Below are 57671 nucleotides of genomic sequence, written 5' to 3'. Positions count from 1 at the left end.
CCGCCAGCGCCGACCTGCTGCCGTCGCGCCTCATCGACGCCTACCAGCGCGGCATCTTCCCGTGGTATTCGGACGGCCAGCCGGTGCTGTGGTGGAGCCCCGACCCGCGGATGATCCTCGTGCCGGCCGAGTTCAAGGTGTCGCCGTCGCTGAAGAAGACGCTGCGGCGCGTGCTGCGCGAGCCGGCATGGGAAGTGCGGGTCGACCACGATTTCGCCGGCGTGATGCGCGCCTGCGCGCAGGCGCCGCGACGCGGCCAGCGGGGCACCTGGATCACTGCGGAGATCATCGACGCGTACACGTCGCTCCATCGCACCGGCAACGCGCACAGCATCGAGACCTGGCACGACGGACGGCGCGTCGGCGGGCTCTACGGCGTCGCGTTCGGGCGGATGTTCTTCGGCGAATCGATGTTCGCCGACGCCACCGACGCGTCGAAGATCGCGCTGGCCACGCTGGTCGCGCACCTTCGCGAGCACGGGCTGGAGATGATAGACTGCCAGCAGAATACGTCGCATCTAGCGTCGCTCGGCGGCCGCGAGATCGCACGCAAGGCCTTCGTCGCCCACGTGCGCCGCGCGGTGGCCGAACCGCCGATACCGTGGCAGTTCGACAAGCGCGTGCTCGCCACGCTGGCGGGCCGCGGCGAACCGGCGGCCCGTGCCGGAAACGAGCGCTAGCGCGGCACTCCCTCCTTGCCACGAGAGCTGCCCATGACTCACCCGACTGAGCTGCCGCTTTCACCGCTTTCGGCGCTGCAATTCTATGCAACGGCGCCCTACCCGTGCAGTTACCTGGACGGCCGCGTCGCGCGCTCGCAGGTTGCGACGCCGAGCCACCTGATCAATTCCGACATCTACACCGAGCTCGTCAAGGCCGGCTTCCGGCGATCGGGCGTCTTCACCTACCGGCCGTACTGCGACGGCTGCCGCGCGTGCGTGCCGGTGCGCGTGCCGGTCGCGGCGTTCACGCCGAGCCGCACGCAGCGGCGGATGTGGAAACGGCACCGCGCGCTGATCGCGACGGTGTCGCCGCTGCATTACGACGAGGAGCATTACGCGCTGTACATGCGCTACCAGTCCGCGCGCCACGCGGGCGGCGGAATGGACCGCGACAGCCGCGACCAGTACGAGCAGTTCCTGCTGCAGAGCCGGATCAATTCGCGCCTCGTCGAATTCCGCGACCTCGATGCGCCGGGCGGCGAGCCGGGCCAGCTGCGCATGGTCAGCATGATCGACATCCTCGGCGACGGGCTCTCGTCCGTGTACACGTTCTTCGAGCCTGACGACCCGCATACGAGCTACGGCACCTACAACATCCTCTGGCAGATCGAGCAGGCGAAAAGCCTCGGCCTGCCCTACGTGTATCTCGGCTACTGGATCCGCGAAAGCCCGAAGATGGCGTACAAGGCGAATTTCCACCCGCTCGAAGGGCTGATCGACGGGCGCTGGAAGCTGCTCGATCCGGAACGGCTCGACTTGCCGCCCGTCGACGCGGCGCTCGCGCGCGCGCCGCTCCCCGGCGGGCATTCCGGCTCGATCTGACACGCGCGTGCGGCGCAGCGGCGTGCGCCACGCGCGCCGCCGCCGCGTCATGCTATCCGGCCGTCACGGCGCGCGTCAGGCAAAGGCCGCCCCGGACGCGCAACTCCCGGTAAAATAGCCGGTTGTCATATTTTCGGCTGTCGCCCATTCCCGTGTTCAGTTCCCTCTATCCGTTGGCCCGCGCATCCCTGTTCAAGATGGATGCGGAAGATGCTCACCACCTCACGCTGCGCGCGCTCGGCGCGGCCGGCCGCACCGGCCTCGCCTGCGCGCTGTCGGCCCGCGTGCCCGACGCGCCGCGCACCGTGATGGGACTCACGTTCCGCAACCCGGTCGGCCTCGCGGCCGGCCTCGACAAGGACGGCGCGGCGATCGACGGCCTCGCGGCGCTCGGCTTCGGCTTCATCGAGGTCGGCACGGTCACGCCGCGCCCGCAGCCCGGCAACCCGCGCCCGCGCATGTTCCGGCTGCCGCAGGCCGATGCGCTGATCAACCGGATGGGCTTCAACAACAGCGGCGTCGAGCAGTTCGTGAAGAACGTGCAGGCGGCCCGCTACCGCGGCATCCTCGGGCTGAACATCGGCAAGAACGCCGACACGCCGATCGAGCGCGCCGCCGACGACTACCTGTACTGCCTCGAGCGCGTCTATCCGTTCGCGAGCTACGTGACGATCAACATCTCGTCGCCGAACACGAAGAACCTGCGCCAGCTGCAGGGCGCGGGCGAGCTGGACGCCCTGCTCGCGGCGCTCAAGGACAAGCAGCAGCGCCTCGCCGACCTGCACGGCAAGCTCGTGCCGCTCGCACTGAAGATCGCGCCGGACCTCGACGACGAGCAGGTCAAGGAAATCGCCGACACGCTGCTGCGCCACAAGATCGAGGCGGTGATCGCGACCAACACGACGCTGTCGCGCGCCGCGGTGCAGGGCCTGCCGCACGCGGACGAAGCCGGCGGCCTGTCCGGGCGGCCGGTGTTCGAGGCGTCGAACGAGGTGATTCGCAAGCTGCACGCCGAACTCGGCAGCGCGGTGCCGATCATCGGGGTCGGCGGCATCTTCTCCGGCGCGGACGCGCAGGCGAAGCTCGCGGCCGGCGCGTCGCTCGTCCAGCTGTACACCGGCTTCATCTACCGCGGCCCGTCGCTCGTCGCCGAATGCGTGAAGGCAGTGGCCGGCGCTCGAGCGTCGTAATATAGGCATAAGCAAACTATATTTCGCTATTGATAGCTTTATCGCTATCATCGATCCGAATCATTGACCCGGACCGGGTAAGGAAACACACGATGAAAATTGCGCTGCTGAAGAAACTGCTGGTCGCCGGCCTGATCGGCGCGTCGTTCACCGCCGCGACCGCGCACGCGGCCGACCTCCTCGACGAAGTGAAACAGCGCGGCACGCTGCGGGTCGGCCTCGAAGGCACGTTCCCGCCGTTCAACTCGAAGAGCCCGCAGGGCGAGCTGGTCGGTTTCGACGTCGACATCGCGAAGGCCGTCGCGGCCAAGCTCGGCGTGAAGCCGGAATTCGTCACGACCGAATGGAGCGGCATCATCGCGGGCCTGCAGGCGGGCAAGTTCGACGTGATCGCCAACCAGGTCGGCATCACCGACAAGCGCAAGGAAACGCTCGACTTCTCGCCGGCGTACACCTATTCGTCCGCGCAGCTGATCCAGCGCAAGGACGACACCCGCCAGTTCAAGTCGCTCGAGGATCTGAAGGGCAAGAAGCTCGGCGTCGCGCTCGGCACGAACTACATGGACATGGCGAAGTCGGTGCCGGGCATCGACGTGAAAACGTACCCGGGCGCGCCCGAGTACCTGCGCGATCTCGCGGCCGGCCGTCTCGACGCGGCGCTCAACGACCGCCTGATGCTCGCGTACCTGACGAAGAATTCGCAGCTGCCGCTGCGCCCGGGCGCGAACGTCGGCTCGGCGAACCCGTCGGGCATTCCGTTCAAGAAGGGCAACCCGAAGTTCCAGAAGGCGATCGGCGACGCGATGGCGCAGCTCGAAGCCGACGGCACCTTCACGAAGATCTCGGACAAGTGGTTCGGCATCGACGTGACGAAGCCGATCAAGTAAGCACTCGAGCAAGCTCGCCAGCATACCCGCCGGAAGGCGGGTCGAAAGGGCGGCATCCTCAACGATGCCGCCCTTTGTTTTTTCGCCCGGTTTATGATTGCGCTTTCGCGCATGCACCCGCCTAGCACTCCATGTCGACCACTTCCCTGCTCGTCCAATCGCTGCCGGTACTTGCCCAAGGGGCCGTGCTCACCGTCAAGTTCGCTGTCCTGTCGATGGTGTTCGGCCTGATGGGCGCCGTCGTACTGGCGATGATGGGCATCCGGCAAAGCGACGGCATCACCTCCGGCGTCGAACGCGTGGTCGTGAACACGCTCGCGGCACTCGCGCGCGGCTACGTCAGCGTGATGCGCGGCACGCCGCTGCTCGTGCAGATCTTCGTGATCTATTACGGGCTGCCGAGCCTCGGCATCTCGCTCGATCCGACGCCCGCGGGCGTCATCGCGCTGTCCGCCAACGTCGCCGCCTACATGTCCGAAAGCATGCGCGGCGCGATCAACGGCATCCACCGCGGCCAGTGGCTCGCCGCGTACAGCCTCGGGCTGTCGTGGGGGCAGACGCTGCGCTACGTGATCGGCCCGCAGGCGCTGCGCATCGCCGTGCCGAGCCTGTCGAACAGCCTGATCAGCCTGATCAAGGACACGTCGCTCGTGTCGGTGATCACCGTCACCGAGCTGCTGCGCAGCGCGCAGGAAGTGATCGCCGCGACCTACCAGCCGCTGCCGCTGTACCTGGCCGCCGCCGCCGTGTACTGGGTGCTGTGCCAGATCCTCGAATGGGTGCAGCGCTGGTACGAAAAGCGGCTGTCGCTGCCGGCGCGGCACTGACGCATCACGCACGTCACGCGCCGGACGGCGGCCGCCTCACTCCCCCGGATAGCGCACGCCGAGCGCGGCGCGCGCCGCATCGGTCATCGCGATCATCCGCCGCGAATGATCGTGCGTCATCACCGGGCTTTCGGTCCGCCCCGCGCGCAGCAGGTCGCAGAAATGCGCGGTCTCGTAGTTGAGGCCGCCGCCGTCGAACGGCGCGTCGAGCTCGACCACCCGGCCGTCCGCATAACAGATCGTCGCGCGCGCCGGATTCCACCATTTCTCGTGGATCGTCACGTGCCCGCCCGCCGCGGCCAGCAGCGCGTCGCCGCGCCCCATCACGTCGAGCCCGCAGAAGAGCTGCGCAATGCCGCCGCCCGCGTGGCGGCTGTTGAGGCTCGCGAACACGTCGACGCCCGTCGCGCCGACCCGCCCCAGCGTCTGCACGTCGAGCGGCGCGCCGAGCCAGTCGACCGCGAGAAACGTCTCGTAGATGCCGATGTCGAGCAGCGCGCCGCCCGCCTGCTCGAGGCGATACACCGGATGGTCGCCGGGCACGCTCGATGACGCGCAGCCGGCCCGCACGAGCCGGATCTCGCCGATCGGGTCGTCGCGCAGATGCGCGCGCAGCTTGCGGTACAGCGGGAAAAACGGCGGCTTCATCGCCTCCATGAACAGCCGGCCGGCGTTGCGCGCCGCATGCAGCACGGTCTCGAGCTGTGCGGCATTGAGCGTCGCGGGCTTTTCGCACAGCACGGCCTTGCCGGCCGCTAGCGACGCCAGCGCGTACTCGGCATGACTGTCATGGAGCGTCGCGATGTAGATCGCATCGACGTCGCTCGCGAGGAGCGCGTCGAGACTGGCGGCAGGCGTGCCGCCATGGGTTGCGCAGAAGGCTGCCGCGGCGTCGGCGCGACGCGCCCAGACGCCCGCCAGCGCGGCGCCCGGTACGTGCGCAAGGCTCTGCGCGAAGCGGCGCGCGATGCTGCCTGCGCCGACGATGCCGAAGCGCACCGCGCGTGATTCGAGGTCTTTCATCCGGATCATCCGTGTCGGTCGTGAGACGATGGCCGACGTCATGCCGGCCGGGCGTCATGATAAACGGCAAGCCGCCGACCGGATGAGCGGAATGCGCCGGGTCAGGCTCGCACCGGCACGTCGACGGAGAAGTCCCGGGAGATTTCGTCGGCGCTGAAGTCGATCAGCGCGAGCGACGCCGCCTCGGCCTCGCGCGGATCGCGGCGTTCGATCGCGTCGACCACGCGCGCGTGCGCCTTGAGCGCCACGTCGTGCGCGCCCGCCTTCTGCACGACCCGCGGATTCACGAGCCGCACCGCGCCGCGCACGATCGCCGCCATCTGCTGGAAGAACTGATTGCCGCTCGCGTGAACGATCCGCGTATGCAGCAGTTCGTCCGCCGCGTCGTAGCCGGGGTCGCCCGGCTGCAGCGCCTTGAATGCCTCGAACGCCTCGCGAATGCCGGCGACCTCGGCCGCGCTCGCGCGCACGGCCGCCTGCGCGGTCGCCCGCGGCTCGATCAGCATCCTGAATTCGATCACGTCGCGCATGAACTGCGGATCGGGTTTCGCCCGAAACCGCCAGCTCACGACGTCCTCGTCGATCATGCGCCAGTCACGCATGGGCCGAACGCGCGTACCCACTTTCGGACGGACGTCGAGCATGTCGCGCGCCAGCAACATCGACAATGCCTCACGCATGACCGTGCGGCTCACGTCGAATTCCTTCGACAGTACATCCTGCGGCGGCAAAATGCCGCCGTACTTGTCCTCGACGATGCCCGCGACAAGTCCATCCATCACTTTGGCGACCAGTGACCGGTCTTTGCCCTGCTCCATGACACCTCCCCGTGCGTCGATTTGCGAATACCTGCTCCGCAGTTCCGCCGGCCCTGGTTACGACTGTTCTTATGATCTATAAGTTGATGAGTTTCGAGGCCGTTACGCTATCTGGTAAACACCTGACAGGGTTATCCCTCTTACTTTCGGGGGGGATTTATAAGGCATCCAAAAAAGCCCGGGAAGCGCTCTGCGCTTGCCGGGCCGCGATTTTAAACAAGATTTGAACATGCAGTGCATTACGCACTGCTTTTCATTTCTTACAAACGTCGGGATAAACGATAGTCTCGACGCCGCGCTCCGTGCCGAGCAGGCACAGGTTCGCGCCGCGCGCCGCGAACAGGCCGACCGTCACGACGCCCGGCCATGCGTTGACCTCCGCTTCGAAGCCGCGCGGATCGGCGATCTGCAGGCCCTTCACGTCGATGATCTCGTTGCCGTTGTCGGTGATGGTCGGCGCGCCGTCCTTCGTCACGCGCAGTACCGGCACGCCGCCGGCCGCCGTCACGCGCCGGCCGATCGCGGTGCGCGCCATCGGCACCACTTCGATCGGCAGCGGGAATGCGCCGAGCACCGGCACGCGCTTGCTCGCGTCGGCGATGCACACGAACGTGTCGGCCACCGACGCGACGATCTTCTCGCGCGTCAGCGCGCCGCCGCCGCCCTTGATCATCGCGCCGCTCGCGTCGATCTCGTCCGCGCCGTCGACGTACACCTGCAGCGATTCGACGTCGTTCAGGTCGAACACCGTGATGCCGTGCGCCTTCAGGCGCTCGGTCGTCGCGACCGAGCTGGACACCGCGCCGCGATAGCGCGACTTGACGGCGGCCAGCGCGTCGATGAAGCAGTTGGCGGTCGAGCCGGTGCCGACGCCGATCACCGCGCCTTCCGGCACGTTCTGGATCACGTAATCGGCCGCGGCCTGGCCGACGAGGCGTTTGAGTTCGTCTTGAGTCATGTGAGGAAAATGCTGCTGGATTGCGGAAAACCGCCAGTTTACCGGAGTCGGGCGATTGTCCGCGCGTTTGCGGCCCACGGCGCGCTCAGGGTGCGCCGGAGGCCGCGCCGTCTTCCGCCGGCGCCTGGCCCGGAAGGTACTTGTCGAGCAGCGCCTGCGCGATCGCGTCGCTCTCCGCGTCCGCGTCGCCCGTGTAGTCGGACGGCCGGAAATGCATCTGGAACGCGGCGAACACGCGGCGCGTACGCGCGTCGAGCACGCCGTCCGTCGGCACGTCATAGCCGTAGCGCGCCAGCTTGAGCTGCAGCCCGCGCACGTCGACCGCCGCATGCGGATCGCGGCCGGCCAGACGCGCGGCGACCGTCGCGTCGTCCGGCCATGCGCCGACGCCGGCCTGCGCGAGCGCGTGCCACGGGAACGCCGGCCCCGGGTCGATCTTGCGCTGCGGCGCGATGTCGCTGTGCCCGACGACGCGCGTCGGCGGAATCGCGTAGCGCGCGACGATGTCTTGCGACAGGCGGATCAGCGCATCGACCTGCTCGGGCGGATACGGCTGCCAGGTGCGGCCCTGCGGCGTGTCGGTCGGGCCGCCGTTGACGTTCTCGATGCCGATCGACGCCGCATTCAGCTCCGTCGCACCCTGCCATGCGCTGACGCCCGCATGCCACGCGCGCTGCGCCTCCGGCACGAGCTGGAAGACGACCGGCTTGCCCCATTCGATGCGCGGCTGCGCCGGCACGACGTAGTGCGCGCTGACCGCGTCGCCCGTCAGCGTGCGCAGCGATCGCGCTTCGCCGCTCTCGGTGTAGTGCATCACGAGAAAACGGATGCGCGCATCGGCGCCCTGCGCGTGATGGCTCGTATCGGCGAAGTACGTACTGCGCCCGACGAGCGACGGGGACGTGCACGCGGCCAGCATGCAGAGGCCGGCGCAGAATGCGCCGCGAATGAAAAGTTTCATGGATAGGCATCCGGAGGAACGGCGTGCGCCATTCTAGCGAGTCCGCCGCGCGCGGTCGCCGTCCCGGGCGAGACGTGCCGCGTCCCGTCAAGGGAACCGGATCAGGTCATCGACTTGTCATAGGCAGTCGTTCCCGCGACAATCGGCGTCCGCCGACGCGCAGCGACGCGCTCCGACACCGACAAAGCGATACGCGCGAGCGTCGCGACACTGAGAGAACCACGATGGAAAGAATCTGGCTGAAGTCCTACCCCGAGGGCGTTCCCGCGACCGTCGATCCCGATCGCTACCCGTCGCTCGCGCACCTGCTCGACGAGTCGTTCGCGACGTTCGCGGCACGCAATGCGTATGCGTGCATGGGGCGCACGATGACCTACGCGGAACTCGACACGTACTCGCGCCATCTCGGCGCCTGGCTTCAACACCGCGGGCTGCGCAAAGGCGCGCGCGTCGCGGTGATGATGCCGAACGTGCTGCAGTATCCGATCGCGGTCGCCGCGGCGCTGCGCGCAGGCTTTACCGTCGTCAACGTCAATCCGCTCTATACGCCGCGCGAACTCGAGCACCAGCTCCGCGATTCGGGCGCGCAAGCGCTCGTCGTGCTCGAGAACTTCGCGACGACGCTGCAGCAGGTGATCGCGCGAACCGACGTCCGGCACGTCGTCGTCGCGTCGCTGGGCGACCTGCTCGGCCCGCTGCGGGGCATGGTCGTCGACTTCGTCGCGCGCCGCGTGAAGAAGCTTGTGCCGCCGTACCGGCTGCCCGGCGCGACGCCGTTTCGCACGGCGCTGCGGGACGGCGCACGGCAGCCGTTCCAGCCCGCCGCGCTGAATCACGACGACGTCGCGTTCCTGCAATACACGGGCGGCACGACCGGCGTGTCGAAAGGCGCGACGCTCACGCATCGCAACGTGATCGCGAACATCCTGCAGAACGACGCGTGGAGCCAGCCGGCGCTGCGCAAGGCGCCGCAGATCGACGCGCTCGTGACCGTCTGCGCGCTGCCGCTCTATCACATCCTCGCGCTGAACGCGTGCATGCTGATGGGCGCGCGCTGGGGCGCGATGAACCTGCTGATCCCGAATCCGCGCGACGTCGACGGGTTCGTCAAGGAGCTGTCGCGGCATCGCGTGAATTTCTTCCCGGGCGTGAACACGCTGTTCAACGCGCTGCTCAACCATCCCGGGTTCGCCGCGCTCGATTTTTCCGGACTGCGGATCACGCTCGGCGGCGGAATGGCCGTGCAGGAGGTCGTCAGCGCGCGCTGGATGAAAACGACCGGCTGCCCGATTCTCGAAGGCTATGGCCTGTCGGAGACGTCGCCCTGCGTGACACTGAATCCCCCGACGCTCGGCGCGTTCACCGGCACGATCGGCCTGCCGGTGCCGTCGACCGACATCGCGCTTCTCGGCGAGAACGACGAGCCCGTTGCGCAAGGGCAGCCCGGCGAGATCGCGATCCGCGGCCCGCAGGTGATGGCAGGCTACTGGAACCGCCCCGACGAAACCGCGAAGGTGATGACGCCCGACGGCTTCTTCAAGTCGGGCGACATCGGCGTGATGGACGAGCACGGCTTCGTGCGCATCGTCGATCGCAAGAAGGACATGATCCTCGTGTCGGGCTTCAACGTGTATCCGAACGAGATCGAAAACGTCGTCGCCGCGCATCCGGGCGTGGTCGAATGCGCGTGCGTCGGCGTGCCGGATTCGAATTCGGGCGAAGCGGTGAAGCTGTTCGTCGTGCGACGAGATCCGGCGCTCACCACGGAAGCGTTGATGGCTTATTGCAAGAAGGAATTCACCGGCTACAAGAAGCCGAAGTACATCGAGTTCCGCGACAGCTTGCCGAAGTCCAATATCGGGAAGATCCTGCGGCGGGAGCTGCGGGACGAGCACGGGCAGACTGCGTAATTGCGCAGAGGCCAGCTCCGGGCATGGAGCTGGCCTTCCAGATGAACATCAAAAAAGGCGGCATCGTCACCGATGCCGCCCAACTTCAGGCCCGCCGTCCGGCCGCAGCGACCGGCGGTCGACGCAAAGACGTCAACACGTCACGCCTTCACGCGCCGCTGCCTTACCGCTTCATACAAACACACGCCGCTCGCGACCGACACGTTCAGGCTTTCGACGCTGCCGGCCATCGGAATGCTCATCACTTCGTCGCAGGTATCGCGCGTGAGCCGGCGCATGCCCTCGCCTTCCGCGCCCATCACGAGCGCGACCGGGCCGTCGAGCTTGATGTCGTAGAGCGTTGCCGACGCTTCGTCCGACGTGCCGATGATCCACACGCCGGCCTCCTTCAGCTCGCGCAGCGCCCGCGCGAGGTTCGTCACCGTGATGTACGGCACCGTGTCGGCCGCGCCGCTCGCGACCTTCGCCGCCGTCGCGTTCAGGCCGACCGCGCGGTCGCGCGGCGCGATCACCGCATGCGCGCCGGCCGCATCGGCCACGCGCAGGCACGCGCCGAGGTTGTGCGGATCGGTGACGCCGTCGAGCACGAGCAGCAGCGCCGGGCCCTGGATGCCGTCGAGCAGCTCGGACAGGTTCTGCGCGAGCGGAATGTCCTCGACGCGCGCGACGACGCCCTGATGGCGCTCGGTGTGCGCGAGCCCCCACAGGCGCGTCTCGTCGGCCGCGATCAGCCGCACGCCCGCTTCCTTCGCGGCGTGCAGGAAATCCTGCATGCGGCGGTCGCGGCGCGTCTGGTCGTACAGCACCTCCGCAACCGTCGACGCATCGTGCCGCAAGCGTGCGGTCACCGCATGAAAACCGTAAAGAACCTTCAGACGTGACATGACTGGAACAACCTTCGATCAAACGCGCGGCCGCGCAACGCGCACGGCCGCAAACCATGGAAACGGAAAGCGCCGCGTGCCCGGCGAATGACCGGTCACGCGGCGTCTCTCGATGCTGTGGACGCAGCGCATGCGCTGCGCCTTCGTTCAGTACTTCTTGCGGGCGCGCGCCTTCTTTGCCGCCGTCTTCGCCGGCGCCCCCTTCTTCTTGGCGATGCCACGCGCCGCGCGTGCTTCCTTCACCGCCACGCTCGGCGCGCTCGCGGCCTTCTTGCCGCGCGCCGGCTCGTCGGCCGGCGGCAGCGCGCGCACGCGCGGGCCGCCGCGATCCGCACCGGCGGCCACGGGTGCCGCCGCCGGACGCGGCGCCTTCACCGGCGTGTCGCGCACCAGCCGGAAATCGATCTTGCGCGCGTCGAGGTCGACGCGGCTCACCTGCACGCGCACCCGGTCCGACAGGCGATAGCGGATGCCGGTGCGCTCGCCGCGCAGCTCGTTCTTGATCTCGTCGTACTGGAAGTAGTCCGAGCCGAGCTCCGTGACGTGCACGAGGCCTTCGATGAACAGCGTGTCGAGCTGCACGAAGATGCCGAACGACGTGACGCCGTTCACCATCCCGCCGTATTCCTCGCCGAGCTTGTCGCGCATGAAGTAGCACTTGAGCCACGCCTCGACGTCGCGCGACGCCTCGTCCGCGCGCCGTTCGTTCGCCGAGCAGTGCAGCCCGAGCTCTTCCCAGATCGCGGTGTTCGTCGTGCGCGAGCGATTGCGCGCCTCGTCGTCGGCCTGCTGCATCGCGCGGGCGCGCGGCGACAGCGCGGTGTTCAGCGCGACGCCGTCCGGTGCCTTCGGCACGTACTTCTTGCCGGACAGGATCGCGTAGATCGCACGGTGCGTGAGCAGGTCCGGATAGCGGCGGATCGGGCTCGTGAAGTGCGCATAGGCTTCGTACGCGAGACCGAAGTGGCCGATGTTGTCCGGGCTGTAGACCGCCTGCTGCATCGAGCGCAGCAGCATCGGCTGCAGCATCTGCGCATCGGGCCGGTCGCGGATATGCGCCATCAGCGCCGCATAGTCGCTCGCGTGCGGCGTGTCGCCGCCGCCGAGCGTCAGCCCCATCCCGCGCAGGAACGCGCGCAGGTTCTCGAGCTTCTCCGCGGTCGGCCCCGCGTGCACGCGGTACAGGCCCGGATGCTTGTTGCGCTTCAGGAAGTCGGCCGCGCACACGTTCGCGGCCAGCATGCACTCCTCGATCAGCCGGTGCGCGTCGTTGCGCTGGCGCGGCAGGATCTGCTCGATCTTGCCCTGCGTGTTGCAGACGATGTACGTCTCGGTCGTATCGAAGTCGATCGCGCCGCGCTTTTGCCGCGCGGCGAACAGCGCCTTGTAGACGCCGTACAGGTTCTGCAGGTGCGGCAGCAGCTCGGCGCGGCGCGCGGCCTCCGGCCCCTTCGTGTTCGCGAGCACCGCCGCGACTTCCGTGTACGTGAGGCGCGCGGCCGAATGGATCACGGCCGGGTAGAACTGGTAGGCCTTGATCTCGCCGCGCGCGGTGATCACGATGTCGCACGCGAGCACGCAGCGATCGACCTGCGGATTCAGCGAGCACAGCCCGTTCGACAGCTTCTCCGGCAGCATCGGAATCACGCGGCGCGGGAAATACACCGACGTGCTGCGCTCGACCGCGTCGCCGTCGAGCCCGCTGCCCGGCTGCACGTAATGCGACACGTCGGCGATCGCGACGATCAGGCGGAAGCCGTCGCCGCGGCCGACCTTGACCGGCTCGCAGTAGACCGCATCGTCGAAGTCGCGCGCGTCCTCGCCGTCGATCGTGACGAGCGGCACGTCGCGCAGGTCGACGCGGAACCGCAGGTCGGCGGGCCGCACCTTGTCCGGCAGCGCGGCCGCGTCGTCGAGCGCGGGCTGGCTGAATTCGTGCGGCACGCCGTACTTGCGCACCGCGATCTCGATCTCCATGCCGGGATCGTCGATGTCGCCGAGCACCTCGACCACGCGGCCGAGCGGCTGCGAATGCCGGCTCGGGAAATCGGTCAGCTCGACGACGACGACCTGCCCGACCTTCGCCTTCTTCACGTTCTGCGTGATCAGGATGTCATGGCCGATGCGCTTGTCTTCGGGCGCGACGATCAGCGCGCCGTTCTCGTTGAGCAGGCGGCCGATCACGCGCTTGTTCGCGCGGTCGGTGACCTCGACGACATGGCCTTCCGGCCGGCCGCGCCGGTCGTAGCCGACGATCCGCGCGAGCACGCGGTCGTTGTGCATCACCTTCTGCATCTCGCCGTTCGGCAAAAACAGGTCGTCCTGGCCGTCGTCGCGGATCACGAACCCGTAGCCGTCGCGATGGCCCTGCACGCGCCCGGCGACGAAGTTCGAAGGATGGGTCAACTGGTAATGGCCGCGTTTGTCGAGCCGGATCTGGCCGTCGCGCTCCATCGCGGCGACGCGCCGGAAGAACCCTTCGCGCTCCTGGCGCTTGATCGACAGTGCCTCGGCGATGTCGTTCGCGGCGAGAGGCGCGTCGCTCGTACGCAGCACGCCGAGAATCTCTTCACGGCTCGGGATGGGGTACGGATATTTGCTCAAGGGCTTGTCGATGGTTGTTCTCGTTGCGATGGCTGATGGTGCGCGGCATCAATACGACCATGCCGATTTAGACATGTCTATATTGGTGGCGGCCATTCTAACACCCGGTCGTGCCGCAAACGATGCGGACGCGTTGCGTTCGCCCGCCGGCCGGCCCGGTTCGATGCACTGCAAAAAAGTGTTGACATGAATAAATGGGGCGCTATAATTGCGTTCTTTCGCGATGCAGCACCAAGCGAAACGTGCCCAGGTGGCGGAATTGGTAGACGCACTAGGTTCAGGTCCTAGCGGTGGCAACACCGTGGAGGTTCGAGTCCTCTCCTGGGCACCACTTGATTTCGAAAAAGGTCAGCGCAAGCTGGCCTTTTTTCATTTCCAGCGTCAGGAAGCATCCCGGCGCCCGCCGATACCTCATCGCATCAGGTCGATCGGAAGCTGACTGTCGATGCGGTCGCGCCATGCCTGGATCGTCCCGGGCACCCGCCTCTTCCATGCCCGCACATTGGTGTAGTAGCGCATACGCACGTGATTGCGCGCATCGAACACCAGCATCCCGATCCACAGCCGGTCGCCCCGGCTCATCACGATGGCGGCGTTCGTGTTCGCAATACCACGCACGAAGTACTCGTTCACGTTTGCACCCAGCGCGTCTTCGTCGTCACCCTTGCTCCGGACGTCGATCATGTCGACGAGCGTTACGTAGTCCTTGCCGAGCAACGCTCGTGCCGCAGCGTCCTGCTGGTTGCCGGTCACCACCTTCAGACTCAGGAGATCAGGCTTGGGTCTGGCCTCGAACGTCGACGCAGGGACGTAATCGCCGTCGTAGTAGACCCCCATGCCTGCGCCGCAGTCGCCGTCGTTGCCCGTTTGCGTAACGTGAATCCGCGCCCCCTGGCGGCGAAAATCGAGTTGGCACTTGTCTTCCCGGAACGTGGCACGCTCGCCGTGCAACACCACGTCGCCTTCCAGTTCTCCTGTATGAGTGCGCTTGAGCAACACCGCAGCCTCATCTGTTCTGTTCAATTCTCGAATTCTCCGCTTGTCACTTCGAATCGCCACGACGAACCGGTCGGCAACATGCCCCAGCGCCAGCCATGCTGCCCAATGAACGTCGCCGGAATGAGCCTGCAACTGCGACACCTTAGCGCCGGACTCCATCGTGATCGCGCCGCAACGACCGAGCCCGACTTCCCAACGGTTGCGATGGCCAGCGCCGAATTCTCGAACCACACGCAGATATTTTTTTCGGCCGTCATCAAAATGGTGTTGACAGCCCCTACGGACCCGCTATAATTGCGTTCTTTCGCGATGCAGCACCAAGCGAAACGTGCCCAGGTGGCGGAATTGGTAGACGCACTAGGTTCAGGTCCTAGCGGTGGCAACACCGTGGAGGTTCGAGTCCTCTCCTGGGCACCACTTGATTTCGAAAAGGTCAGCGCAAGCTGACCTTTTTTCGTTTCTGCACCCAGGAAGCAAAGCGCCTGCACAAGCAGGCGCTTTCGCTACACCCCAGACGCCCCCCGCCACGTCCCGACAAACACCCCCGCCAGCACCACCCCGATCGCCGCGAACGGCGCAGCCGGATGCAGTTCGTAGAGCCCGTTGCCGACGAGCGGTGCCACCACCATGCTGAGCCCCTGCGCGACCGACATCGCGCCCGCGCACGCCCCCTGCTCGTGCGGCTCGACCCGCGTGCTCGCGAGCGCCGCGACCGCCGGAAACGCCGCACCCATTCCGCAGGCCGCCACCAGATAGCTCGCGCACATCAGCAACGGCTGCGCAGGCTCGACCGCCAGCACCGACACGAAGCCGACACCGCCGACGAGCGCGCCCCATCGCAGCCACCGCCGCGGCGCGACCCGCCGCAGCCGCCCGACGAGCGACTGCATCGCGATCAGGCCGACGCCCGCGCTGCCGAGCGCATAGCCGACCACCGCCGACGCGTCGCGCGCGCCGACCTGCAGCCGGTCGATCACGTAGAAGCCGAGCGCACTGTTCGCGATCATCACGACGCTGTACAGCGCAAACGCGCTCCACCACGGCAGGCGCAGCCGCGGATCGGTCGGCTTCAGCCGCGCCGGCGCGTGCCGCGCAAGCCGCGGCCCGTCGTCGCGCAAGCGGCGCAGCCCCGGCAGGCCCGCGAGCGGCAGCAGCGCGAACACCACGAACGCAAGCGTCATGTCGTAACCGGCAAGCCAGCCGGCCAGCGGCGGTGCGATCACCATCCCGACCGCCCCCGCCGCGCCGAACCGCGCGAGCGCCGCCGCGCGCCCGGTGGTCGCGGTCCGGTCCGCGATCCACGCGGTCGCCGCGACCGGCAGGCCGGCATAGCAGCCGCCCATCGCCGCGCGCGTCGCCAGCAGCGCGACGAAGCTCGCCCAGACCGGCGGCATGATCGCCCCGTCGCGATGCAGCGCCCAGCCGACGTAGCCGGCCAGCAGCAGAAAGCTGGCGACGAATCCGACGATCGACGCACGCATCGCCGGCAATCGTCCGCGTGCATCGGCCGCGCGCCCCCAGCGCGGCGCGGCGGCGATCCAGACGAGCCCGACGCTCGCGATGACCGCGCCGATATGCAGCGGTTCAAGATTCATCCGGCGCGCCAGCGGGCCGGCGATCGCGACGAATGCGTAGGTGCCCGCCACCATCGCGAGGTTCGCGAGCAGCAGCGGCAGGTAGCGGGGGCCGGCGTCGGCCGGCGCTTGCAAGGGTTCGGAGGAAGTCGTCGACATGTCCATTCCGTAGTGGGTTGAAGAAGGCGCGCGGCGCGCGCCGATACCGGCGTCAGCCGGTGCGGCCGTCCCGCGCGAGCCAGCTGCTGCGCGCGCGCAGCAGCGCGTCCTCGGTCGCGTCCCAGCCGAGGCACGGGTCGGTGATCGAGCAGCCGTAGCGCAGCGGGCCGCCGAGCGGCTGCGCCCCCGCTTCGAGAAAACTCTCGAGCATCACGCCGCGAATCGCGTCGCTGCCGGCGCACATCTGCTCGACGACGTCGTCGAGCACCGCGAGCTGCCGGTCGGCCTGCTTGCCGCAGTTCGCGTGCGAGCAGTCGATCAGCACATTCGGCGGCAGGCGCTGCGCGCGCAGCGTCTCGACCGCGGCCGCCACCGATGCCGCGTCGTAGTTCGGCCCGTGCCGGCCGCCGCGCAGCACGAGGTGCGCATGCGGATTGCCGTCGCTGTGCAGCAGCGCCGGACCGCCGGCGCCGTCGATGCCGATGAAGGTATGCGGGCGCATGCTGGCCAGCATTGCGTGCGCGGCCACGTCGACCTGACCGTCGGTGCCGTTCTTGAAGCCGACCGGCATCGCGAGCCCCGACGCCAGCTCGCGATGCACCTGCGACTCGGTCGTGCGGGCACCGATCGCGGCCCAGCTCACGAGATCGCACAGGTAATGCGGCGTGACGACGTCGAGCGCCTCGATCGCCGCAGGCAGCCCGAGCGCGTTGACGTCGGCGAGCAGCCGGCGCGCGGCGTGCAGCCCGTCCAGCACGCGGTGGCTGCCGTCGAGGCCCGGGTCGTTGATCAGGCCTTTCCAGCCGACCGTCGTGCGCGGCTTCTCGAAATAGACGCGCATCACCACGCAGAACGCGTCGCGCACCGCATGCGCGAGCCGCGCGAGCCGCCGCGCGTAGTCGAGCGCCGCCTGCGGATCGTGGATCGAGCACGGACCGACGACGACGATGCGGCGTGCGTCGCGGCGCTCGAGGATCGCGCGCAGTTGCCGGCGGCCGGCGGCCACCGTCGCGCGCGCGGCGACCGACGCCGGCAGGTCGCGGCGCAGCGCGTCCGGCGTCGGCAGCCGCATGCCGATGCACAGCCGTTCGTCGCGGAGCGGCTCGGCAAAGGCGCCGGCCGCGCCCTGTTCGATTTCGGCGGAGATCTGTTTCATCACTGAAGTTGCGGAAAAAGGCCGTCAGACACCGAGCGTCGCGCCGCCGTCGACGCACAGGCTGTGCAGCGTGACGTGACGCGATGCGTCGGACAGCAGGAACAGCACCGTTTCGGCGACGTCGTTCGGCGCGGCGATGCGGCCGAGCGGAATGCCGGTGCGATACGTGTCGAGCGAACCGGCGATCACGCCCGCCGGGCCGGCCGGACCGTCCCATAGCTGGCGCTGCATCGGCGTGTCCGTCGAGCCCGGCGCGACGATGTTGCAGCGGATGCCGTGCCCGGCCAGCTCGAGCCCGAGACAACGGGTGAACTGGTGCGCGGCCGCCTTCGACGCCGCATACGCGGCCATCTGCATGCGCGGCACCAGCGCCGCGTTGGAGCCGACCGTCACGATGCTGCCGGCACCGCGCGCGATCATCCGCTGCGCGACCGCGCGCGACAGGTGAAACACCCCATGCGTATTCACCGCGAAACAGTGCGCCCAGTCGGCATCGCTCAGCGACGTCGCCGCAGCAAGCCGCAACACGCCCGCGACGTTCGCGAGCATCCCGATCGGACCGACCGTCTCCTCCACGCGCGCGACCGCGTCCTGGACGGCGGCCGCGTCCGCGACGTCGACCGTGAACGGATGGATCCGTGCGCCGAATGCCGCGCTGTCGGCCGCTTGGCGCGCCAGCGCGCCGCCGTCGACGTCGAACGCGGCGACCTCGATCCCGCGCGCGGCGAGCGCGCGCGCGACGGCCGCGCCGATACCCTGGGCCGCGCCGCTCACGACGGCGACCGCCCCCGGGAAACTCATTCCTGCCTGTGCATTCATCGATTCGAATTCCTCAAAAAGAGCCGACAGCGGTCGCCGCGGCGAGCCGTTCCGCCAGCGCGGCGCCGATCGCCGCCATCGGTTCGGGATCGGACATCCCGTCGTGCGAACAGTCGAGCGCGACGCACGTCAGCGCGTCGGTCGCCAGATGGGCGCGCCAGCTGTCGGGCACCGGCAGGCCCGGCCGCTTGCGCGCCGCGTTGAACAGCAGCAGCGCGCCGTCGTAGCGCGGCGTGCGCGCCGCGCGGAACAGGCGCATCTGCGAGAGCGTCGCGTCGGCGAACGCATCGAGCCCCGCCGCGCCGAGCGCCGCGAACGGGCTGTTCGCCCGCAACAGCCGCTGGCGCAGCGCGTCGTCGGACAGATCGGCCGTGTCGAAGTCGCCGTTCACCGTGAGCAGGATGCGCAGCGCGTCTCCCGGCGCCGGCTGCGGCTGCGCCGCCCATGCGGACGCCGGATAGCTGTCCATCAGCGCGAGCAGGCCGACCGCCTGGCCGTCGCGCGCAAGCGCCGCGGCGACCGCGTGCGCGAGCGCGCCGCCGAGCGACCAGCCGAGCAGGTGGTACGGCCCGTCCGGCTGCAGCGCGCGCACGCGCTGAACGTAGGTGGCGACGAGCGCGTCGAAGTCGCCGGCGCGCCGGGTGTCCTCGACCGACAGTTGCAGGCCGTCGAGCGCGACGTCCGGCAGATGCGCGGCGAGCCGCAGATAGCTCCATGCGAGGCCGTCGGCCGGATGGAGGCAGATGAGCCGCGGGCCGCCGGCCCGCCCCGCGTGGATCGCGAGATGCGGCGCGAACGCGTCGTGCGCGGTGCGCGGCCGGTACGCGAGCGGCGCTTGCAGCGCGGCCGCCAGCGCGTCGACCGTCGCATGCCGGAACAGCATCGACACCGGCACGTCGCGCTTGAGCTCGGTCGCGAGCCGTGCGCTCGCCTGGATCGCCTGCAGCGACTTCCCGCCGACGTCGAAGAAATTGGACGCCGGCGTGAGCGCGATCTCGCCCAGCACCTCGCGCCAGATGCGCATCACGCGCCGCGCCAGTTCACTGGTCTGCGAATCGTCCTCCGGCGCAGCATCCTGTTGAGCGACGAGCCGCAGCAGCGCGTTGCGGTCGGTCTTGCCGTTCGCGTTGCGCGGCAGGCCGTCGAGCACGCGCCACACATCGGGAATCGCGGCGGCAGGCAGCGCGTCGGCCAGCCGCGCGCGCAGCGCGGCAACGTCGTCGGTCCCGGCGACGAACGCCGCGAGCGTCGTCGCGCCCGCATCGCTGCGCAATGCGACGACCGCCGCCTCGCGCACGTCCGGCGACCGCAGCAGCCAGTCCTCTATCTCGCGCGGGTCGATGCGCACGCCGCTGATCTTCACCTGATGATCGATTCGACCGTCGAAGCAGAGCCGGCCGTCGCGCAGCGTCGCGAGATCGCCGGTCCGGTATGCGCGAACGCCGCTGCCGGGCAGCGTCACGAAGCGCTCCGCCGTCAGCGCCGGATTGTCGAGATACGCGAGCGCGAGCGCGTCGCCGCTCAGCACGAGTTCGCCCGAGCCGCCCACTGCGACCGGATACCCGCGCGCGTCGACGATCCGCGCATCGACGCCCGCGCGCGGCGTGCCGATCGGCACCGGCTCGCCGTCCTGCCAGACCGCGCCCGGGCCGCCGACGCACGCGGCGGTCGCGATGATGGTCGCTTCGGTCGGCCCGTAGGTGTTCAGCAACGCCTGATCCGGCAGCCGCTCGCGCCAGCGCCGGATCCGCTCGGGCAGCGCCGCCTCGCCGCCGATGATGGTCAGCCGCACGTGTCGAAGCTGCTCCGCGTGGCGAGCATCGAGCGCATGCGCGAGCACGTGCCAGTATGCGGTGGGCAGGTCGAGCACCGTGATGCCCCGCCGCTCGACCTCGGCCGCGAACGCGTCGACGGAGTCGAGCATCGCGTCGTCGCGCAGCACGAGCGTCGCGCCGCCGCACAGCGTGACGAAGATCTCCTCGAAGCTCGCGTCGAAGTGCAGCGGCGCGAACTGCAGCACCTTGTCGTCGGGCCCGACGTGATAGAGCGCACGTGTGCTCGCGACGAACTGCGCAAGCGCGCCGCGCCCGACCAGCACGCCGTTCGGGCGGCCGGTCGAACCGGACGTATAGAGCAGGTATGCGGGCTGGTCGGCGTCGGCATGCGGTGCAGCGTCGGTTCCGTCGCCTGCGCTGCGTGCCGCGGGTGCGCGATGCGCGTCGAGATCCAGCGTCGGCAGGCTGCCCGCGCACGCGCGATACGCGCCGCGCGTGATCACGAGCGCGGGCGCGGCGTCGGCGAGCATCGCCGCGGTCCGCTGCGGCGGGCCGTCCGGGTCGAGCGGCACGAGCACCGCGCCGGCCTGCAGCACCGCGAGCATCGCCGCGATCACGTCCGGCGCGCGCGGCGCGGCGAGCGCCACGCGGCAGCCGCGCGTCACGCCATGTCGGACGAGCGCCGCCGCAAGCGCGTCGACGTCGGCGAGCAGCGTGCGGTAGTCGATGCGCCGCGCGCCCGCCTCGATCGCGGTACGCGTCGGCGCTTCCCGCGCGACGCGAGCGACGAGTGCGAGCACGTCGGGGTATGGCCCGGCGAGCGGCGCGCCGCGCAGGATCGACGGCGGCGGCAGGTCGCCGAGCAGCGGCGCCGCCGGCGCGTCCGGCGCGTGCCCGGCAAACGCATCCAGCCAGCGCGCGAGGCTGCGCGCATACGCGGCGAGCCGTGTCGCGTCATAGGCGTTCGGATTGCCTTCGAGCGTGATGCGCCACGCGCCGGCGCGCACCGCGACCGTCACGTTCAAATCCTTCACGGGGCCGCCGCTGACCGCGCACGTATCGCTCGCGAGCCCGTCGAACGCGACCTGCCGCTCGAACGGCATCACGTTGACCGCCTGGTTGAACAGGAACGCATTGCGCTCCAGCAGGCCGAGGTCGCCGCGTATCCAGCCGTACCGGTAGTACAGGTGCGGACGGATCGCGCGCAGCCGCCCGGCCGTCTCGGCCGCGAGCGCGCGCGGCGACCGCTCGGCGTCGACGTGCACGCGCAACGGCACGATGTTCATCGCCATGCACGGCACGCCGAGCGCCGGCGTGCCGAGACGGTTCATCACCGGCAGGCCGAGCGTCAGGTCGCGCTGGCCGCCCTGCTTCGCGAGCCAGATGCCGATCGCGCACAGCAGCCACGCGTTCCAGTCGACGTCGAGCCGCTCGGCGGCTTCGCGCAGCGCATGCACGCGCTCGCCGTCGAGCGCGAGCGTCTCGCGCAACGCGTCCGCGCCGACCTCCTGCTGCGGCGCGAGGACGAGCGGCGCCGGCACGTCATGCAGATGCGCGCGCCAGAACGCGCGATCGGCGTCGAATCCGCCGCTCGCGCGGTAGCGCGCCTCCGCATCGACGACGCGATCGACGCGCCAGTCCGGCAGCGCGGGCGGCGCCGCGCCCGCGACGCGGGCGTTGTAGCGGGCGGCGACCGCCTGCTGGAGCAGGCTGTAGCCGAAACCGTCGAGCGCGATGTGGTGAACCTGCAGATACCACCAGTGCCGCGTCGGCGACAGCCGCAGCAGCGCGGTGCGGTACAGCGGATCGGCCGTCACGTCGCAGCGGATCGACAGCGACGCGCGCATCCACGCGCGCGCGGCCTGCGCGGGATCGGGTTCCGCGGAAAAATCGACGAGCGGCAGCCGCGCGCACGGCGACACGCGTTGCTGCCACAGCACGTCGTCGGTCCACGCGAAGCGCATGTGCAGCGTATCCGCGTGATCGAGCACCGTCTCGACGCCGTCGGTCAGCGCCGCGACGTCGAGCGGGCCGTCGAGTTCGATCGTCTCGGCGGTCAGGTAGCCCGGATCGTCCGGATCGACCTGCTGCGCGACCCAGATTCCGTATTGCGCGGACGTTGCGCGCATCGGTCGGTCTTCGAGTTGCATGAAGGGGTTTGCCACGAGAAATCGTTGAACGGGAAACGGGCCGCGCGCGTCACGCGCGGCGCCACGCGACGACGAGCTGCGGATTGCGCGACATCAGCGCCAGATGCTCGTCCATCACGTACTGGATCTGTTCGAGCTTGTTTTCTGCATCGGCCTCGCAGCGCAGGCTCAGCACGTCGTCGGCACGCGCCATCCGGCAGACGCCGTACGGGAAATCGACCGTCGCGCGGTGCGCGTCGAACGCGACCGGCACCTTGATCGCGTAGTGCTTGCAGAGCTTGAACAGCACGCGGTCGGCCTGCGGCAACGAGAGCTCGGCGGTGCTGACGAACGGCGCCGGCTGTGCGTCCGGGATCGGGCGCGCCGTCATGCGGCCACCTGCGCCGGGCGCTGCAGCAGGTGTGTCCACGCGTCGAGCGTCGGCTGCTCCGCGAGCTGCACGAACGTGACGTCGTGTCCGGCGGCCCGCCAGGTTTCCACGAGCATCATCAGGCGCACCGAATCGAGCCCGCAGTCGAGCAGGTTGTCGTTCGCGCGCAGATCGGCGACCGGCACCCGCAGGCTGTGCGCGACCTGCGCGGCGATCTCCGCGAGCGTCGCGGGCGTGGTCTGAGCGGCGTCGCCCGCGGCCGCGCCGACGAGTTCCCCGGTGGTCGCGACCTTGCCGCAGCGCCCCGCCACGTAGTCGAGCGCCATCCGGTGCTCGCGCTCGGAGAAGTCCGCGAGCGCATCGGCGACGAAGAACGGCCGAACGTCCCGCATGAACGCGTCGCACGCGGTCATCAGGCAGCCGATGTGCGCGTAGATCCCGCAGATCACGAGCTGGTCGCGCCCCTGCTCTTTCAACAGGATGTCGAGATCCGAGCGCTGGAATGCGCTGTAGCGCCATTTGTCGAGCACCGTGTCGGCCGGCGCCGGCGCGAGCGCGTCGCAGATCGCTTCGCGCGACGGATGCGCGGTGAGCCCGGGCCCCCACATGTCGGTCAGCAGCGCACGCTGCTCCGGCGTCTGCGCGGCCGATTGCGCGGTGTAGCAGACCGGCATCCCGCTCGCGTGCGCGAAGTCGATCAGGCGCCGCACGTTCGCCAGCAGCGCCGGCACGGGCGCCGCGTCGCGATCGTAGAAATCGAGGAAGTAGTCCTGCATGTCGTGCACGAGCAACGCGGCGCGTGGCGGCTCGAAACCCCAGGTCACGCGGTTTGCCGGCAGCTCGGCCGGCATCGGGTAGGAAGCAATCTTCGGAATGGCCATGATGGAGTGCTGTTGAAAATATCGATGCACGGGCGATGCGTGCCGCCCGCGCTTGGGTCATGCTGCCGTGGTCAGTTGCGCCGCGATGCGCTCGCGCAGCGCGCGCTTGTCGATCTTGCCGACGGGTGTCTTCGGGAACACGTCGACGAATTCGATCCGGTCCGGCACCTTGAACGCGGCGACGCCCTGCTCGCGCACGAACCGGACCAGCTCCGCCGCGCCCGGCGCAGGCGTGCCGCGGATCACGTAGGCGCAGCTGCGCTCGCCGAGATACGGATCGGGCATCGGCACGAGCGCCGCATCGACGACGCCCGGGTGCGCGAGCAGCAGGTGCTCGATCTCCTCGGCGGGAATCTTCTCGCCGCCGCGGTTGACCTGGTCCTTCGCGCGCCCTTCGACGATCAGGTGTCCGGAGGACGTGACCCGCACGCGATCGCCGGTGCGATAGAAGCCGTCCGCGGTAAAGGCGCGCGCGTTGTGCGCGTGAGCCTCGTAGTAGCCGCGGATCGTGTACGGGCCGCGCGTCAGCAGGTGGCCGACCTCGCCCGGCGCGACCGGACGGTCGTCGTCGTCGACGATGCGGATCTCGTCGTCCGGCGAGATCGGCCGCCCCTGCGTGCCCGTCACCAGCTCGCGCGGATCGTCGAGCCGCGTGTAGTTGACGAGCCCTTCTGCCATCCCGAACACCTGCTGGAGCTGCGCGCCGAAACCGTCCGCCGCGCGCGCCGCGAGCGCCGGATCGAAGCGCGCGCCGCCGACCTGCACGAGCTCGAGGCTCGCGAGCGCCTCCCGCTGCCGCGCCACGGCCGCCAGCCACACCGGCACCAGCGGCGGCACGAGCGCGACGACCGTCACGCGCTCGCGCTCGATCAGCGGGAATGCGGCATCCGGGCTCGCGCCGTCGCACAGCACGACCGTGCCGCCCGCGTGCAGCACGCCGAACGAGCCCGGCGAGCTGAGCGCGTAGTTGTGCGCGGCCGGCAGCGCGGCGAGATAGACGCTGCGCTCGCTCAGAGCGCAGATGCGCGCGCTTTCGCGCACGCTGTACAGGTAGTCGTCGTGGGTGCGCGGAATCAGCTTCGGCGTACCGGTGCTGCCGCCCGACAGTTGCAGGAACGCGACCTCGCCCGCGGCCGGTTCAGGCGGCAGCGCAATGTGCGCCGGCGCGTCGGCCAGCGCGAGGTTCGCGTTGCCGGGCGCCGTGAACAGCACGTGCCGCAGCGTCGGCGCGTCGGCCTGCACGTCGCGCACGAGCGCCCGGTAATCGAAACCGTCGTGCCGCTCGGCCGCGACGTACGCGACCGCCTGCGCGTGCCGGCAGAAGAAGCCGATTTCGCGCCGCCGATGCGCGGGCAGCGCGAACACCGGCAGCGCGCCGAGCCGGAACAGCGCGAACGTGACCGCGAAGAACGCGACGCAGTTCGGCAACTGCACGACGACGCGGTCGCCCGGCGCGATGCCCCGCGCGGTCAGCGCGCGGGCGACGCGCGCCGCTTCGTCGGCGAGCGTGCGATACGACCAGCGGATGTCGCCCTGCACGAGCGCGATGCGCTCGCCATGCCGCGCGACGCGCTCGTCGAGCCATTGCGCGAACGATTGCCCGCGCCAGTAGCCTTTTGCGCGGTACGCGTCGGCGAACGCGTCCGGCCACGGCGTGCCGTGCGCGCGCATCATGCGGCCTCCGGCGCGACGTCGTGGCTCACGCCGAGCGCGTCGAGCATCGTCCGGAATTTCGCGGCGGTTTCCGCGCACTCGCCTTCGGGCGTCGATTCGCCGACGACGCCCGCGCCCGCATAGAGCCGCAGCGTGCGATCCTGCGCCTCCGCGCAGCGGATCGTCACCACCCATTCGCCGTCGCCTTGCGTATCGACCCAGCCGAGCATCCCCGCGTAGAAGCCGCGATCGAACGGCTCCGCGTCGCGGATGCACGCACGGGCGGCCGCGCGCGGCGCGCCGCAGACGGCCGGCGTCGGATGCAGCGCGAGCGCGAGCGTCAGCGCGTCGGCGTCGGTTTCGCCGCGCACTTCGGTGGACAGGTGCCACATCGTCTCGGTGTGGATCAGCGACGGACGCACGGGCACGTCGAGACGCCGGCACAACGGCGCGAGCGCGTCGCGCACCGCGTCGACGACGACCCGATGCTCGTCGCGATCCTTCACGGATGCGAGCAGCGCGTCCGCGCGGCGGCGGTCCTCGACCGGATCGGGGCTGCGCGGCGCCGAGCCCGCGAGCGGATTGGCGCGCACGATGCCGCCGAAGCGGCTCACGAGCAGTTCCGGGCTCGCGCCGAGCAGCGTGCGGCCGGCGCCCAGGTCGACGGAAAACGTATAGCCGTGCGGATTGCGGGCCGCGAGCCGCGCGACCAGCGGCGCGACGTCGACCGGCCGTTCGCCGGTGATCTCGAGCGTGCGCGCCAGCACGACCTTGCCGAGCTCGCCCGCGCGGATGCGGGCGACGGCCCGCTCGACCGCGTTCCCGTAGACGTCCGCCGACGGCACCGCGCGCGTCGCATGGCGCGTCGCCGCGAGCGCCGGGCTGCGCAGCGCGCCGAGCGGGCCGGCGCGCAGCAGCGTGCGCGCAACCCTCAGCGCGGCGGGCGCCTCGACGTCGAACGGCACCGCGCCGACGACCGCCGCGCCGGCGTGCCCATTCGCGCGGGCGTCGCGCAGCGCATCCGCGACGCGCGACGCGAGCGGCGTATCGGCATGCGGGACGGCGGTCGCCGCGTCGGCCGCGAGCAGCGCATGAGCCGGCGTCGCGAGAAACAGCGGCGTATCGGGACGATAGACCTCCCAGATGTTTCGGGGTGCCAATAGTGTCGAGGGACGGGAAACCATGTTCATCAGATTGACCTCCAGATTGAATGGGCCGGCGGCATGTCGTTGCGGCGCCGGCCGCGCCGTCACATTTCGGCCGTAAGGCTCACCGCGATGCGGCGGCCCTGGTCGACGAGCCAGTTGCCGCTCAGGCCGTTCGCGCGCGTGCGGTCGTCGACCGGAACCATCTTGTTGGTCAGGTTCAGCACCGCGAAATTGACCGAGAAGCGCTTGTCGATCCGGTAACGGCCGCCGAGGTCGAACGTCGTCGTCGACGGCCGCTCGCGCACGCCCTGCGCGCCGTTGCGGAACGCCGCCCAGTATTCGCTGCCGATGTAGTTGGCCGTCGCATACAGGTCGAGCTTCGGCGTCGGCGTCCAGTCGACCTGCACGTTGAATTTGTGCTTCGGCGTCTTGTCGAGCGGCTGGCCGTCGAGCGAGCCGCCGTTGAATGCCTTCTCGCCGTTGCCTTCGCGGCGCGACTGCGTCAGCGTGTACGCGCCCGACACCCTCACCGTGCGCGTCACGCGCGTGCCCGCGCCGAGCTCGAGCCCGTACAGCTTGACCCGGTCGATGTTGTCGTACTTGTAGATGTTGCGGCCCGGCGAGCGCGGGTCGGCTACGCCCGTGTCGTAGCTCGTGACCTTGTTCCTGAACAGGTTGTTGAACAGCGTCAGGCCCGCGTACGTGTCGCCCAGGTCGTAGCGCACGCCGAGCTCCTCGGTCACGCTGGTCTCGGGCTTCAGGTCCGGGTTGCCGCACAGCGTGCCGGGCACCGCGCCCGCCGCGCCGCCCGACGTCATGCAGTAGCCGCCCGTGCTCTGGCGCAGCGACGGCGGCCGGAAGCCGGTCGACACGCCGCCGCGCACCGTCCACGCCCGGGTGAGCTTGTACACGCCGTAGACGCGCGGGCTCACGTGGCTGCCGTAGCGCTCGTCGTGATCGAGCCGCACGCCGGTCGTCAGCGTGAAGCGGTCGTTGAAGAAGTACTCGTTCTCGCCGAACAGCGCCCAGGCGTTGCGCGAGATGCGGTCCGAATTGATCGCGTGGCCCTTCGGCACCGCGTCCTGGCTGCCGACGCCCGACAGCCGCGACCAGATGTGCTGGCCGCCGACGGTCAGGATGTTGCGCTCGCCCCACCAAGGCACCTCGACCTTGCCCTCGAGGATCGTATCCGTCAGCGCGGGCTTCACCGGCGAGCGCCCCACCGGCGTCCACTGGTCCTGCACGCCGCGCTCGCCGTACAGCGACAGCGTCGTGTTGCCGAAGCCCCAGCGGCCGTCGTGCGTGATGCCCCAGTAGTCGCGGACGTGACGCGTCTCGGTGATCGCGGAGGTCGCGGTGCGCGGCGTGAGCGGCGCCTCGCTCTTGCCCGGCGTGCTGAGATAGGTGAGCTGCTCGCGGCCGACGTTCACGCTGATGTCCTGGTCGCGGGTCGGCTTCGCGGCAAGCTTCACGTCGAAGCTGCCGATGCGCTGCCCGTTCGCGCCGCTCGCCCCGCTCGCCGGGTAGTAGATGCTGTCCTCGCCCCGGTGCAGCAGGCGCCCGGACGCCTGCAGCCCGAGCACGTCGGACTTCAGCGGGCCGCCGAGCCAGAAATCGACGCTCTGCGTATCGCCCTGGTTCGACTCGAGCTGCCACACGCTGCTCGCGGTGAGCGTGCCGCCCCAGCGCTTCGGCACCTTGCGCGTGATCACGTTGACCACGCCGCCCATCGCGTCGGCGCCGTACAGCGACGACATCGGCCCGCGCACGACCTCGATCCGCTCGATCGCGGACAGCGGCGGCAGCAGGTTGGACTGCACGCCCGCGGTGCCGCGGTTCATCGTTTCGCGGGTGTTCTGCCGGCGGCCGTCGACGAGGAACAGCGTGTATTCGCCGGGCATCCCGCGAATCGAGATGTCCTGGTCGTTCGGCGACCCGCCGACGACGCTCACGCCCTCGACCTTGCCGACGATCTCGGCGACCGACGTATAGGGCTTCGCCTCGATCTCGTCGCGGGTGATCACCGAGATGCTGGCGGGCGCCTCCTTGATCGCCTGCTCGCGGCGGCTCGCCGTCACGACGATTTCCTTCATCGCTGCCGGATCGCCGGACGGGGCCGACGCGGCGGCATCGCCCTGCTTGTCAGGCGTCTGCGCCCACGCGCAGGATGCCCCCATCAGATACAGGCCGGCGACCACGGCCGGCTTCAACGCAAACTTCGCAACGTGACTCGACATGATGACGCTTTCGCTGCTCCACAATGTGATTGATTCTCATTTGCATTATGGAACCTGTCATGCGTTGAAATCTTTGCGAAAGCTTCGATCTTGTTTGAGCGCCGCCGCGACGCGGATCGGCGTCGATCAGCGTCGATCGCTGCGCCGCGCGAGCGTCGGCGTCACGCCGAAGCGGCGCTTGTACGCGGTCGCGAAATTCGCGGCGCTCGTGTAGCCGGCGAGCGCCGCGGCCTGCTTGACGCTCACCGCGTCGCGCTCGAGCGCGAGCCGCGCGCGCTGCAGGTGATGCTCGCGAATGAAGTCGAACACCGTCGTGCCGTACGCGGCGCGGAACTGGCGCTGCATCGCGTTCGCGCTCATCCCGACGTGGCGCGCGATGTCGTCGAGCGACAGGTCCTGCGCGGCGTCGCTCGCGAGAAACGCGCGCAGCTCCGCCATCCGCCGGTAGTCGCGCGAGCCGAGCGCCGCATCCGACGGCTGCGCCGCCTCCGCCTCGAGCGGCGCGAACGCCTCGGCGAGCAGTTCGAGCACGCGGCTTTCGAGGTAGATCGCCTGCAGCATCGGCTGGTAGGACGGCGGCCTCACGATCTGCTCGGCGAGCGCGGTCGCGCGCGGCGTCGGTTGCCAGAAGCGGATCGCGAGATGCGCGGACAGCATCGAATCGAGCCGCGCCGGCAATGCCGCGCGGCTCGCGGCCTGCAGATGCGCGAGCCATTCGTCGGACATCGCGAGGCTGAGACGCCGCGCATAGCCGCCCTTGCTCAGGCGGCGGCGGAACGTGTCGGGCTGCAGCGCGTTGAGCAGGAACGACTGCATCCGCACATGCGGCCGCGCCGCGCTCGACCGGGTCGCGCTGGACCGGGCCGCGGCATCGCGGCACGCGCTGCGGCCGTCCGTCGTCAGCAGCACGCGCCGGTCGCCGTACGACACGTCGAGCGCCCCTTCCAGCAGCAGCACGAGATGCAGGCCCGGCGTGCACTGGCCCGACATCACCGCGTCGAATTCGTCGGTCGCGTCGTCCGCATGCACGCGCAGGCCGGGCCGCACTTCGCGCACCCGCGCAACGTGCGCGTCGTGTCGATGGCAATCGGATTGGAAAGCGCCTGGCGCCCATGCAGTCATCTCGGATACCCCCGTGCGCGGTCGGTGCTCGCGCAAACTATTTAGTCGTTCGGTCAAACGGACAGCGTCCGCTCCGGCCCCGTCTCTCGGTTACAATTAAATGAGAATTGTTCTCATTTATATCGTATCGGGAGTAGCGTGAGAAAGACAAGCGGAATGTGGGCCACGCTCGGCATCTGGCTGTGCGGCTGGCTCTTGATGCACGCCGCGCATGCGGACACAACGACCGTCACCGACCTCGCCGGCCGGCAGGTCCGGATTCCGGCGCGCGTCGAGCGCGTGCTGCTCGGCGAAGGACGGCTGCTGCCGGCGCTCGCGATCGTCGACGCCGGCGACCCGGCGCGCCGCCTCGTCGGCATGATGGGCGACTTCGAGCAGCTCGATCCGGCGAGCTACGCGCAATGGCTCGAGCGCTTTCCGCGGCTGAAGGACGTCCCGCGCATCGGGCGCTCGCAGGCCGGCAGCTTCAGCGACGAGCGCGCGCTCGCGCTGCGGCCGCAGGTCGCGATCTTCGGGCTCGGCGGCGGCCACGGGCCCGGCGAGCGCGATCGCGAGACGCTGGCGCGGCTCGAAGCCGCGGGCGTCGCGATCGTGTTCGTCGATTTCCGCCACGATCCGCTCGTCAACACGCCGCGCAGCATCGCGGTGCTCGGCCAGGTGTTCGGCGCGCCGCAACGCGCGGCCGACTTCAACGCGTCCTGGCAGGAGCAGCTCGACCTCGTCCGCACCCGCCTGAAGACGGCCCGCCCCGCCGCGCCGACGGTGTTCCTCGAAAGCCGCGTCGGCCTGTCGAGCGACTGCTGCGAAACGATGACGGGCATGCTCGGCAAGCTGCTCGATGCGGCCGGCGGCGACAACGTCGCGAAAGGCCGCGTGCCGGGCGAGCACGGCACGCTGAACCCGGAATACCTGCTGAGCCGCCAGCCCGATTTCTACATCGGCACCGGGATCGGCTCGGCCCGCACGCTGCAGAGCGCGCCGCAGCGCATCGCGCTCGGCGCCGGCGTGTCGCGGGACGCGGCCGTGCGCTCGTTCGACCGCGCGCTCCAGCGCCCGACGATCGCGCCGCTGCGCGCGGTGCGCGAACGTCGCGCGTATGCGATCTGGCATCACTTCTACAACTCGCCGTTCAACGTCGTCGCAGTGCAGGCGATGGCGAAGTGGCTGCATCCGGACCTGTTCGCGGATCTCGATCCGCGCCGCACGTTCGACACGATGGTGCGCCGCTTCCAGCCGGTTGCGCTGAACGGCGAATACTGGATTCAGGAAGGGTCGTGACATGAGCGGGCATCCCTCCCCCGTGCTTCCCATGCGTCGCGGCCTGCTGTTCGCCGGCCTCGCGGGCGCGCTCGCAACCCGCGGCGCGTGCGCCGGCGCCGCGTCGAAGGCCTCGCATGCGTCGGCATGGCCGGCCGCCGCCGACGCGCCGCCCGTCCGGCTCCCCGCCAGCCACCAGTTCGACGTGACGGTCGCCGGCCGGACCCGCCGCCTGTTCGTCGCGCTGCCGGCCGTGCGCTCGGCGCGCGGGCCGCATCCGGTGCTGGTCGTGCTCGACGGCAACGCGCTGTTCCCGCTCGCCGCGCCGCTCGCGCGCAATCTCGCGGCGCGGCCCGACGCCGCGCGCGAACCGGCACCGATCGTGATCGGCATCGGCTATCCGACCGACGCGCCGTACGACATGCAGGCGCGCGCCGACGACTACACGCTCGCGCCGCTGCCGGGCGGACAGGGTCTCGCCGCGGACCGCTTTCTCGACTTCATCGAACACGACGTGCAGCCGTGGCTCGCGCGCCAGTGGCCGATCGACGCCGGCCGGCAGACGCTGTTCGGCCACTCGTACGGCGGCCTGCTGACGTTGTACGCGCTGCTGACGCGCCCGCACCTGTTCCGGCGCTACGTCGCCGCGAGCCCGTCGATCTGGTGGGGCGAGCGCGCGCTGCTGCCGTATGCCGACCGCTTCGCCGCGCAGGCGGCGCCGCTCGACCCGGCGCTGCGCGTCGTCGTGACCGCGGGCAGCCTCGAGGAAGGCGCGCCGAACCCTGACCCCGAGCGCATGCGCCGGCAACAGGCGCGCAAGCAGGTCAGCTCGGCCCGCGACTTCGTGCAGCGCGTGGGCCGCCGCCCCGGTCTCGCCGCGACGTTCCGGCTGATCGACGGCGAGGATCACGGCGGCGTCGTGATGCCGAGCGCCGCGCTCGCGGTGCGTCTCGCGTGCGCACCGGGCCAGGGCGAGGACGCCGCATGAGCGTCGCCGCCCCCGTCCCGTCCGCGTCGCTGCGGGTCCGCTACCGTGCGATCGCCGCGCGGCGCGTCGGCGCGCTCGCGTTGCTGGCCTGCGTGCTCGTCGCGCTGCTGGTCGTCGACATCGCGACCGGTCCGTCGTCGTTTCCGGTCGCGGATATCGTGACCGGGCTGTTCCGTCCGGACGCGCTGCCGCTCGAGCAGCGCGTGATCCTGTGGAACGTGCGCCTGCCCTACGCGCTGATGGCGGTGCTGGTCGGCGCGGCGCTCGGGCTCGCCGGCGCCGAGATGCAGACCGTGCTGAACAACCCGCTCGCGAGTCCGTTCACGCTCGGCATCGCCGCGGCGGGGAGCGTCGGCGCGTCGCTGGTCGTGATCTCCGGCTGGCACCTCGTGCTGTGGAACGAAAACCTCGCGCTGTCGCTCGGCGCGTTTGGCTGCGCGCTGTCCGCGACGCTCCTGATCGTCTGGCTCGCGTGGCGGCACGGCGCGACGACCGAAACCGTCGTGCTGTTCGGCATCGGCCTGATGTTCAGCTTCGAGGCGCTGCTGTGGCTGCTGCAGTTCATCGCCGATGCGAACGCGCTCCAGCAGATCGTGTTCTGGAGCATGGGCAGCCTCGCGCGGGCGACCTGGAGCAAGATCGCGATCCTCGCGTGCGTGCTCGCCGCCAGCGTGCTGTGGAGCGCGCCGGGCGTCGCGTCGATGACCGCGCTGCGCGCCGGCGAGGAGCAGGCGCGCAGCATGGGCATCGCGGTCGAGCGGCTGCGGCTCGTCACGCTCGTGCGCATCAGCCTGCTGTCGGCGACCGCGCTGTCGTTCGTCGGCACGATCGGCTTCGTCGGCCTGGTCGGCCCGCACGTCGCGCGGCTGCTCGTCGGCGACGACCACCGCCACTACCTGCCCGGCGCGGCGCTCGCCGGCGCGATCATGCTGTCGGCCGCGTCGGTGCTCAGCAAGACGCTCGTCGAGGGCGTCGTGCTGCCGATCGGCATCATCACCGCGCTCGTCGGCGTGCCGCTCTTCATGACGCTGATCAGCCGCCGCAGGAGGCTCGATGGATAAGCTGCCACAGGCGCTGCGCATCGACGGCCTCGACGTCGCGTACGGCGCGCGCACGATCCTCGCGCGGCTGTCGCTGCGGCCGGTGCCGCCCGGCAGCGCCGTCGCGCTGCTCGGCCCGAACGGCGTGGGCAAATCGACGCTGCTGCGCGCGCTCGCCCGCCTCGTCGCCGCGCGCGGCGACGCGACGCTCGACCGGCACGACCTGCTGCGCGGTGCGCGCCGCGACCACATGCGCCGCGTCGGCTACCTGCCGCAGACGCTGCCGCAGCCGACGTCGCTGCTCGTCTACGAGGCGGTGCGCGGCGCGCTGCGCGCGACCTGCGGCGGCTTGTCGGCCGACGCGCAGGATGCCCGCCTGGAACGCGTGTTCGCGCAGCTGAACCTGCATGCGCTCGCGACGACGCCGCTCGACCGGCTGTCGGGCGGACAGCGCCAGATGGTCGGACTCGCGCAGGTGCTGGTGCGCGATACGCCGCTGCTGCTGCTGGACGAGCCGACGAGCGCGCTCGACCTGCGCTGGCAGCTGCTTGCGCTGGAGGCAATGCGGGATGCGGTCACGCGGCGCGGCGCGATTGCGCTCGTCGCGATGCACGACCTGAATCTCGCGGCCCGCTTCTGCGAGCGTCTCGTGCTGCTCGGCCATGAAGGCGTGGTGGCCGACGGCGGCGTCGCGGACGTGCTGACGCCCGCGAACCTGCGACGTGCATACCGCGTCGACGCGCGTGTCGAGCGCACGGTGTCGGGCGACTACGTGACGCTCGCCGAGCGCGCGACGTCGTCCGACGCGCACGCCGATGTTTTTTGAGCGGGTGCAAAAAACCTGTTGACAGCCTTCGCAACTGCTCTATAATTGCTGTCTTTCGCGAATGCAGCACCAAGCGAAACGTGCCCAGGTGGCGGAATTGGTAGACGCACTAGGTTCAGGTCCTAGCGGTGGCAACATCGTGGAGGTTCGAGTCCTCTCCTGGGCACCACTTGATTTCAAAAAAGGTCAGCGCAAGCTGGCCTTTTTTCATTTCCGCGCCCAGGAAGCAAAGCGCCTGCGTGCTTCGTCCTAGCCCCTCTCCCCTGAAAAACCGGCTGCATGCCGGCCTCCTTCATCTCGCACACCGTCTCGCGCCATCTTCGCGTACGAGCCGATCTTCTCCAGGCAGTTTTCCTGTTGGGTGCCCGCGCTCCCACCCCCTGCCCGGGATTTCCCTAGGCTGACATGCCGATCGCCTCGCGGTTAAATAAATCAACGTGATTTATTTAATGCGTCGGATACCGGCGCCATGGAAGGAGACGCCATGCGAAGCCCGCATATCGGCCAGGGCAGCAATTCAGCCAACGTGCGCCGTTACAACGAGCGCCTGCTGCTGAAGACCCTGCGTCGCGCGGGCAGCGCGTCGAAGGCCGATCTCGCGCGTCTCGCGAACATGACCGGCACGGCCGTCGGCAGCATCATCACGTCGCTCGTCGACGCGAAGCTGATCGAATTCACCGGCCGCCGCGTCGAAGGCCAGCGCGGCCAGCCCGCGTCGCTGATCCGGCTCGACCCGCGCGGCGCGTTCGGCATCGGCGTCCACCTCGACCGGATGCGCATCGAGACGGCGCTCGTCAACTTCGCCGGCGACGTGCTCGGCCGCGTCACGCACGACACGCTGCTGCCGCCGCCCGCCGAGGTTCTCGAGATCGTCCGGCGCGACATCGACGCGATGCAGGCCCTCCTCCCCGCGCACGAGCGCGAGCGCCTGACGGGCATCGGCGTCGCGCAGCCGTACAACCTCGGCAGCTGGATGCGCGAGCTCGGCCTCGCGCCCGACACGTTCCGCCCGTGGGAAGACGTCGATTTCGCGAGCGAGCTCGGGCGCGCGGTGGCGCTGCCGGTGTTCGGCGAGAACGACGGCAACGCGGCCGCGATCGCCGAGCTGTTCTACGGCGTCGGCCGCCAGCAGGACGATTTCATTTATCTCTTCATCGGGCCCGCGATCGGCGGCGGAATCGCGATCGACGGCGACTGCCTGCGCGGCGTCACCGGCAACGCGGGCGACATCGGCGTGATGCCGGTGCCGCCGAGCCGCCTGCCGTCGGCGCCGCCGCCGCGCGGCCCGTGGGACATCCTGCTCGCGCGCGCGTCGCTGCACGCGCTGGTGCGCCACCTGCGCCACAGCGGCGAGCGCGTCGACAACCGCGCCGACCTCGAAGCGTGCATCGCGCGCGGCCTGCCGGCCGTCGACGAATGGATCGACGATTGCGTCGACGCGCTCGCGCCGGCGCTGCGCGCGGTGCTGTGCGTGGTCGACGCGCCGGTCGTCGTGCTCGACGCCGACACCGACGCCGGCCTGATCGACGCGGTAACGACCCGCCTGCGCGCCGCCCTCGTCGCGACCGCGCCGGAGGCGCGCGGCACGCCGACGCTGGTGCGCGGCACGTTCGGCGCGGACGCCGGCGCGATCGGCGCCGCGACGCTGCCGATGTTCTTCAACTTCTCCCCGCGGGCCGGCATCCTCAAGGGTGCAGGCGCGCAATCGCAGGAGGTCAACCATGTCGCGATCTGAGTCGCCCCGTCCGCTGCTCGAGATGCGCGGGATCAGCAAGACGTTCCCGGCCGTGCGCGCGCTCGACAACGTGAGCCTGACCGTCTATCCCGGCGAGATCCATTCGCTGATGGGCGAAAACGGCGCGGGCAAGTCGACGCTGATGAAAATCCTGTCGGGCGCGTACCAGGCCGACGCGGGCGGCGAGATCCTGATCGACGGCGCGCGGATCGACGTCGACGGGCCGCTCGCCGCGCGCGACGCGGGCGTCGCGGTGATCTACCAGGAGCTGTGCCTCGCGCCGAACCTGACGGTCGCGGAGAACATCTACGTCGGCCGCGAGCTGCGGCGCGGCAACCGCCGCTGGGGCACGATCGACCGCGCGGCGATGTCGCGCGGCTGCCGGGACGTGCTCACGCGGCTCGGCGCGACGTTCGGGCCGGACACGCCGGTCGGCACGCTGTCGATCGCCGAGCAGCAGCTGGTCGAGATCGCGCGCGCCGTCCACACGCGCGCACGAATCCTCGTGATGGACGAGCCGACGACGCCGCTGTCGTCGCGCGAGACCGAGCGCCTGTTCCGGCTGATCCGCCAACTGCGCGAGGAAGGCCTCGCGATCATCTACATCAGCCACCGGATGGCGGAAATCTACGAGCTGTCCGACCGCGTGTCGGTGCTGCGCGACGGCACCTACGTCGGCACGCTCGAGCGCGCGTCGCTGTCGGCCGAGCGGCTGGTCGGGATGATGGTCGGCCGCGACATCTCGGGTTTCTACAAGAAGGAACATGCGCCGTACGACCGCGGGCACCTGCTGCTGTCGGTGCGCGACGTCGCGGACGGCGGCCGCGTGCGCGGCTGCAGCCTCGACCTGCACGCGGGCGAAGTGCTCGGCATCGCGGGGCTCGTCGGCGCGGGCCGCACCGAGCTCGCGCGGCTGATCTTCGGCGCGGAGCCGCGCACGCGCGGCGACGTGACGATCGACGCGCGAACCTTCGGCGCGCACTCGCCGCGCGACGCGATCGACGCCGGCCTCGTCTACCTGACCGAAGACCGCAAGCGCCAGGGCCTGTTCCTCGACATGAGCGTGCGCGACAACATCAACATCTCGGTGTGCGGCCGCGACGCCCGGCTCGGCAAGCTCGATCTCGCGCGCGGCGCAACGCGCGCGCGCGACGCGATCGCGTCGCTGTCGATCCGCGTGCCGCACGCGAACGTCAACGTCGGCGCGCTGTCGGGCGGCAACCAGCAGAAGGTGCTGCTGTCGCGCCTGCTCGAAACGAAGCCGCGCGTGCTGATCCTCGACGAGCCGACCCGCGGCGTCGACATCGGCGCGAAATCCGAGATCTACCGGATCATCAACGAGCTCGCCCGCGCGGGCGTCGGCGTGATCGTGATCTCGAGCGAGCTGCCGGAAATCATCGGCGTCGCCGACCGCGTGCTGGTGATGCGCGAAGGCGAGATCGCCGGCGAACTCGGCGGCTATACCGGCGCGCCGATCACGCAGGAAGCGATCATCGCGCTCGCCACCGGCTCGCAAACGGAACCGGGGCTCGCTCACTGAGCACCGCCGCTTATTTTCCACCTTACGTTTAGGCTACCGAAATGATCAACCCGACCAAGCAGCGGAACCTCGCTTCCGCGCCGGCCCATCCGGTACAAGAGCGCGCGCCGCAGGTGCGGCTCGGCGAGCACCGCGCGCGCATGCAATCGCTGATGCGCACCGCCGGCATGCTGCCGGTCCTGCTGATCCTGTGCGTCGGCTTCGGCTTCCTGACCGACGGCTTCTTCACGCTGCAGAACCTGTCGATCGTCACGCAGCAGGCGTCGATCAACATCGTGCTCGCCGCCGGGATGACGTTCGTGATCCTGACCGGCGGCATCGACCTGTCGGTCGGCTCCGTGCTCGCGGCCGCGGCGGTCGCCGCGCTGCTCGCGTCGAACATCCCGAACTGGGGCTGGCTCGGCGTGCCGGCCGCGCTCGCGGTCGGCCTCGTGTTCGGCGTGATCAACGGCGGGCTGATCGCGCTGCTGCGCCTGCCGCCGTTCATCGTCACGCTCGGCGCGCTGACCGCCGTGCGCGGCGTCGCGCGGCTGATGGGCAACGACACGACGATCTTCAACCCGCAACTGCCGTTCGCGTTCATCGGCAACGGCTCGATCCTCGGCGTGCCGTGGCTCGTCGTGATCGCCGGCGCGGTGATCGTCGCATCGTGGTTCATCCTGCGCCGCACCGTGCTCGGCATGCGGATCTACTCGGTCGGCGGCAACCCGGAAGCGGCGCGCCTGTCGGGCATCAACGTGCGCGCGATCCAGCTGTTCGTCTACGCGGCGTCGGGCCTGCTCGCCGGCCTCGGCGCGGTGATGTCGGCCGCGCGGCTCTATGCGGCCAACGGCCTGCAGCTCGGCCAGTCGTACGAACTCGACGCGATCGCCGCGGTGATCCTCGGCGGCACCAGCTTCGTAGGCGGCGTCGGCTCGATCGTCGGCACGCTGATCGGCGCGCTGATCATCGCGGTGCTGACCAACGGGCTCGTGCTGCTCGGCGTGTCCGACATCTGGCAATACATCATCAAGGGGCTCGTGATCATCGGCGCGGTCGCGCTCGACCGCTATCGCCAGCGCGACTCGGCCCGCACCTGACGCGCCCCCTTTCATCCATCGGGGCGCAGGCAGGTCCTCCTGCGCCCGCCGTCCAACGGACCTCACGGAGACAACGACATGTTCAAGCCCCAAGCTGTCCTGACCGGCATCGCCTGCGCGCTCGCGTTCGCAACGGCCGCCGCGCACGCGGCCGACAAGCCGCTGAAGTCGATCGGCATCACGGTCGGCTCGCTCGGCAACCCGTACTTCGTCACGATCGCGAAAGGCGCCGAGGCGCGCGCGAAGCAGATCAACCCGGGCGCGAAGGTCACGGCCGTGTCGGCCGACTACGACCTGAACAAGCAATTCACGCAGATCGACAACTTCATCTCCGCGCACGTCGACATGATCCTGCTCAACGCGGCCGATCCGAAGGCGATCGAGCCCGCGGTGAAGAAGGCGCAGGCGGCCGGCATCACGGTGATCGCGGTCGACGTCGCGGCGGCCGGCGCGAACGCGACCGTGCAGACCAACAACGTGAGGGCCGGCGAGCTCGCGTGCGACTTCCTCGCGAAGAAGCTCAACGGCAAGGGCAACGTGATCATCGAGAACGGCCCGCAGGTGTCGGCGGTGGTCGATCGCGTGAACGGCTGCAAGGCCGTGCTCGCGAAGAATCCGGGCATCAAGCTGCTGTCCGCCGACCAGGACGGCAAGGGCTCGCGCGAAGGCGGGATGAACGCGATGCAGGGCTACCTGACGCGCTTTCCGAAGCTCGACGGCGTGTTCACGATCAACGATCCGCAGGCCGTCGGCAGCGATCTCGCCGCGAAGCAGCTGAGCCGCACCGGCATCGTGATCACGTCGGTCGACGGCGCGCCCGACATCGAGACCGCGCTCAAGAGCAACACGCTCGTGCAGGCGTCGTCCAGCCAGGACCCGTGGGCGATGGCGCAGCAGGCCGTGAACGTCGGCTACGGGATCATGAACGGCCAGAAGCCCGCCAACCCGATGATCCTGATCGAGCCCACGCTCATCACGCGCGACAACGTGAAGAGCTACAAGGGCTGGAGCGCGCCGCACTGACCTGCCCGGCGCGGGCGCGGACCGCACCGCGCCCGCGCCGGCCCGGTCGCACGACGGCTCCCCTCAACCGAACAACCGCAACAAGGCACGGCGCGAGCTCGCGGCGTGACGCCCAGACATGACGACGAACCTTCCCCGCCTGGTCGTATTCGGCGAAGCGCTGACCGATTTCATCCGCGACGACGCGCAGCACTGGCACAGCGTCGCCGGCGGTTCGTGCTGGAACGTGGCGCGCGTCGGCGCCCGGCTCGGCGTGCCGACCGGCTTCGCCGGCACGGTCAGCCGCGACATCTTCGGCGACGAGCTGATGCGCAAGAGCGCCGAAGCCGGACTCGACATGCGCTTCATCCGGCAGGTCGACCGCGCGCCGTTGCTCGCGATGGTCGTGTCGAAGCGGCCGCCGAACTACTTCTTCATCGGCGAGAACAGCGCCGATCTCGCGTTCGACCCGGCCGCCCTGCCCGCCGGCGCGCTGGAGGCGGCGGACATCGTGCACGTCGGCTCGCTCGGCGTCGTGCGCGAGCCGCTCGCGGCGCGCCTCATCGACATCGCGCAGGCCGCGCGCGCGGCCGGCAAGCGGATCTCGTTCGACCCGAACTTCCGCGCGCCGATGGCCGATCCGTCGTACCGCGCGACGCTGCGCCGGCTGGCGGGCCTCGCCGACACCATCAAGGTGTCCGACGAAGACCTGCTCGGCCTGTTCCCCGAGCTCGACGAGGCCGCCGCCATCGCGCAACTGCGCGCGTGGGCGCCCGAAGCGGCCGTGCTCGTCACGCGCGGCGCGGCCGGCATGCAGCTGTTCCACGGCGGCGACACGCTGTTCCAGCCGGCGTTCCCGACCGAGGTCGCCGATACCGTCGGCTGCGGCGACGCGACCGTCGGCGGCTGGATGGCGAGCCTGCTCACGCGCCCCGACGCGCCGGCCGCCGAGCACCTGCGCTACGCGGCCGCGTGCGCGGCGGTCGCGTGCGCGCATCCGGGCGCCTATGCGCCGACGGCCGCCGAAGTGGCCGAACGGCTCGACGCGTCGAGCATTGCCGCGAGTCTGCCGCGATGAACGCTGCCCACGCCTTTGCATCGCGCGACCCGTCCGCGTTCGCGTTCGTGCTGTTCGGCGGCACCGGCGACCTCGCGATGCGCAAGATCCTGCCGGCGCTGTACGCCGCGCATCGCGACGGCCTGCTCGCGAGCGCCGGACGCATCGTCGCGGTCGCGCAGAATCCGTTCGACCATGCCGGCTACCTGCGCTGGGTCGATGCGTCCGTGCGCCCGCACGTCGATGCCGCATCGTTCGACGCGGCGTCATGGCACGGCTTCGTCGAGCGGCTCGCCTACGTCGAACTCGACGCGAGCCGTCCGGACGCGTTCGCGCGCCTGCGCGACGCGCTCGAGCCGACTCCGGGCCGGCGCATCTTCTACCTCGCGACCGGGCCGTCGCTGTTCGTGCCGATCTGCCGCTCGCTCGCGGCGGCGGGCCTCGCGCCGTCGTCGTCGCGCGTCGTGCTCGAGAAGCCGCTCGGCTACGACCTCGCGTCGTCGGCCGCGATCAACGATGCGGTCGGCACGATCTTCAGCGAGGAGCAGATCTACCGGATCGACCACTACCTCGGCAAGGAAGCGGTGCAGAACCTGTTCGCGCTGCGCTTCGGCAACGTGATGTTCGAGCCGCTGTGGCGGCGCGAATGGATCGAGAACATCCAGATCACCGTCGCGGAAGAGCTCGGCGTCGGCGGACGCGGCGCGTTCTACGACCAGACCGGCGCGCTGCGCGACATGGTGCAGAACCACCTGCTGCAACTGCTCGCGATCATCGCGATGGAACCGCCGCAATCGATGGACGCGGACGCGGTGCGCGACGAGAAGCTGCGCGTGCTGCGCGCGCTGAAGCCGCTCGCCGGCGACGACATTGCCCGCAGCGTCGTGCGCGGCCAGTATCGCGCGGGCGCGGTGCGCGGCGCGGCCGTGCCGGCCTACCGGGACGAGCCGGGCATCGCGGCCGACAGCGCCACCGAGACCTTCATCGCGCTGAAGGCCGAGGTCGACAACTGGCGCTGGGCCGGCGTGCCGTTCTTCCTGCGCACCGGCAAGCGGCTCGCCGATCGCGTGGCCGAGATCGTCGTCAACTTCCGGCCGGTGCCGCATTCGGCGCTCGGCGCCGCGGCGCTGCGGCCCGGCTCGAACCGGCTGACGATCCGCCTGCAGCCCGACGAAGCGATCCGGCTCAGCACGCTCGCGAAGCAGCCGGGGCTCGGCATGTCGCTGCAGGGCGTGCATCTCGATCTCGCGTTCGACCGCTTCTTCCAGCAAAACCGGATGGAAGCCTATCAGCGCCTGCTGCTCGACGTGATCGCGGGACGCCTCGCGCTGTTCGTGCGCCGCGACGAACAGGAAGCCGCATGGCGCTGGGTCGCGCCGATCCTCGCCGACGCCGCGCAGCGCGCACCCGCGCCGAAGCCGTACGCGGCCGGCAGCTGGGGCCCCGCGCCGGCGAGCGCGCTGCTCGCGCGGCACGGCACGTGCTGGCGCGAGGAAGAAAACTGACCGGCCGCGCCGCCTTCAACGCTCTGAGCACTCACGCACCGATCTCATGGAATCTGAATCTGTCTGGCATTTCGAATGGGCGCACGGCGCGTTCGACGTGCATGCGCAAGGCGGCATGCTCGGCGGCGTCGCGTTCGTCATCGGCGATCGCATCGTCCGGCCGTTTTACGAGCCGCCGTGGCTCGATGAACCCGCGCCCCGGCCCGACGGCCTGCTCGGCGTGATGCGCAGCGAATTCGTGTGCGTGCCGTTCGGCGTGCCGTACGCAGGCGACAGGCTGCCGGCGGACGGTCTCGCCGAAGGCTGGCGCGACGCGGTCGCAACGCCCGTCGCCGCACACGATGCGCCGCTCGACCCGAGCGACGACCTGCAGCACGGCTACGGCTGCATCGGCCAATGGTCCTGCGTGCGGCGCGGCGCGCTCGACATCGAGATCGCGCTCGACTATCCGGCCGGCTCGCCGATCGCGCGGCTCACGCGCACGATCCGCGCCGACCCGCACCGCCCCGCGCTCGACGTCGTGCTGCGGATCGATGCGCGCGCCGGTGCACGCCGCCCGATCGGCCTGCATCCGAATCTCGCGCTGCCCGCGCTCGCGGGCGCGTTTCGCATCGAGCCGGACGCGTTCCGCTTCGGCGTCGTGCATCCGGGCGGACCGGAGCCCGGCGTGTCGCTCGGCCGCCCCGGCGCGACGTTCGAAACCCTCGACCGGGTGCCGCTCGCCGCCGGCGGCCATCGCGCGTTCGACCGGCTGCCGTTCGCGGACGCGACAGAGGAAATCGTGCAGCTGTGCGGGATCGACGGCGGCGTGACGCTGCATGACGAGGTGGCCGGCACGGCCTGCCGCCTGACGTGGGATGCCGCCGTGCTGCCGTCGCTGCTGCTGTGGATCAGCAATCGCGGCAGGACCTACGCGCCGTGGAACGGGCGCAATCTCTGCGTCGGCGTCGAGCCGGTGGCGAGCGCGTTCGAGCTGGGTTGCGCGGCATCGCTCGCGCCGAACCCGATCAACGCGCGCGGCGTGGCGACCGCTGTCACGCTCGATCCGGCGCGGCCGCTCGAGATCGCGTATCGCTTCGACGTGCTCGACGTGCGCTGACGCCGTCAGGCGTCGGCCGTCGCCGTGCGGCCCGACGCCTGCAGCTGCTGCAGGCTCTCGTCGACGCTCAGCTCGGACATCGCGTCGGCGCGCAGCGTCTCGTCCGCCGCGCGATGCAGCGCGTGCAGCGCATGCAGCTTGAGGCGCACCATCGCCAAGCGCTGGCCGCGCGCCGCGCATTCCGCGGCGAACGTGCGCAGCGACTCGATCGTCGTGCCGTCGACGTCGGGCGTCTCCTCGAGGCTCAACAGCACCGTGTGCGTGTCCGGCGCCGCCTTCATGAGCGCGCGCACGCGGTTCAGCATCCGGTCCGCGTTCGCGAAGAACAGTTGCGCCTCCGGCCGCGCGATCAGCACGCCGGGCACCGGCTGCGCGTCCTCGTGGATCGATACGTCGACGAAGTCGTGGCTGTCGCGCAGCCGGCCGAGCACGCTCACGTTCGGCTCCGACAGCTTGCGCAGCGTCAGCAGCAGGCTCACGCCGATCGCGGCGAGCAGCCCGTGCAGCACGCCGAGCACCAGCACCGCGAGCAGCGCGGCGATCACGACGAGCCGGTCGCGATGCCAGGTCCAGTACGGCCGGAACACCGACGGATGCAGCGAATGGCTGACCGCGAAGATCACGATCGCCGCGAGCACCGGCTCGGGCGTGCGCGACAGCTGCGGCAGCAGCAGCCACACGATCAGCGCGATCACGCCGGCCGCCCACAGCCCGGCGAGGCGCGACTGCGCGCCCGCCGCCTCGTTCGCGGAGGTCGCCGAATAGCCGGCGCCGACCGGCATCCCGTGCAATAGCCCCGACACGAGATTTGCGCAGCCGAGCGCGACGAGGTCGCGGTTCGGCGACACGCTGTCGCCGTGCTTCAGCGCGAAATTGCGGATCGAGCCGTACGATTCGGCGTAGAGGATCAGCATCAGCGCGAACCCTAGCTCGGCGGTCTGCAGCCATGCATTGCGATCGAGATCCGGCAGCCCGAACGCGACGTGCTGGAAGTCGATGTGGCCGACGATCGCGATCCCGTAGCGCTGCCAGTCGACCACGTAGCCGGCCGCGATCGACAGCACGATCACGACCAGCGTCGCCGGCACGCGCGAGCGGCGCCCGAGCGCGAACAGCAGCGCGAGCGCGCCGCCGCCGAGCGCGACGCTCGCGAGATTCGCGTGCGCGGCGCCCACGATCAGGTCGAACGCGACGCGCGGCGCATCGCTGTGCTGCACCTTGATCTCGAGGATCTTCGGCAGCTGCTTGACGACGATCGTCAGCGCGAGCCCGAACGTGAAGCCGCGCAGCACGGGCCGCGCGACGAAGTCCGACATGCCGCCGAGCCGCAGCGCGCCCGCGAGGATGAACAGCACGCCCGTCATCGCGACGAGCGCGGCCGCGAGCGCGAGCTGCGCGGCGAGCCCCATGCTCGATTCGGCGAACACCGTCGCCGCGAGCACGGCGGCCGACGACGACGTCGACGACACGATCGCGAAGCGGCTGCTGCCCGTCAGCGCGTAGACGACGAGCCCCGACAGCAGCGCGATCAGGCCGGCCTGCGGCGGCAGGTTCGCGAGCCCCGCGTAGGCGACCGCCTCGGGAATCAGCAGGCCCGCGATCGACACGCCGGCCAGCGCGTCGCGGCCGATGCGCTGCGCGCGCGGCGGCGGCGCCTCGCCGAGCGCGGCGAAATGGTCGGCGTGCTGCGGGCCGGCGTCGGGACGGACTTGCGGTGTACGGGCGGTCGGCATCGCTCGGCGGTCAGGCTTTCGTGACGATGACGCCCGACCAGCCGGGCAGGTAGCGCGCGTCCTGCTCGTGCGCGCGCTTCATCGCGGCGTCGAGCGCCTTGTCGAAGTTCTTGCGGATCTGGTCGGGTGTCACGTGCAGCCGCAGATAGTCGGCCCACAGGAATTCGCTGAACGGCGTCGCGTCCTTCGCATAGCCGCCCGCGGTGCGCAGCTCGCCCGCGAGGCTGCGGTACGGATCGTCCTCGAGCCCCGTGAGCACCTGCGGCAGATCCGTGTAATCGCGGCGCGCGCCGTCCGTGTCGAACGGGTGCACCCACTGGTTGTGCTCCATCATCCGCCAGAAGATCGTCTCGTCGAGCCACGACAGGTCCTTCAGCAGCATCGCCCTCACGGTCGTCTCGCCTTCCTCGATCAGCGCGAGGCCGAGATGATGGTGATCGGTGATGTAATGCCGGCCGTCGGGGCCGATGACCGCGGGAAACCAGTGCGAATCGATCGCGGCCTTGCGTTCGCGCTTGCCGAGCGACTTCCAGTGCTTGCGCTTCGCCTTCACCTCGCGATAGCCGACCGTCATCTGGGTCGGGCGCAGCGCGTCGAGCTTGACGGGAATGATGTGAACATCGTGGCCGGGTGACATGATCGAGCCCTCTGTAGACAAATTCCGGCAACGATACTCCTGAACCCGCACGGCGTTAATACCGCGCATCCCTCGCCTGCGCGGATTTGACGATCCATGACAACCGCATGCCGATGCGCGGCCGCTACCTGCGCAGATCGTCGCGCTCGAGCCGGTAGCGCATGTACGGGATGCCGTCCTGCACGATGCCGACGCGGCGCATGCCGAGCTTGCGCGCGACGTTCAGCGAGCCGGCGTTGGCCGCCGCGATGTCGGCGATCACGCGCGGCAGGCGCACCGCGTCGAACGCGTGGCGCACGAGGGCCGCCGCGGCTTCGCTCGCGATGCCGCGCCCCCACGCGTTGCGCACGAGCCGCCAGCCGATCTCCACGTCGCGCGCGCCGCCCACGTAGTCGGGAATCAGCAGCACCCAGCCGACGAACGCATCCGGCGCGGCCTTCTCGAAGATCGACCAGTAGCCGAGCCCCGGCGGATAGTCGCGCGTGATCCGGTGCTCGACGAAGCGGCGGTGCTCGACCGGGTCGTGCCACGGCCCGGCGATGTAGCGCGTGACCTCGGGATCGCGGTCCATCGCCAGGCACGCGTCGAGATCCGCGAGCACGCGCGGGCGCAGCCACAGGCGGGCGGTTTCGAGCGCGGGCAGCGCAGCGGCGGGACATGCGGTCATCGGGACTCCTGAGCCGGCGCACGCGCGCGCCGTCGAATTACAAAAACACTACAGCGGCCGTTCCGAAACGTCGCGCGCAGGCATTGCGCCGCCGGAAACAGACCGTTTCGTAGGGATTATTCCCGATTCGGCCGCGTCGCGCGACGCGGCGACCTACACTCGATGGATGCCCCCGCGCAGCGCGCCGGCCGGGCGGCGCAGGCACGCGAATCCGCACGGCGCACGCCAACCAGGAGACGTCCGCCATGAGCTGGACCCGTGAGCAACGCAACGTCACGATCGCCGCCTATCTCGGCTGGACGCTCGACGCATTCGATTTCTTCCTGATGGTCTTCGTGCTGAAGGACATCGCGGCCGAGTTCAATTCGACCATCCCGGCCGTTGCGTTCGCACTGACGCTGACGCTCGCGATGCGCCCGCTCGGCGCGCTGATCTTCGGCCGGCTCGCCGACCGCTACGGCCGCCGCCCGACGCTGATGATCAACATCGCGTGCTACTCGCTGCTCGAGCTCGCGTCCGGCTTCGCGCCGAGCCTCGCGGCGCTGCTCGTGATGCGCGCGCTGTTCGGCGTCGCGATGGGCGGCGAATGGGGCGTCGGGTCCGCGCTGACGATGGAGACCGTGCCGACCCATGCGCGCGGCGCGGTGTCGGGGCTGCTGCAGGCCGGCTACCCGAGCGGCTACCTGCTCGCGTCGGTCGTGTTCGGCATCCTCTACCAATACATCGGCTGGCGCGGGATGTTCATGGTCGGCGTGCTGCCGGCGCTGCTCGTGCTGTACGTGCGCACGAGCGTGCCCGAATCGCCGGCCTGGAAGCAGATGGAGCAGCGCACTCGCCCACGTCTTTCGACCACGCTGCAGCAGAACTGGAAGCTCGCGATCTACGCGGTCGTGCTGATGACGGCGTTCAACTTCTTCTCGCACGGCACGCAGGACCTGTATCCGACCTTCCTGCGCGAGCAGCATCATTTCGATCCGCACACCGTGTCGTGGATCACGATCGTGCTGAACATCGGCGCGATCGTCGGCGGGCTGACCTTCGGCGCGGCCTCCGAGAAATTCGGCCGGCGCCGCTCGATCCTCGTCGCCGCGCTGATCGCGCTGCCGGTGCTGCCGCTGTGGGCCTACTCGAGCGGCCCGCTCGCGCTCGCCGCCGGCGCGTTCCTGATGCAGATCTCGGTCCAGGGCGCATGGGGCATCATTCCGGTCCACCTGAACGAGATCTCTCCCGACGAAATCCGCGCAACGTTCCCCGGCTTCGTGTACCAGCTCGGCAACCTGCTCGCGTCCGGCAACGCGACGATGCAGGCGTCGGTCGCGGTCTCGCACGGCAACAACTACAGCTTCGCGCTCGCGCTCGTGTGCGGCACCGTCGCGATCGTGATCGCAGTCCTGATCATGTTCAGCCCGGAACGACGGGGCGTCGACATGACGCAATCCGTCAATACGCGTAGCGCCGTCGGCTGAACGGGCGGGATGACGCGACGCACCATGCCGTGCGGCCCGACCTGCTGAGGCCGCGCGGCAATCTTTCCGCACCTGCACATCGATCTAGAGGTTTCTGTCCAGATTCAGCGCTTGCCCGCGCGGCCCACGCCTTTTTATCTTAATAAAAACGCTTGTTTGAATTACAAATTCGAATCGCCGGTTCGCGTCCGCGCGAGTCGGCATGGGAGGCGGAACATGGCAGCGGGTCAGGTGGGACGGCCGTCCGCGGGGCGGCCGTCGGGCAACCGGCAAACCGGCGGAACGAAGGCGCGCATCCTCGATGCGGCCGAGGATCTGTTCGTCGAGCACGGCTTCGAGGCAATGTCGATGCGGCAGATCACGTCGCGCGCGGCAGTCAACCTCGCGGCGGTCAACTATCACTTCGGCAGCAAGGAAGCGCTGATCCACGCGATGCTGTCGCGGCGGCTCGATCAGCTCAACCAGGAGCGGCTGCGCATCCTCGATCACTTCGACGCGCAGCTCGGCGCGCACGTCACGTGCGAGCACGTCCTCGGCGCGATGTTCATCCCCGCGCTGAAGGCATCGCGCGATCCGGAGCGCGGCGGCCGCGCATTCCTGCGGCTGATCGGCCGCGCATACACCGACCCGTCGCCGTTCGTGCGCAACTTCCTGACCGCGCATTACGCGAGCGTCGCGGTCCGCTTCTTCGACGCGTTCCAGCGCGCGCTGCCGAGCCTGCCGCGCGCGGAGCTCGGCTGGCGGCTGCACTTCGCGATCGGCGCGCTGTCCGGCGCGCTCGCGGGCGCCGAGACCGAGAGCCTGATAGACGAGTTCTCGCAAGGCCGCAAGATGAACGACGTGCAGATGATCGCGCGGCTGTCGTCGCTGATCGTCGCCGCGCTGAAGGCGCCGCTGCCCGACAGCGCGCAGCTCGCGATCTTCGCGGCGGTGCTCGACGACGCGGGCGCGAACGACCTCGTGCCCGCGGTGCCCTCGGTGCCCGTCACGCCGGTCGCGCCCGCCGACACGCCGACCGCCGACACGACGCTGCATCACGCCACCTGACGGCGGCTGCCTTGCGCGGCTGCAACTCGCAGCCGCGCCGCACGCCGTCTGCCTTACCCTCGAGATCAAGATCCAGGAGCCTCCCATGCCCTCTCCCGCAGCGCCGGCCGCCACGCAGACGCCGCCGAACACCGACGGCATCTGGTACGCGTCGTATCCGCCCGGCGTGCCGCACGAAATCGACGTCACGCGGTATGCGTCGCTCGTGCAGTTCTTCGACGAATGCACGACGCAGTTCGCGGACCGCGTCGCGTACGTGAGCGCCGGCGCGTCGATGACTTATGGCGCGCTCGCGCGGAAGGTCGCCGCATTCGCGTCGTACCTGCAGGGCCTCGGCGTGAAGCCCGGCGACCGCGTCGCGATCATGCTGCCGAACACGTTCCAGTACCCGGTCGCGCTGTTCGGCACGCTGAAGGCCGGCGCGATCGTCGTCAACGTCAATCCGCTGTACACGGTGCGCGAGCTCGCGCACCAGTTGAAGGACAGCGGCGCGCAGACGATCGTCGTGTTCGAGAACTTCGCGCGCACGCTGCAGGATGCGCTGCCGCAAACGCAGGTGAAGAACGTGGTCGTCACCGCGCTCGGCGACCTGCTCGGCGACGGCCTGAACCTGAAGGGCCGGCTCATCAACGTCGTGCTGAAGCACGTGAAGAAGCTCGTCCCCGCCTACCACTTGCCGCAGGCCGTGCGGCTGCGCGCGGCGCTCGCGCTCGGCGCGCGCGGCAAGCCGCAGCCCGTGCCGCTGACGCGCGACGACCTCGCGTTCCTGCAGTACACGGGCGGCACGACGGGCGTCGCGAAAGGCGCGATGCTCACGCACGGCAACCTGATCGCGAACCTGCTGCAGGCCAAGGCGTGGATCGCCGATCAAGTGACGGGCGACATCGAGACGGTGCTCACGCCGCTGCCGCTTTATCACATCTATTCGCTGACCGTGAACGCGTTCATCTTCATGGGCCTCGGCGGACGCAACATCCTGATCGCGAACCCGCGCGACACGAACATGGTGATGAAGATCATCCGTCACGAGACCTTCACGGGGATCACCGGCATCAACACGCTGTACAACGCGTTCCTCGACAACGAGGAATTCCGCAAGCGCGACTTCTCGAAGCTCAAGCTCGCGATGGCGGGCGGCATGGCGATGCAGCGCGCGGTCGCGGAACGCTTCCAGCAGGTGACGGGCCGGCCGGTGATCGAGGGTTACGGGCTCACCGAATGCTCGCCGATCGTCACGATGAACCCGGTGAACCTGCAGGACATGGCCGCGTTCAGCGGCTCGATCGGCCTGCCCGCGCCGTCGACCGTCGTGCGCCTGCGGCGCGAGGACGGCACCTGGGCCGGCATCGGCGAGCCGGGCGAGCTGTGCGTGCACGGCCCGCAGGTGATGCGCGGCTACTGGCAGCGCCCCGAGGAAACCGCGAAGGTGATCGACGCCGACGGCTGGCTCGGCACCGGCGACATCGGCGTGATGGACGAGCGCGGCTTCGTGCGCCTGATCGACCGCAAGAAGGACATGATCCTCGTGTCGGGCTTCAACGTGTACCCGAACGAGATCGAGGAAGTGCTGGTGATGCACCCGGGCATCAGCGAGGCCGCCGCGATCGGCATTCCTGACGAAGTGCACGGCGAGCGGATCAAGGTGTTCGTCGTCCGGCGCGACCCGACGCTGACCGCCGACGACGTGCTCGCGCACTGCCGCAAGAACCTGACCGGCTACAAGATGCCGAAGCTCGTCGAGTTCCGCGATGCGCTGCCGCAGACCAACGTCGGCAAGATCCTGCGCCGCGCGCTGCGCGACGAGGAGCTCGCGAAGCTCAAGGCCGGCAGGCAAGGCTGAATCCACGTCGTCCCGGGAGGTCGAGCGATGAACGAGGAAATCCAGCGGCGCGCGAAGCGGCTTGGCCGGCACGCGGCCGCCGCAGCGCTCGCCGGCGCGCTGGCGCTCGCACAGCCCGGCGTGCGCGCGCAGCAGGCCGGCGGCGCGGAAGGCGCGGCGCACGATACGGCCGCGCTGCCCGCCGAGCTCGCGAAAGTGACCCGCGAACCCGCCGCCCGGCAGGCACGCTGGCTGCGGAGCGCCGCGCAGCAGGGCACGCTCGCGAAGCTCGACGACGCGACGCTCACCGCGTTGTTCACCGCGCTCGATCCGCTCGCGGTGCCCGAATACATCCGCAACGGTCCGAACGGCTATCCGTCGTACCAGTTCACGATGGTGCGCCAGGAGCGCATCAGCGGGAAATGGTCGGACACGCCCGATCGCATGATCGTCAAGACGACGCGCGACCCGCTGAAGGTCTACGCGAAATGGCTGCCGGACGGTGCGCATGCCGGCCAGGAAATCATCTACGACACGACGCGGCGCAAGGACGAGATGATCGGCCACCTCGGCGGCCTGCTCGGCAAGGTGCCGATGTGGACGGCGCTCGACGGCGCGCTCGCGCGTGCGCAATCGAATCACCAGGTGAAGGATCTCGGCACCGAGTTCATCGCGAACCTGTACCTGAGCGAGGGGAAGAAGTACCAGGAAGCCGGCGTGGAGCGCCCGACCCATGTGGAAGCGAAAACGGTCGGCGGCGTGCGCGTCGTCGCGCTGACCTACGAGACGCCGACCGGCCGGCCGCAGTTCCATGCGAAGAAGGAAGTGCTGGGGCTCGATCTGCACGAGCCGTGGTTCCGGACCGTCGAATCGTATGACAACGACGGGCGGCTGTTCGAGCGGATCGTCATCGAGAAGATCGCGCCGGCTTCATTCGACGAAGCCGCGTTCGACCCGAAGAATCCGGCTTACGCGTTCTGACGCGCGCCGGCGCGAAGGCGCCGGCGCGTGCGGCGCTCAATCGTCCTCGTCGTCGTGGTGCCTGTGCCAGTGCTTGTAGTAGTGCTTGCGCCACTTGTGGTAGCGGTCGTCGTCGTCATCGCCGTAATAGTCGTACCCGTAGCCCGGATACGCGACCACCGCCGGCTGCGGCGCGACATAGACCGGCGCCGGCTCGACATAGACCGGTGCGACCGGCACGCCGATGCCGATCCCGACGTCGACGTGCCCCGCCATCGCGCTGCCGGACGCCAGCAGCGCGATGCCCGCCGCTATCCACCCTGCCATTCGCCTCTTGTTCATGTTCTGGACCTCCGAGATGCCGGCTTGCCGGCGTGCGCGGAGACTGTAGTGGAGCGGCGCGCGCTCAGGTGCAACGGCGCTGCGAGAGTCGTAACGCGACGTAACAAAACGGCGATGGCCGTTTGGCCGAATCGCGGAAACGCCTGGAACCGTCTATAGTGGGTTACGGTTCGACACAATCGTGAGCGCGCGCATCGGGATCGAACAGGGTAGAATCCCGCACAAATACCTTGTGGATTCCACGCCACACACACGCACAACATACTTCTGACGCAGGCTCCTGCCGCATCTCAATGGCCAATCCCGCAGAATCCCATCCGCAAAACGACTTCATCAATTCCGCGCGCAAGGAACGTAAGCGCGTTGAAATCTATCTCGTCAACGGCATTCGCCTGACGGGATGCATCGAGTCGTTCGACCAGTACCTGGTGATGCTGCGCACCCCCGTGGGTTTGCAGGGCATCTACAAGCGTGCGATTTCCACCATCCAGCTCGACACCGGCGGTTCGCGTCCGGGCGGCGGCGGCCCGCGCGGCCCGCGCCCGGGCGGCGGCGGGCGTCCGGGCGGCCGTGAAGGCGGCGGACACAGCCCGTACGGCTCGCACGGCGGCTCCCGCGAATCGCGTGGCGACTACGGGTCGCGCGAGCCGCGCGAAGGCTATGGCGCACCGCGCGAGCCGCGTGAAAGCTACGGCGCACCGCGCGAGCCTCGTGAAAACTACGGCGCCCCGCGTGACGCCGGCGACTCGCCCGCCTCCTCCGCGCCGTCGGAATCGCGCAGCAATAACGGGCCGGTGATCGTCACCCGCCGCCGCCGGATCGTGCCGGACGGCCAGTAACGGCCAATAACGCAAAAAGGGCAAACCCGCGGGTTTGCCCTTTTTTCTTCGTCGCGCCGCCGCGGCATGCTGTCGCATGCCGCACACCGCGACGCTCAACGCACGTGCGGCAAGCCGGCGTAGGCCTCATGCTGCAACGATCGCACCTGCTGCTTCAGCGCGCGCAATTGCGCCTGCAGTTCGGCCTGCTGCGCCTGCAGCGCCGCGGTCTCGCTGCGCACCGTCTTCTGGCGATCCGTGACGGCCGCCTGCTGCTCGCGCGCAATCGACAAGTCCGCCTGCAGACGCTTCGCCCGCTCCTGCGTGACCTCGATCTGGCGATCCGTCTGCGCCTTCTGCGATTCGAGCTTCGCCGCGCGCAGTTCGTTGACGGCCAGATGCTCGGCCTGCCGCGAGAAGTCGCGGTAGATCCCCTCCGCCCGAACCTCGCTGTAGGTCTTGATCACGCGCCAGAACGCCTTCTGCTGGAACAGCGCGACGAAATACGCGCCGTCCTTCACGTTGAACAGCAGGCTCGCGCCGTAGCTGCCGTTGTAGTTCGTGCGCATCTCCGTCAGCGTGTGCGCCTGGATCTGGCGCTGCAGCTCGTCCACCGTGCTCGGACCGGTCGCATCACCGGCCTGAATCGGCGTTTGCGCCTGCGCGTCGAGCGCCGGAACCGCCGCGACCGGCGCCGACGCCGGCTCCACCGGCTGCGCGGCCGGGCTCGCGGTGCCGGCCAACCCTTGCGCGAATGCGCCCTGCATGCCTCCGAGCAGTGCGAGCAACGCGCACGCCCTTCCCAACCCCGTCATCTGGCTCATGAAATGTTATTCCCGCTTCGAGTCGTTGTAATTCTGCGGGGCATTATCTCATTATTTACTCACTGTCGCGGGTCTCGGGCTCCTCGTCGAAGATCTGGTATTTGCGCATTTTTTCCCACAGCACCTTGCGGCTGATGCCGAGCTGCTGCGCGGTGTCCTGGCGGCGCCAGCCGTTCGCGTCGAGCGCGGCGATCACGCGGCTGCGCTCGCTCATGTCCCACTTGCTGCGGTCGACGAACACCTCGGCCGCGCTCTCCGCCGGCACCGGCTGCGCGGCGCTGCGCGCATGCGCGACCAGGCGCTGCAGCCGCGCGGCGTCCCAGCCGCCCGTCTGCCGCACCGTCACGCCGACGCGCTCGGCGAGATTGCGCAATTCGCGCACATTGCCGGGGAAATAGCTGTCGGCGACGGCGTCCGCGAGCCAGTACGGCAGGTCGGGCAGCTGCGCGAGCTTCTCGCCGCCGACCACCTGCGCGACGAACGACTTGAACAGCGCGATCTTGTCGACCGCGCCCCGCTCCTCGAGCGACGGAATGCTCAGCTCGATCACCGCGAGCCGGTAATACAGGTCGGCGCGGAACAGCCCCTCCTTGACGAGCTGCGGCAGCTTCTTGTTGCTCGCGGCGACGAGGCGGAAATCGACCTTGATCGGCGACGTCGCGCCGACGCGCAGCACCGCGCCGTCCTCGAGCACGCGCAGCAGCTTCACCTGCTGGTAGAGCGGCAGGTCGCCGACCTCGTCGAGGAACAGCGTGCCGCCCGCGGCCTGCTCGAAATACCCTTTATGCGCAACAACCGCGCCGGTGAACGAGCCTTTCGCGTGGCCGAAGAACAGCGATTCGAACAGGCCGTCCGGAATCGCGCCGCAGTTGACGGGCACGAATTCGCCGAGCCGGTAGCGCGAGTGCTTCTCGTGCAGCAGTTGCGCGATGCGTTCCTTGCCGACGCCGGTTTCGCCGTGCAGCAGCACGTTGGTGTCGCAGTCGGCGAACGTGTCGACTTCGCGCAGCAGCGCCTGCATCGATTCCGAGTGGGCGACGAGCTCGGACGGCTGCAGCGTCTCCGCGGCGTGCGCGCGCAGCTGCGTGACGAGCTTGCCGACCATCCCGCGCAGTTCCGCGCAGGTGAAGTCGAGCGGCAGGATGTGCGAATACTCGGGCGGATACTGCGACGCATCGTGGTCGCGCGCGGCGCCGACCCAGACGACCGGCATGCCGATGTTGGCCTGCCAGTCGCGCAGGAACGCGGTGCCGGTCTCGATCATCGTCACGCTGATGATCGCCAGCGACGGGCGCATCGCGGCGCGCTCGGGCGACAGTTCCGCGTTGTCGGCGCGGATCACTTCGACGTCGAAACTCGCCATGCACCGGGCGACCCGGTCGACGATGTCCGCCTTGCCTTCCCAGACGTACAGGTCGAGCTCTTCGATTGCGGGCGTGGTTCTCATTCTTCGGAGGCTTCTTCAGTTGACGAGTTGCGCTGCGTTGCAGGTCAGCGAGATCTGATGCACGGTCGCCTGGCCGACCTGGACGCCGAGCAGCCCGAGGATCGGCACGAGCACGGCATCGAGCGCCGACAGCACCGGCTGCAGCACGAGGCTGCCGATCGCGTTGAGCAGCGGGCCGAGCGGGATCGGGATGCCGAGGATCGTGATCGCGTTCAGGTTGATGTTGCTGAGTGCCGTGCCGAGCGACGCGCCGAGGTTGTTCACGTAGGTGGTCCAGTAGCTGTTCGGGCTCGACGCGGTGGACGGGCTCACCCAGCCGCTGCCGCACGACACCGGAGCCGCCAGGCCGGCCGGCGCGTTGCAGAAGTGGTAAGGCGTGGCCGACGGGTAGCCCGCGTACGGCGCGCTCGACGACGCGGTGCCGACGATCTGCAGCACCGGGTTCGAGATCGACGCGGAAACCGGCAGGGTCTGCGACGTGGTGACGCCCAGCACCGTGGCCGATGCCGACAGGTTCAGCAGTTGCAACGTGCCCGCGGCCGGACAGCTGCTCACATTGGACAGATTCAGCGTGCCGGACGGCGGCGCACTGATGCACAGCTTCGCAATGCCCGGCGTCGCGACGATCGTCGTCGTGCTCGGCGTGGTGGCGGAACCGCACTTCGTCGCCGCGAGGCTCGCTACGGCCGGCCCGCCGACGAGCAGATAGATCGGCAGATTGATCCCGCTCAACGAAGCGGAAATGTTCAGCAATCCGCTCAGGCCCAGCGGCCCCAGCAGCGCATCGGTGCCGAGCGAGATGCTCGGCGTCTGCACGTTCAGATACACGCCGATCTGCGCCGACGACGCCTGCGTGCGCCACGTCCCGTTCGGCAGCAGCCCTGCCTCGCCGACCGCGATCGACGGCGGATTCAGCACCTGCAGCTGCAGCGACACGACATTGAAGCCGCTCGCGCCCAGCGGCAGCGTGACGCCGGTGTTCAGCGACACCGCCTGCCCCTTGTTGTACGCGCCCACCTGCGCCGCCGTCGTCAGCAGGTCGAGCAGGTTGACCTGCGCGTCGGCGCCCGACTGCGGATTGCCGAGACTGATGTTCAGCAGCGCGTTGGGCGCATTGGCGACGACGACGCTCGTGTTGCCGACCCGGGCGCCCGCCAGCTTGCCGAGCGCCGTCGACGCGGCCTGCAGCTGCGCGACGTAACCCGGGCCGTTGCCGCCGCCGGCCTGCAATGCGCCGACATACGCGCTCAGGTTGCCGATCAGCGTCGGCACCGTCACCGACAGGCCCACGAGCCCGTTCACCGTCCCGGCGCCGAGTGCGCTCGAGATGCCGAGCAGCTTGATGTTCGCGCCCGCGAGCGCCTGATAGTCGGCGAGCGTGAGGCTGACGCTCGTCCCGAGCAACGCCGACAGGATGCCGTTGAGCCAGACCGGATCGACGCTCGCGAGCGTCGCGCTGATCGAGAACGTGTCGATCGCGCTCACGCGCGCGGTTGCGGTGGCCGACATCGTGCCCGGCCCCGCGCCGAGCATCGACACGACGCCGAGGAACGAATAGCGCATCGTGCGCGTGACCGTCACCTGCGTGGCGTTGAGCTGCGTCATCCCGCTCGCGGCGGGCGCGAAGTACGCCGGCCGGCCCGCATACACCTGAGGATCCCAGCGGCCGCAGGTCGCCGCGACCTGGTCCTGCCCGCGCGCGGGCGCGCCCGTCGTCACCGTGTTCGACGTTTCGTTCGCACGCGCATTGTTCAGCGCGGCCGTGTTCGCCGCGCCGCACGACGTGTCGGACGGGTCGAGCGACTGCACCGCGGCCAGCGCGGACAGGTCCGCGATCCGCTGCAGGTCGCGCCGCTGGAAGAACAGGTTGCCGATGTCGATCGCGCCCAGCGTCACGAGCGCGACGAGCACCCAGACGGTCGCCAGGACCGACACGGCGCCGCGCTGGCCGCGCATCCGCAGGCGGTCGCGCCCGGTTGGGCGGCATCCGGGGAATCGAGCCGTGCTCATCGCTGCCTCAATACGCTTGCGCCGAGCCCTGTCCGCCGGACGATGCGCCGCCGCCCGAGCCCAGCGGCGAGCCCATCGAATCCGGAATCTTGTTCTTGAACGAGTCGAGATAGCGCTGGTACGCGAGCGACGCCGCGTCGCCGAGCATCGGCAGGTCCGGACCGGCCGCCCGGTTGTCCCGCTGCAGCGCGAGCCACGTTTCGGTCGAGCGGCCGATCTCGGCCGCATTGACGGTTGAATTCACGGTCGAATTCACGGCCGCGTTCCCGGCCTGCTGCTGGCCCTGCGCGCTTGCCGCCGCGCCAAGCAGCGCGACCAGCGCAGCGGCGCGACACGCGCGCATCCACCGGTCGAGGTTCTTGTCGTTGTCGCTCATGTCGGTTCCCCCGAACGTCTTGTCATTGCGCGAACCGCTGCAGCAGCGGCGCGGTTGAATCGAATCCCTGGATGCTCGCGACCGGCGCGCCGCCCTTCGCGGCGCCGCTGCCGGGCACGTCGACGACACTGCCCGAGCCGACGGCCGGTGCGGCCGGCGTGGCCACGGGCCGCCGCCACGCGCGCGCGGCCGCGGCGATCCGCGCCGCGTCGTTGCGGATGTCGTTGCGGATTTCCGCAGGCAGCTTCTGCTGGCCCATCAGCTTCTGCGCGTCGCGCGCGTGGCCGGACACCAGCAGGTACAGCATCACGTTGCTGATGATCTTCGGATTGTTCTGGTCGAGCTCGGCGGCTTTCATCAGCGGCACGCGCGCGCCCTGCACGTCGCCGCAGCGCAGCTTCGCGTACGCGAGATCGGACAGCATCGACGCGTCGGTCGGCGTGAGCACCGACGCTTGCGACAACGCCTGCGCGGCGCGCTCGAAGTCCCCCGCGGCGCCGGCGATCAGCCCGAGCCCGCGATACCCGCGCGCGGCGAGCGGCGTGTTCAGCAATTGCGTATAGACGGCCGCGCTCGCAGCCGGCTGGTCGGTCATGCGCAGCGCGTCGGCGCGCAGCAACGTCGACTCCGGCGACGCGCCGTACTGCTTCTCGTACGCGTCGATATGCGCGAGCGACGCGTAATAGAGCCCCTGCGCCTGCATCCGCTCGATCAGCCCGAGATACATGGCGGGCGTATCGGGCGCGGC

Annotated in this window: 48 protein-coding genes and 3 tRNA genes (2 of these 51 only partly in view); 25 read left to right on the top strand and 26 right to left on the bottom strand. The window is 69.7% G+C overall.

The features are described from left to right. From aat to HWX31_RS07840, 5 genes are all read left to right on the top strand, one after another. Positions 1–680, top strand: the 3' portion of a protein-coding gene (gene aat / locus HWX31_RS07860; RefSeq protein WP_174964189.1) for a leucyl/phenylalanyl-tRNA--protein transferase. Its footprint begins 85 nt before the window's first position; 680 of the gene's 765 nt are visible here — the last part of the coding sequence; the start codon falls outside the window, past its left edge; it ends in the stop codon at positions 678–680. 33 nt (positions 681–713) lie between these two features. Beyond that, on the top strand, positions 714–1544 hold the full coding sequence (locus HWX31_RS07855; protein WP_174964190.1) for an arginyltransferase: 831 nt from the start codon (positions 714–716) through the stop codon (positions 1542–1544). Positions 1545–1696: 152 nt separating this feature from the next. Then, positions 1697–2734 (top strand): quinone-dependent dihydroorotate dehydrogenase, encoded by a 1038-nt coding sequence (locus HWX31_RS07850; RefSeq protein WP_059617286.1) that lies wholly within the window; start codon positions 1697–1699, stop codon positions 2732–2734. 92 nt (positions 2735–2826) lie between these two features. Beyond that, positions 2827–3621, top strand: a complete 795-nt coding sequence (locus HWX31_RS07845; RefSeq protein ID WP_010092489.1) for a cystine ABC transporter substrate-binding protein — start codon at positions 2827–2829, stop codon at positions 3619–3621. A gap of 131 nt (positions 3622–3752) precedes the next feature. Further along, positions 3753–4448: an amino acid ABC transporter permease gene (locus tag HWX31_RS07840; RefSeq protein WP_174964191.1), complete on the top strand. Its 696-nt coding sequence runs from the start codon at positions 3753–3755 to the stop codon at positions 4446–4448. 36 nt (positions 4449–4484) lie between these two features. On the opposite strand, the gene HWX31_RS07835 is transcribed toward HWX31_RS07840, so the two are convergent. The 4 genes from HWX31_RS07835 to HWX31_RS07820 all read right to left on the bottom strand — a co-directional run bounded on the left by HWX31_RS07835 (position 4485) and on the right by HWX31_RS07820 (position 8208). After that, positions 4485–5471, bottom strand: a complete 987-nt coding sequence (locus tag HWX31_RS07835; protein WP_174964192.1) for a Gfo/Idh/MocA family protein — start codon at positions 5469–5471, stop codon at positions 4485–4487. A 101-nt stretch (positions 5472–5572) separates the two neighbouring features. Further along, on the bottom strand, positions 5573–6289 hold the full coding sequence (locus HWX31_RS07830) for a FadR/GntR family transcriptional regulator (protein ID WP_059617280.1): 717 nt from the start codon (positions 6287–6289) through the stop codon (positions 5573–5575). Positions 6290–6542: 253 nt separating this feature from the next. Continuing rightward, positions 6543–7247, bottom strand: a complete 705-nt coding sequence (rpiA, locus tag HWX31_RS07825; protein ID WP_174964193.1) for a ribose-5-phosphate isomerase RpiA — start codon at positions 7245–7247, stop codon at positions 6543–6545. A gap of 85 nt (positions 7248–7332) precedes the next feature. Then, on the bottom strand, positions 7333–8208 hold the full coding sequence (locus HWX31_RS07820) for an N-acetylmuramoyl-L-alanine amidase (RefSeq protein WP_174964194.1): 876 nt from the start codon (positions 8206–8208) through the stop codon (positions 7333–7335). Positions 8209–8432: 224 nt separating this feature from the next. Here HWX31_RS07820 and HWX31_RS07815 point away from each other — a divergent pair, with 224 nt between their 5' ends. Further along, entirely contained in the window at positions 8433–10118 is a 1686-nt protein-coding gene (locus HWX31_RS07815) for a long-chain-fatty-acid--CoA ligase (RefSeq protein ID WP_174964195.1), read from the top strand. A gap of 140 nt (positions 10119–10258) precedes the next feature. On the opposite strand, the gene rlmB is transcribed toward HWX31_RS07815, so the two are convergent. Further along, a complete protein-coding gene (rlmB, locus tag HWX31_RS07810) occupies positions 10259–11002 on the bottom strand; it encodes a 23S rRNA (guanosine(2251)-2'-O)-methyltransferase RlmB (protein WP_174964196.1) in 744 nt (247 codons plus the stop codon). Between the two features lie 147 nt (positions 11003–11149). Next, positions 11150–13606 (bottom strand): ribonuclease R, encoded by a 2457-nt coding sequence (rnr, locus tag HWX31_RS07805; RefSeq protein ID WP_174964197.1) that lies wholly within the window; start codon positions 13604–13606, stop codon positions 11150–11152. Between the two features lie 244 nt (positions 13607–13850). Between rnr and HWX31_RS07800 the strand changes: the two genes are divergently transcribed. After that, positions 13851–13937 (top strand) — tRNA-Leu (locus HWX31_RS07800). A gap of 80 nt (positions 13938–14017) precedes the next feature. Here HWX31_RS07800 and HWX31_RS07795 read toward each other — a convergent pair. Further along, the gene (locus HWX31_RS07795; RefSeq protein WP_174964198.1) at positions 14018–14836 is read right to left on the bottom strand and encodes a hypothetical protein; all 819 of its coding nucleotides are present in this window, start codon (positions 14834–14836) and stop codon (positions 14018–14020) included. 99 nt (positions 14837–14935) lie between these two features. Between HWX31_RS07795 and HWX31_RS07790 the strand changes: the two genes are divergently transcribed. Beyond that, positions 14936–15022: transfer RNA gene (locus HWX31_RS07790), tRNA-Leu, on the top strand. 86 nt (positions 15023–15108) lie between these two features. Here the strand turns inward: HWX31_RS07790 and HWX31_RS07785 are convergent. The 10 genes from HWX31_RS07785 to HWX31_RS07740 form a co-directional block, all read right to left on the bottom strand. After that, complete coding sequence (locus HWX31_RS07785; RefSeq protein ID WP_174964199.1) at positions 15109–16338, bottom strand: MFS transporter; 1230 nt, start codon at positions 16336–16338, stop codon at positions 15109–15111. A gap of 52 nt (positions 16339–16390) precedes the next feature. Beyond that, positions 16391–17494, bottom strand: a complete 1104-nt coding sequence (locus tag HWX31_RS07780; RefSeq protein WP_174964200.1) for a 3-deoxy-7-phosphoheptulonate synthase — start codon at positions 17492–17494, stop codon at positions 16391–16393. Positions 17495–17518: 24 nt separating this feature from the next. Continuing rightward, the gene (locus HWX31_RS07775) at positions 17519–18295 is read right to left on the bottom strand and encodes a 2,3-dihydro-2,3-dihydroxybenzoate dehydrogenase (RefSeq protein WP_174964229.1); all 777 of its coding nucleotides are present in this window, start codon (positions 18293–18295) and stop codon (positions 17519–17521) included. 31 nt (positions 18296–18326) lie between these two features. Further along, on the bottom strand, positions 18327–22217 hold the full coding sequence (locus tag HWX31_RS07770) for an amino acid adenylation domain-containing protein (protein ID WP_244143671.1): 3891 nt from the start codon (positions 22215–22217) through the stop codon (positions 18327–18329). A 70-nt stretch (positions 22218–22287) separates the two neighbouring features. Then, complete coding sequence (locus HWX31_RS07765) at positions 22288–22608, bottom strand: DUF2218 domain-containing protein (RefSeq protein WP_174964202.1); 321 nt, start codon at positions 22606–22608, stop codon at positions 22288–22290. Beyond that, complete coding sequence (locus tag HWX31_RS07760) at positions 22605–23489, bottom strand: isochorismatase (RefSeq protein WP_174964203.1); 885 nt, start codon at positions 23487–23489, stop codon at positions 22605–22607. The genes HWX31_RS07765 and HWX31_RS07760 overlap by 4 nt, the downstream gene beginning before the upstream one ends. 57 nt (positions 23490–23546) lie before the next feature. Then, entirely contained in the window at positions 23547–25160 is a 1614-nt protein-coding gene (locus HWX31_RS07755; RefSeq protein WP_174964230.1) for a (2,3-dihydroxybenzoyl)adenylate synthase, read from the bottom strand. Further along, positions 25160–26332 (bottom strand): isochorismate synthase, encoded by a 1173-nt coding sequence (locus HWX31_RS07750; protein WP_059617263.1) that lies wholly within the window; start codon positions 26330–26332, stop codon positions 25160–25162. The genes HWX31_RS07755 and HWX31_RS07750 overlap by 1 nt, the downstream gene beginning before the upstream one ends. Positions 26333–26391: 59 nt before the next feature. Next, positions 26392–28527: a TonB-dependent receptor domain-containing protein gene (locus HWX31_RS07745; protein ID WP_174964204.1), complete on the bottom strand. Its 2136-nt coding sequence runs from the start codon at positions 28525–28527 to the stop codon at positions 26392–26394. Between the two features lie 126 nt (positions 28528–28653). Beyond that, positions 28654–29574, bottom strand: a complete 921-nt coding sequence (locus HWX31_RS07740; RefSeq protein ID WP_059619865.1) for a helix-turn-helix transcriptional regulator — start codon at positions 29572–29574, stop codon at positions 28654–28656. Positions 29575–29805: 231 nt separating this feature from the next. On the opposite strand from HWX31_RS07740, the gene HWX31_RS07735 reads away from it, so the two are divergent. From HWX31_RS07735 to HWX31_RS07680, 12 genes are all read left to right on the top strand, one after another. Beyond that, positions 29806–30927, top strand: a complete 1122-nt coding sequence (locus tag HWX31_RS07735) for an ABC transporter substrate-binding protein (RefSeq protein WP_059619751.1) — start codon at positions 29806–29808, stop codon at positions 30925–30927. Positions 30928–30958: 31 nt separating this feature from the next. Next, entirely contained in the window at positions 30959–31894 is a 936-nt protein-coding gene (locus HWX31_RS07730) for an alpha/beta hydrolase (protein WP_174964205.1), read from the top strand. Then, positions 31891–32955: a FecCD family ABC transporter permease gene (locus HWX31_RS07725; RefSeq protein WP_174964206.1), complete on the top strand. Its 1065-nt coding sequence runs from the start codon at positions 31891–31893 to the stop codon at positions 32953–32955. Before HWX31_RS07730 ends, HWX31_RS07725 begins: the two co-directional genes overlap by 4 nt. Next, a complete protein-coding gene (locus tag HWX31_RS07720; RefSeq protein WP_059619757.1) occupies positions 32948–33760 on the top strand; it encodes an ABC transporter ATP-binding protein in 813 nt (270 codons plus the stop codon). The genes HWX31_RS07725 and HWX31_RS07720 overlap by 8 nt, the downstream gene beginning before the upstream one ends. A gap of 82 nt (positions 33761–33842) precedes the next feature. Next, a tRNA-Leu gene (locus HWX31_RS07715) sits at positions 33843–33929 on the top strand. A 315-nt stretch (positions 33930–34244) separates the two neighbouring features. Continuing rightward, on the top strand, positions 34245–35495 hold the full coding sequence (locus tag HWX31_RS07710; protein WP_174964207.1) for an ROK family protein: 1251 nt from the start codon (positions 34245–34247) through the stop codon (positions 35493–35495). After that, entirely contained in the window at positions 35482–37035 is a 1554-nt protein-coding gene (locus tag HWX31_RS07705; protein WP_174964208.1) for a sugar ABC transporter ATP-binding protein, read from the top strand. The genes HWX31_RS07710 and HWX31_RS07705 overlap by 14 nt, the downstream gene beginning before the upstream one ends. A 41-nt stretch (positions 37036–37076) precedes the next feature. Beyond that, positions 37077–38114, top strand: a complete 1038-nt coding sequence (locus tag HWX31_RS07700; protein ID WP_174964209.1) for an ABC transporter permease subunit — start codon at positions 37077–37079, stop codon at positions 38112–38114. A 78-nt stretch (positions 38115–38192) separates the two neighbouring features. Next, on the top strand, positions 38193–39137 hold the full coding sequence (locus HWX31_RS07695) for an ABC transporter substrate-binding protein (RefSeq protein ID WP_174964210.1): 945 nt from the start codon (positions 38193–38195) through the stop codon (positions 39135–39137). A gap of 118 nt (positions 39138–39255) precedes the next feature. Beyond that, positions 39256–40194, top strand: a complete 939-nt coding sequence (locus tag HWX31_RS07690; RefSeq protein ID WP_174964211.1) for a carbohydrate kinase family protein — start codon at positions 39256–39258, stop codon at positions 40192–40194. Then, positions 40191–41678, top strand: a complete 1488-nt coding sequence (gene zwf / locus HWX31_RS07685; protein ID WP_174964212.1) for a glucose-6-phosphate dehydrogenase — start codon at positions 40191–40193, stop codon at positions 41676–41678. The genes HWX31_RS07690 and zwf overlap by 4 nt, the downstream gene beginning before the upstream one ends. A gap of 46 nt (positions 41679–41724) precedes the next feature. Then, positions 41725–42777 carry an aldose epimerase family protein gene (locus HWX31_RS07680; RefSeq protein WP_174964213.1) on the top strand — a complete coding sequence of 351 codons (1053 nt, stop codon included), beginning with the start codon at positions 41725–41727 and terminating at the stop codon, positions 42775–42777. A 5-nt stretch (positions 42778–42782) separates the two neighbouring features. On the opposite strand, the gene HWX31_RS07675 is transcribed toward HWX31_RS07680, so the two are convergent. From HWX31_RS07675 to HWX31_RS07665, 3 genes are all read right to left on the bottom strand, one after another. Beyond that, complete coding sequence (locus tag HWX31_RS07675) at positions 42783–44510, bottom strand: SulP family inorganic anion transporter (protein WP_174964214.1); 1728 nt, start codon at positions 44508–44510, stop codon at positions 42783–42785. Positions 44511–44520: 10 nt separating this feature from the next. Beyond that, positions 44521–45147 carry a ParB-like protein gene (locus tag HWX31_RS07670; RefSeq protein WP_174964215.1) on the bottom strand — a complete coding sequence of 209 codons (627 nt, stop codon included), beginning with the start codon at positions 45145–45147 and terminating at the stop codon, positions 44521–44523. 124 nt (positions 45148–45271) lie between these two features. Then, on the bottom strand, positions 45272–45814 hold the full coding sequence (locus tag HWX31_RS07665; protein WP_174964216.1) for a GNAT family N-acetyltransferase: 543 nt from the start codon (positions 45812–45814) through the stop codon (positions 45272–45274). 245 nt (positions 45815–46059) lie between these two features. Here HWX31_RS07665 and HWX31_RS07660 point away from each other — a divergent pair, with 245 nt between their 5' ends. The 4 genes from HWX31_RS07660 (at position 46060) to HWX31_RS07645 (ending at position 51127) form a co-directional block, all read left to right on the top strand. Then, positions 46060–47280, top strand: coding sequence for an MFS transporter (locus tag HWX31_RS07660; protein ID WP_174964217.1), 1221 nt, complete (start codon positions 46060–46062; stop codon positions 47278–47280). A 216-nt stretch (positions 47281–47496) separates the two neighbouring features. Beyond that, positions 47497–48327, top strand: a complete 831-nt coding sequence (locus HWX31_RS07655) for a TetR/AcrR family transcriptional regulator (protein WP_174964218.1) — start codon at positions 47497–47499, stop codon at positions 48325–48327. A gap of 85 nt (positions 48328–48412) precedes the next feature. Beyond that, entirely contained in the window at positions 48413–50167 is a 1755-nt protein-coding gene (locus HWX31_RS07650) for an AMP-binding protein (protein ID WP_174964219.1), read from the top strand. A gap of 27 nt (positions 50168–50194) precedes the next feature. Beyond that, entirely contained in the window at positions 50195–51127 is a 933-nt protein-coding gene (locus HWX31_RS07645; protein ID WP_174964220.1) for a DUF1571 domain-containing protein, read from the top strand. A gap of 36 nt (positions 51128–51163) precedes the next feature. Here HWX31_RS07645 and HWX31_RS07640 read toward each other — a convergent pair whose 3' ends face one another. Continuing rightward, the gene (locus HWX31_RS07640) at positions 51164–51448 is read right to left on the bottom strand and encodes a PXPV repeat protein (RefSeq protein WP_174964221.1); all 285 of its coding nucleotides are present in this window, start codon (positions 51446–51448) and stop codon (positions 51164–51166) included. 293 nt (positions 51449–51741) lie between these two features. On the opposite strand from HWX31_RS07640, the gene hfq reads away from it, so the two are divergent. After that, positions 51742–52287 carry an RNA chaperone Hfq gene (gene hfq / locus HWX31_RS07635; RefSeq protein WP_174964231.1) on the top strand — a complete coding sequence of 182 codons (546 nt, stop codon included), beginning with the start codon at positions 51742–51744 and terminating at the stop codon, positions 52285–52287. 95 nt (positions 52288–52382) lie between these two features. On the opposite strand, the gene HWX31_RS07630 is transcribed toward hfq, so the two are convergent. The 5 genes in view from HWX31_RS07630 to HWX31_RS07610 are tightly spaced (at most 55 nt apart) and all read right to left on the bottom strand, a layout consistent with a single transcriptional unit that may run on beyond the window. Beyond that, positions 52383–53090: a DUF2968 domain-containing protein gene (locus tag HWX31_RS07630; RefSeq protein ID WP_174964222.1), complete on the bottom strand. Its 708-nt coding sequence runs from the start codon at positions 53088–53090 to the stop codon at positions 52383–52385. A gap of 55 nt (positions 53091–53145) precedes the next feature. Next, positions 53146–54537, bottom strand: a complete 1392-nt coding sequence (locus tag HWX31_RS07625) for a sigma 54-interacting transcriptional regulator (protein WP_174964223.1) — start codon at positions 54535–54537, stop codon at positions 53146–53148. A 15-nt stretch (positions 54538–54552) separates the two neighbouring features. Continuing rightward, positions 54553–56547, bottom strand: a complete 1995-nt coding sequence (locus HWX31_RS07620) for a TadG family pilus assembly protein (RefSeq protein ID WP_174964224.1) — start codon at positions 56545–56547, stop codon at positions 54553–54555. Between the two features lie 7 nt (positions 56548–56554). After that, positions 56555–56923 carry a DUF3613 domain-containing protein gene (locus tag HWX31_RS07615; protein WP_174964225.1) on the bottom strand — a complete coding sequence of 123 codons (369 nt, stop codon included), beginning with the start codon at positions 56921–56923 and terminating at the stop codon, positions 56555–56557. A gap of 22 nt (positions 56924–56945) precedes the next feature. Then, a protein-coding gene (locus HWX31_RS07610) for a tetratricopeptide repeat protein (protein WP_174964226.1) crosses the window boundary here: on the bottom strand, positions 56946–57671 show its 3' portion. 150 nt of this gene lie beyond the right edge of the window; only the last 726 of its 876 coding nucleotides appear in the window; its start codon lies beyond the right edge, outside the window — the gene reads right to left on this strand; it ends in the stop codon at positions 56946–56948.

Source organism: Burkholderia ubonensis, assembly GCF_902833085.1.
Classification (GTDB): domain Bacteria; phylum Pseudomonadota; class Gammaproteobacteria; order Burkholderiales; family Burkholderiaceae; genus Burkholderia; species Burkholderia ubonensis.
Note: the sequence above shows the minus strand (reverse complement) of the source record. Positions and strands in the feature narration are given on the sequence as shown.

Bases quoted from the DNA above. Each gene is read 5' to 3' on its own strand.
- HWX31_RS07760 (WP_174964203.1), bottom strand. From the start codon at position 23,489: ATGGCCATTCCGAAGATTGCTTCCTACCCGATGCCGGCCGAGCTGCCG.
- HWX31_RS07680 (WP_174964213.1), top strand. From the start codon at position 41,725: ATGGAATCTGAATCTGTCTGGCATTTCGAATGGGCGCACGGCGCGTTC.
- HWX31_RS07785 (WP_174964199.1), bottom strand. From the start codon at position 16,338: ATGTCGACGACTTCCTCCGAACCCTTGCAAGCGCCGGCCGACGCCGGC.
- HWX31_RS07830 (WP_059617280.1), bottom strand. From the start codon at position 6,289: ATGGAGCAGGGCAAAGACCGGTCACTGGTCGCCAAAGTGATGGATGGA.
- HWX31_RS07645 (WP_174964220.1), top strand. From the start codon at position 50,195: ATGAACGAGGAAATCCAGCGGCGCGCGAAGCGGCTTGGCCGGCACGCG.
- HWX31_RS07690 (WP_174964211.1), top strand. From the start codon at position 39,256: ATGACGACGAACCTTCCCCGCCTGGTCGTATTCGGCGAAGCGCTGACC.
- HWX31_RS07665 (WP_174964216.1), bottom strand. From the start codon at position 45,814: ATGACCGCATGTCCCGCCGCTGCGCTGCCCGCGCTCGAAACCGCCCGC.
- HWX31_RS07730 (WP_174964205.1), top strand. From the start codon at position 30,959: ATGCGTCGCGGCCTGCTGTTCGCCGGCCTCGCGGGCGCGCTCGCAACC.
- HWX31_RS07695 (WP_174964210.1), top strand. From the start codon at position 38,193: ATGTTCAAGCCCCAAGCTGTCCTGACCGGCATCGCCTGCGCGCTCGCG.
- rlmB (WP_174964196.1), bottom strand. From the start codon at position 11,002: ATGTCACGTCTGAAGGTTCTTTACGGTTTTCATGCGGTGACCGCACGC.
- HWX31_RS07670 (WP_174964215.1), bottom strand. From the start codon at position 45,147: ATGTCACCCGGCCACGATGTTCACATCATTCCCGTCAAGCTCGACGCG.
- HWX31_RS07615 (WP_174964225.1), bottom strand. From the start codon at position 56,923: ATGAGCGACAACGACAAGAACCTCGACCGGTGGATGCGCGCGTGTCGC.
- HWX31_RS07700 (WP_174964209.1), top strand. From the start codon at position 37,077: ATGATCAACCCGACCAAGCAGCGGAACCTCGCTTCCGCGCCGGCCCAT.
- zwf (WP_174964212.1), top strand. From the start codon at position 40,191: ATGAACGCTGCCCACGCCTTTGCATCGCGCGACCCGTCCGCGTTCGCG.
- HWX31_RS07840 (WP_174964191.1), top strand. From the start codon at position 3,753: ATGTCGACCACTTCCCTGCTCGTCCAATCGCTGCCGGTACTTGCCCAA.
- HWX31_RS07845 (WP_010092489.1), top strand. From the start codon at position 2,827: ATGAAAATTGCGCTGCTGAAGAAACTGCTGGTCGCCGGCCTGATCGGC.
- rpiA (WP_174964193.1), bottom strand. From the start codon at position 7,247: ATGACTCAAGACGAACTCAAACGCCTCGTCGGCCAGGCCGCGGCCGAT.
- HWX31_RS07815 (WP_174964195.1), top strand. From the start codon at position 8,433: ATGGAAAGAATCTGGCTGAAGTCCTACCCCGAGGGCGTTCCCGCGACC.
- HWX31_RS07725 (WP_174964206.1), top strand. From the start codon at position 31,891: ATGAGCGTCGCCGCCCCCGTCCCGTCCGCGTCGCTGCGGGTCCGCTAC.
- HWX31_RS07855 (WP_174964190.1), top strand. From the start codon at position 714: ATGACTCACCCGACTGAGCTGCCGCTTTCACCGCTTTCGGCGCTGCAA.
- HWX31_RS07750 (WP_059617263.1), bottom strand. From the start codon at position 26,332: ATGAACATGGTTTCCCGTCCCTCGACACTATTGGCACCCCGAAACATC.
- HWX31_RS07675 (WP_174964214.1), bottom strand. From the start codon at position 44,510: ATGCCGACCGCCCGTACACCGCAAGTCCGTCCCGACGCCGGCCCGCAG.
- HWX31_RS07735 (WP_059619751.1), top strand. From the start codon at position 29,806: ATGTGGGCCACGCTCGGCATCTGGCTGTGCGGCTGGCTCTTGATGCAC.
- HWX31_RS07745 (WP_174964204.1), bottom strand. From the start codon at position 28,527: ATGTCGAGTCACGTTGCGAAGTTTGCGTTGAAGCCGGCCGTGGTCGCC.
- HWX31_RS07780 (WP_174964200.1), bottom strand. From the start codon at position 17,494: ATGAAACAGATCTCCGCCGAAATCGAACAGGGCGCGGCCGGCGCCTTT.
- HWX31_RS07755 (WP_174964230.1), bottom strand. From the start codon at position 25,160: ATGCGCGCGCACGGCACGCCGTGGCCGGACGCGTTCGCCGACGCGTAC.
- HWX31_RS07765 (WP_174964202.1), bottom strand. From the start codon at position 22,608: ATGACGGCGCGCCCGATCCCGGACGCACAGCCGGCGCCGTTCGTCAGC.
- HWX31_RS07775 (WP_174964229.1), bottom strand. From the start codon at position 18,295: ATGAGTTTCCCGGGGGCGGTCGCCGTCGTGAGCGGCGCGGCCCAGGGT.
- HWX31_RS07620 (WP_174964224.1), bottom strand. From the start codon at position 56,547: ATGAGCACGGCTCGATTCCCCGGATGCCGCCCAACCGGGCGCGACCGC.
- HWX31_RS07660 (WP_174964217.1), top strand. From the start codon at position 46,060: ATGAGCTGGACCCGTGAGCAACGCAACGTCACGATCGCCGCCTATCTC.
- HWX31_RS07630 (WP_174964222.1), bottom strand. From the start codon at position 53,090: ATGAGCCAGATGACGGGGTTGGGAAGGGCGTGCGCGTTGCTCGCACTG.
- HWX31_RS07625 (WP_174964223.1), bottom strand. From the start codon at position 54,537: ATGAGAACCACGCCCGCAATCGAAGAGCTCGACCTGTACGTCTGGGAA.
- hfq (WP_174964231.1), top strand. From the start codon at position 51,742: ATGGCCAATCCCGCAGAATCCCATCCGCAAAACGACTTCATCAATTCC.
- HWX31_RS07710 (WP_174964207.1), top strand. From the start codon at position 34,245: ATGCGAAGCCCGCATATCGGCCAGGGCAGCAATTCAGCCAACGTGCGC.
- HWX31_RS07705 (WP_174964208.1), top strand. From the start codon at position 35,482: ATGTCGCGATCTGAGTCGCCCCGTCCGCTGCTCGAGATGCGCGGGATC.
- HWX31_RS07820 (WP_174964194.1), bottom strand. From the start codon at position 8,208: ATGAAACTTTTCATTCGCGGCGCATTCTGCGCCGGCCTCTGCATGCTG.
- HWX31_RS07640 (WP_174964221.1), bottom strand. From the start codon at position 51,448: ATGAACAAGAGGCGAATGGCAGGGTGGATAGCGGCGGGCATCGCGCTG.
- HWX31_RS07835 (WP_174964192.1), bottom strand. From the start codon at position 5,471: ATGAAAGACCTCGAATCACGCGCGGTGCGCTTCGGCATCGTCGGCGCA.
- HWX31_RS07650 (WP_174964219.1), top strand. From the start codon at position 48,413: ATGCCCTCTCCCGCAGCGCCGGCCGCCACGCAGACGCCGCCGAACACC.
- HWX31_RS07720 (WP_059619757.1), top strand. From the start codon at position 32,948: ATGGATAAGCTGCCACAGGCGCTGCGCATCGACGGCCTCGACGTCGCG.
- HWX31_RS07655 (WP_174964218.1), top strand. From the start codon at position 47,497: ATGGCAGCGGGTCAGGTGGGACGGCCGTCCGCGGGGCGGCCGTCGGGC.
- HWX31_RS07770 (WP_244143671.1), bottom strand. From the start codon at position 22,217: ATGCGCGCAACGTCCGCGCAATACGGAATCTGGGTCGCGCAGCAGGTC.